Raw genomic sequence first — 50,889 nt, 5'->3', positions numbered from 1 at the left:
GGGGCTTCGCGATACGCCTCCGCGTCGCCCCGATGATTTGATTGGGCGAACGCCAGTCTGCTGTAACGCAAAACCAATCGTGCCCTCCCGCCCTCCCGCCGCGTTCCGCAACAGGTATGAGAGGGTGGTTTGGGGGGATGGTATGTAGTGCTGCGAGCGCGAGGCGCGGGAGAGGCGCGCTCCCTTCGAAGGATTTCCCCCGCCGCGCGACTGCGCCGCAGGGGCGGGACAAAGCCAGGCGGTCGCGAGCCCCTCCCGCGCCTCGCGCCAAGTCACAGGCGGAAAGCCTCCCTATCCGAGAACGCGACGGGAAAATAAAGAAGTATCCTACCTGACGATGGGATGGCGGCGCTGCCTGAAAACATACATGCCCCATGGCGTAATGCTATTTGCGATGCTGCCTCACCTGCTCCCCAAGCCCCGGCGCGCTGCCCGGCGCAGCGGCTGTGATGGAAATCAGCGAAGCGGAGCCGGGCTCGTGCGACGGGGCGGCACTACCTGTGCCGCGACACGAGGAGAGAAATCAACGGAGGACCGCGCCACCCATTCCAACACTCCCGACAAACCAACGCCCTACCCGCGAGGGAACGCGGCGGGTGGGGCGGGAGGGCACAATTGGTTTTGCACCACGATAATCCAAAACGCCCACGCCCCGCGCCCCCCTCAACGCGGCCGCCCCGGCCGAAAAAGATAATCAATCTCCTGCGGCAGGCTACGCATGAACACCACCAACCGCACCACGGCGGCCACGAAATAAGCCATCACGTGGTGTTCCTCGTAGCCCAGGCCAAGATGGCGGGTGTAGGCGAAGAAGGCCAGCGCCAGGACGCCGCAGCACAGGAGCATCCGCGCCAGGCTGCGGTGCAGCCGTCCGGCCATGCGGCGGGTGCTGATGATCCCTTTCAAACGCAGGATCAACGGGGCCAGAAGCCCCAGAAACCCTAGCCAGGCTTTGCCGAACATCTCCACGGTCACGAGCCCCATACCCATGGAGAGCAGGATGATGACCACACCGTCCATGCCGCCTCCTTGGCTTGATCCAAGCGGGATACGTCTGGAGGGGAGTTTGACAATTATAGAATAGGTGGATTGATAAGACACGTCAACGCAAAAAGCTTAATAGGTTGACATATCGCCACAGCGGACGCGAAATGCGGACATTGAACCCGACAATAACGTGAACAAGGAATGGGTACCATGGGAAAGCTCGAAGACATGTCCCGCAGGCGCAAGCTGGCCCACACCAAGCTGTTGCGCATGCATTCCAAGACCTACGAGGCGTTTCTGGATTTCGAACGCGCGGCCTACGCGGACGGCGACCTGGCCAGGAAGCACAAGGAACTCATCGCCGTGGGCATCTCCGTGGTCATCGACTGCGAGTCCTGCATGCAGTGGCACATCGAGCAGGCCGCCGAGGCCGGGGCCACGCGCCGCGAAGTGCTGGAAGCGGTGGAGGTGGGAATGGAGATGGGCGGCGGCCCGGCCACCGTCTCGGCGCGCTTCGCCCTGGAGGTCATGGACGCGGTGTTCAAGGAATAGGATCGCGGGGCTACATCCCCCCGCCCCCGAAATAGCGCCGCTGGATCCTCGCCACGGTCCCGTCGCGCTTCATCTCCCGGAGCACGCGCTCCACGTCGCGGGCCAGGTCCGGGGGGGCGGAAACCTTGGAAAAGGCCAGATAGGTGGGCGAAAAGTCCAGGATCACCTCTTTGCCCAGGGCATCGGGGACCACCTCCACGGCGTCCTCCAGGCCCATGGTCCGAAGCAGGTGCTCCACGGGCTGACGCACGCCCAGGAAGAGATCGATGCGCCCGGCCAGGAGCATCTTCACGGCGGTCTCCAGCTCGCAGATCACCTCCACGCCCTTGAACCGCCCTTCGCGCAGGACCTTGTCCACGCGCGCTCCGTAGAAATGCCCGCGCCCCACTCCCACGCGGTAGAACCCGGCCGCGGAGAGCATCTCGTCCAGCACCACGTCCGAGGACGTCCTGCGGAAGGCGTAGACTTCCTCCAAATTGATGTTCTCGCCGGGGTATAGAAGGAAGGTGGTGCGCTCGGGGGAGTACCCGGCGTCGATGATGCCGTGGGCCGCGCCGCTACGGGCCATCTCCAGGGCCCGCTTCCAGGGCACGAATTCCACCGTGGCGGACAGGCCGAGGCGCCCGAGGGCCTCCAGGGAGATGTCCACGTTCGCGCCCCGGGGGCCGTCCTCGCCGAGATACTCCAGGGGCGGGCTGTCCAGGGTCACAAGGCGCAGGGGCTCGGCGCACCACGCCTGCGGGGGTGCGAGGAACAGCGGCAGAAGAAGCAGCAGCAACACGGCCCTGAACCATCCCCGCCGACAGGGGGCCAAAGCCGCAACACGACGATTGCGATTCATGATGCGAAGGTATATGCAGTGATGGAATGATCGGTCAACTCCGATACCGCGCGGAGGTTTCCGATCTGGCGGCGAGATTCCCCTGCGCCGGCCCCACAACCAGCTTGACAAGCGTGAGGATTCTGCTATTCACCCTTGTCCCCGGGGCGGGCGTAACTCAGTGGTAGAGTGTCAGCTTCCCAAGCTGAAGGTCGCGAGTTCAAATCTCGTCGCCCGCTCCAACAACCTCTTAACCCTCTCGTTTTCTGACGATACGAGTGGACCATGCGGTCCACTTTTTTATTTTAGAAGAAATCGGATCGGCTATGAATACACACGACACGATCACCGAGCTTGAGCGCTACATCGGCCCCATGGCCGCTGCCTTCGGGCTGACCCTGTGGGGCATCGAGTTCGCGGAACAGGAAGGCCGCAGCGTTCTGCGAGTCTACGTGGACTGCGAAGGCGGCGTGGACGTGGACCAGTGCGCGCGCCTGTCCAGGGACGTGAGCGTACTGCTGGACGCCGAGGACATGATCCCCGGCCGCTACAACCTGGAGGTTTCCTCCCCCGGCCTGGACCGGCCCTTCTTCAACCCCGGCCAGATGCAGGGGTACGAAGGCCAGGAGATCAAGGTTCGCATCGCGGAGCCGCGCGAAGGCTCCAAGAATTTCATCGGCACCCTGACCCGCGTGGGCGAAGAGTCCTTCAGCATCGAGTCGGAGGGCCGGGTCCTGGAATTCGATTTCAACGAGGTCAAGAAGGCGCACCTGCGCTATACGTTCCCGGAAAAGGCCAAGGGCAGGAAAGCTTAACCGCAGGCGACCGGGACACCGGGCGCGAGGGCGGCTTCTGGAGGATCATCCATGGGTATGGAACTGAAAAAGGCCATCGACCAGATCAGCAAAGACAAGGGCATCGACCGCGACCTGCTCGTCGACACCCTCGAAGAGGCCGTGCGCACCTCTGTGACGCGCAAATTCGGCGAAGACATCGACATCGAGGTCTCCTTCAACGAGGAGCTCGGCGAGCTCGAGGTCTACCAATTCAAGGCCGTGGTGGAAGAGGTCGAGGACGAACTCACGGAGATCACCCTGGCGGACGCGCGCGAGCACGACCCCGGCGCGCAGATCGACGACGAACTGGGCTTCCGCCTGAAGGTCGAGGAACTGGGCCGCATCGCCGCCCAGTCCGCCAAACAGGTCATCATCCAGCGCATGCGCGACGCCGAGCAGGAAATCATCTACGAGGAATACAAGGACCGCATCGGCGAGATCGTGTCCGGGATCATCCAGCGCCGCGACAAGATGGGCTGGATCATCAACCTCGGCCGCACCGAGGCTCTGCTGCCCAAGGAAGAGCAGATCCCCCGCGAGCGCTACAAGCGCGGCGACCGCGTCCAGGCCTACCTCATCGACGTGCGCCGCGAGGGCCGAGGCCCGCAGGTCATCGTCTCCCGCTCGCACCCCGAGTACATGATCACGCTGTTCAAGCGCGAGGTGCCCGAGGTGGCCGACAACACGGTGTCCATCATCGGCGTGGCCCGCGACCCGGGCAGCCGGGCCAAGGTGGCCGTGACCTCCCACGACCGCGACGTGGACCCCGTGGGCGCCTGCGTGGGCATCCGCGGCTCCCGCATCCAGAACGTGGTCCAGGAGCTGCGCGGCGAGCGCATCGACATCGTGGTCTGGAGCCCGGACGTGGCCACCTACGCGGTCAACGCCCTGTCCCCGGCCTACATCACGCGCATCACCGTGGACGAGGACGAAAATCTCCTGGAGGTCGTGGTTCCCGACGACCAGCTGACCCTGGCCATCGGCCGCAAGGGCCAGAACGTCAAACTGGCCTCCAAGCTGCTTGACTGGAAGATCGACATCTTCACCGAGACCCGCTACAGCGAACTGCACGCGGAGCTCCAGGCCCTGGAGCAGATCGCCAGCGTGGCCGAGGTGCCCGTGGAGAAGTTCCTGGCCGCGGGCTACGATTCCATGGAGAAGCTGATCTCCGCCACGGACGAGGATCTCCTGGACATCGAGGCCATCAGCGAATCCAAGGTGGCCGACATCCGCTCGGCCATCAACCTCCTCTCCACCTTCCGCGCCGAGTCCGGCGAGGACGGGGAGGCGGACGCCCCGGCGTTGGACGCCGAGGCCGACGACGAAACGCAAGCGACCTCGCAGGAAGAACCTGGCGAGGACGAACAAGAGGACGTCGAGTAGCGCCCGCGCGCTCACCGACGAAAGCGGAAAGAACATGCACGACGCAAACGCAAGGCATGTCCCCATCCGCATGTGCGTCATCTGCAGGAAACGGCTTCCCAAGCACGAGATGACGCGATACGTATGCCCCGTCGAAGCGGGAGGGCCCATGCGGGATGAGAAACAAATCCTGCCGGGCCGAGGCTTCTACGTCTGCGACGACAGGGCCTGCGTTGAACGAATCGCCACGTACAAGGGCCGGCGAAGGAGCACAAGGGGTAAGGAATGACGAATAAGCTTCGGGTAAAAGACATCGCCGCAGAACTCGGCATCGGAAACAAGGAACTCATCCAGGCCTGCCGGGAACTCGACATCCCGGTCAAGAGCCACATGAGCGTCCTTGAGGAAGACGAAGCCGAGGAACTGCGCGGACACGTCAAGGCAGCCTCCACGTCCACGGAAGTGGTCACCAAGGAAGTGCAGCCCGGCGTCGTCGTGCGCCGCCGCAGGAAGAAGGTCAAAAAATCCTCTGCTAAGGAGGACACCCCGCCCGTCGAGGACGAGGCCGAGACCGCGGAGGAGCCCGCCCCCTTGGAGGAGCCCGCCGCATCCGAAGAGGAGCCCGCGGCCGAGCCCGCCCCCAAGAAGAAGGCCCCCAGGAAGGAGACCCCCAAGGCCCGTATCGTGAAGCCCGCAGTGAGCGAGGAGCCCGAACCCGAAGCCGAGCCCGAGCCCCAGGCGGAAGAAGCCGAACCCGAAGCCGTTTCCGGTCCCGAAGAAGCCCCCGCTTCCGAGGAAACCGTCCTTGAGGCCGAACACGAAGCCGCGCCCGAGGCCGAAATGCCCCAGGAAGCCGCCCCCAAAAGCGAAGCCGGCGAGGAAGCCGAAGAGGCATCCGAGGCCGAAGCGAAAGAGGAACCCAAGGCTCCCAAAAAACCCAAGGCCGCGGCCAGCAAGGTCAAGATCATTTCCCGCCCCGACCCGTCGCAGGTCCAGGCCCGCCCGGCTCCGTCCGAGAACCGGCGCGGCCCCCGTCCCGGCGGTCCCGGCGGTCCCCGTCCCGGCGGTCCCGGCGGTCCCCGTCCCGGAGGCCCCGGCGGCCCCCGCCCCGGCGGGCCCTCGCGCCCCGGCGGATTCACCCCGCGTCCCGGCGGAGCCCCGGCTCCCGGCGGCTCCCCCGATGCCCCCGGCGCGGACAGCGGAGATCCGCGCAAGCGCCGCAAGAAGGACAAGCGCGTGGTGGACTTCTCGCGCAGGGACAACGAGGACCGCTTCAACGCGGGACGCGGCAAGGGCAAGAAGGGTCGCAAGGGCGGCAGGCCGGAAATGGCTGTCTCCTCCTCCACCCAGCCCATCAAGGCCGCCAAGCGCAAGGTGCGCATCGAGGAGGCCATCCGCGTGGCCGACCTGGCCAAGCAGATGGGCATCAAGGCCCAGGCGCTGATCAAGGCCCTGTTCGACCTCGGCGTGATGGCCACCATCAACGTTTCCCTGGACTTCGACACGGCCGTGCTGGTCTGCTCGGAATTCGGCTATGAGGTTGAGAAGGTCGGCTTCTCCGAAGAGGAATACTTGGCTCCCAAGGAAAAGGACACCCCCGAGGCTCTCGAAGGCCGCGCCCCCGTCGTGACCATCATGGGCCACGTCGACCACGGCAAGACCTCCCTGCTGGACGCCATCCGCCACTCCAAGATCACCTCTGGCGAGGCAGGCGGCATCACCCAGCACATCGGCGCCTACGACGTGACCACCGATCGCGGCAAGATCGTATTCCTGGACACCCCGGGCCACGAGGCCTTCACGGCCATGCGCGCCCGCGGCGCCAAGGTCACGGACCTGGTCATCCTGGTGGTGGCCGCCGACGACGGCGTCATGGACCAGACCCGCGAGGCCATCAGCCACTCTAAGGCGGCTGGCGTGCCCATCATCGTGGCCGTGAACAAGATCGACAAGGAGGGCGCCAACCCCGAGCGCGTGATGCGCGAGCTCGCGGACCACGACCTGGTCCCCGAGGATTGGGGCGGCGACACCATCTTCTGCAACGTGTCGGCCAAGACCGGAGAGAACCTCGACACCCTGCTGGAGATGGTTCTCCTGCAGGCCGAGGTCCTGGAGCTCAAGGCCAACCCCAGCAAGCCCGCCGTGGGCCACATCGTGGAGGCGCGCCTGGACAAGGGCCGCGGCCCCGTGGCCACGGTGCTCATCGAGGGCGGCACCCTGAACCAGGGCGACTGCTTCGTGTGCGGCGTGCAGAGCGGCAAGGTCCGCGCCATGCACAGCGACAAGGGCCGCAAGATCAAGACAGCCGGACCGGCCACCCCCGTGGAGGTCCAGGGCTTCGAGGGCGTGCCCGAGGCCGGTGACGAGTTCGTGTGCGTGGAGGACGAGAAGGTCGCCCGCCGCATCGCCCAGAACCGCGCCCTCAAGGTGCGCGAGCGCCAGCTGGCCAGCGAGCACAAGGTCACGCTGGAGAGCTTCCTGGCCTCCAGCCCGGACAGCGACCTGAAGACCCTGAACCTGGTGCTCAAGGCCGACGTGCAGGGCTCCCAGGAGGCCATCGCCGACGCCCTGAACAAGCTCTCCACCGACGCCGTGAAGGTGGACATCCTGCACTCGGGCGCGGGCGCCATCACCGAGTCGGACATCCTCTTGGCTGCCGCGTCCGACGCCATCATCATCGGCTTCAACGTGCGCCCCACCGCCAAGATCAAGGAAGTGGCCGAGCACGAGAACGTGGAAATCCGTTTCTACGACATCATCTACAAGCTGGTGGGCGAGATCAAGGACGCCATGGCGGGCATGCTGGCCCCGGTCATCTCCGAGGAATACCTGGGCCAGGCCGAGGTGCGCGAGACCTTCAACGTGCCCAAGGTCGGCACGGTGGCGGGCTGCTACGTGGTGGACGGCGAACTCAAGCGCAACGCCAAGGTGCGCCTGCTGCGCGAGGGCGTGGTCATCTACACGGGCACCCTGTCCTCGCTCAAGCGCTTCAAGGACGACGCCAAGGAAGTCCGCAAGGGCTTCGAGTGCGGCGCGGGCCTGGAACGCTTCAACGACGTCAAGACCGGCGACATCATTGAGGCCTTCATCGAAGTGGAGTCCGCGGCGACCCTGGACTAGGCTGTTGAAAAATGCACGTTTGCTTCGTTGCTTCGGAAAAGGCAAACCCTCGCGTGGCGACAGCGTCGGGATACGCGTCGGTCTTGCCTTTCCCTAGCGCCTCGCACCCGCACATTTCCGAACAGCCTGTCAAAGGCACTGTCTAATACTTGTTGGAATATGATACTGGGCGTTCTGAAGCTTGAGTTCAGACTCCACGGCAACCGCTCCCTCAAGGGCAAGCGGCAGGTGGCCGCCAGCCTCAAGCAGAAGCTCCGCAACAAGTTCAACGTGGCCGTGAGCGAGACCGAGGCCCAGGACAGCCACGAGCGGCTGGTCCTGGCCGTGGTCACGGTGTCCGGGGATTCCCGGCGCGTGCAGAGCGTGCTGGAAAAGGCCCTGTCCCACGCCCTGGCCGCCACCGGCGAAGAGTTGGCGGACTCCCAAATGGAACTATTCAGCTCCGGCGACGCCGGGGACGACGCACAGGATTTCCTCTAGAAATGCATACTTCAGGTTCACGAAGGGCCCACAAGATGGGCGACCAGATCATGCGCCTCGTGGCCGAGCTGCTGGCCACGGAGGTCGAGGACTCGCGCCTGGCCATGGTCACGGTGTCGGGCGTGCGCATGAGCAAGGACCTGTCCACGGCCGAGGTGCTCTACACCGCGCCCTCCGGCTCGGACCCGGCCGCCATCGAAGCGGGCCTGAAAAAGGCCTCCGGATTCTTCCGCTCCCGTCTGGGCCGCCAGCTCAAGAGCAAATACATCCCCACGCTGGCGTTCTGCCGCGACGATTTCCTGGAGGACGTGGTTTATGACAAGCCCGGCCAGGACGATTAGCGCGCTCATCTCCGGCGCGGAGAGCTTCCTCATAGCCTCGCACTCCAGCCCCGACGGCGACGCCCTGGGCTCCAGCGCGGCCCTGGGCTTCCTGCTCAAGGCCCTGGGCAAGCGCGTGGCGATCTACAACGAATCCGGCCTGCCCGACCAGTACGCCTGGCTGCCCCTGCCCTGCCCCGTGGTCGCGGAAGTGCCCGACGAGGACTTCGACTGGACCATCGCCCTGGACTGCGGGGATCAGGCCCGCCTGGGCGCGGCCCTGGGCGAACGCTTCCCGGAAAAGGGCAGCATGAACATCGACCACCACCTGGGCAACCCGGAATACGCCGAGGTGAACTGGGTGGACCCCCGCTACGCGGCCGTGGGCGCGATGATCTGCGACCTGGCCCGTGAGCTGTCCGTGCCCCTGTCCGGCGGCCTGGGCATGGCGGCCTACCTGGCCATCGTCACGGACACCGGTTATTTCAGCTACGGCTCCACCAGGCCCGAGACCCTGGAGGCCTGCGCGGAGATCATGCGCCAGGGCCTGGACCCGGCGGCCTTCAACGACCGGCTCCAGAACCAGTGGAGCCTGAACCGCCTGAAGCTCTGGTCCATGGTGCTCGGAGACTGCAGCCTGCACATGGACGGCGCCGTGGGCCTGATGCGCGTGTCCCGGGAGATGCTCGAAACCACGGGTACGGGCAAGGAGGACACGGAGCAGCTGGTCAACCTCATGCGCCGCGTCAAAAGCGTGCGCGCGGCCATCCTGCTGCGCGAGGACGGGGACGAGCTGACCAAGGCCAGCCTGCGCTCCTCCGGCGAGGTCAACGTGCAGGCGGTGGCCGCCGCTCTGGGCGGCGGCGGGCACAAGAACGCCGCGGGCTGCACCGTGCACGCGTCCCTGGCCGAGGCCGAGGCCGTGGTGCTGGACGCCGCGGCCCGCCATCTGTTCCCCGGGGAGGACCGTGGGTAGAAGCCGCAAGCGCAGCAGAAACCAGCTGGACGGCCTGCTGGTCCTGGACAAGCCCGAGGGCCCCACGTCCGCAGGCTGCCTGGCCCGGATCAAGCGCGGCCTGGACCAGGGCAAGATCGGCCACGCCGGGACCCTGGACCCCATGGCCACGGGCGTGCTCCTGGTGCTGTTGGGCGAGGCCACCAAGCTGGCCCCCTACCTCACCGAGGGCAAAAAGACCTACCTCGGCGAGCTGGAGCTGGGCACCGCCACGGACACCTACGATCGCCAGGGGCAAATCGTTACGCAAAAGCCATTTGACCTACTGGCCCCTGAAGATGTAAAGGAAGCAATTCTCGCCTGGACGGGCCGGATGGACCAGGAGGTCCCCCCGGTCTCCGCCGCCAAGCATCAGGGCAAGCCCCTGTACGCCCTGGTCAGGGCGGGCGAAGACGTCCCGGTGAAGATAAAACCTGTTGAAATATTTCACGCCGAGGTTCTGGAAACGGAGCTTCCGCGTGTGCGCTTCCGTGTGACGGTGAGCGCCGGCACCTACGTACGGTCCCTGGTCCACAGCTTGGGGATACGCTTAGGGTGCGGCGCGATGCTCACCGCGCTGACGCGGGAGCACTGCCATCCCTTCGGGCTGGATCAGGCCCACGGACTGGAAACGGTCCTGGCCGACCCCGAGGGATTCCCGGACAGGGTGATTCCCCTTGCGGACGCCCTGCCCCAGTGGCCGAGACCGGCGCTGGACGGCGACCAGGCGGACAGGGTGCGAAACGGCGCCCGCCTGCCCGTGGCCGAAACCGGCGCCGACGCGGCCCCCGGGGACCGGGCCCTGCTCATGGGCCCCGGGAGCGTCCCTCTGGCCCTGGCCGAAGCCCGGCCGGACGATGGCGGTTTGTCGTGGTTCATACTCAGGGGCCTGCGCCAGGAGGCGTAAGGGCCCGCGCGCCGATGGGCGGCGCATCCAAACGACGGAGGATATCGCTGTGGTCATGACTGCCGACGACAAGGCACGGATCATCGAGGAGTACAAGCAGGGCGACGGGGACACCGGTTCCCCGGAGGTCCAGGTGGCGCTGCTGACGCACCGCATCACCTACCTCACCGACCACTTCAAGGAGCACAAGAAGGACTTCCATTCCCGCACCGGGCTCCTGAAGCTGGTGGGCCAGCGCCGCAAGATGCTGAACTACCTCAAGCGCAAGGACATCCAGCGCTATCGCGATCTCATCGCGCGCCTGGGCCTGCGCAAGTAGCAGAAGGAAAATCGGGGGCCGCGCGCGCGGCCCCCGTTCCCCTGAAGGGCCGATGCTGTGAGGTTGCCACGATGGGGCGTCCAAGGACGTCACATCCTTTCAACTTTACAGCCACGTCCTTTCAGGGGCCCGCGCGGCCGAGACCGCGCATACCCCTAACAAAGGACAAGCAATGACACTGGAACTCAATCCCATCCGCACGTCCGCCGTCATCGGCGGCAACGAGATCGTGCTGGAGACGGGCAAGATCGCCAAGCAGGCGCACGGGGCCGTGTGGGTCCAATGCGGCGGCACGGTGGTCCTGGTCACGGTCGTGACCCAGCCCCTGCCCGAGGACAAGGGCTTCTTCCCCCTGACCGTGGAATACAAGGAGCTGGCCTACGCCGCCGGCCGCATTCCCGGCAGCTTCTTCCGCCGCGAGATCGGCCGCCCCTCGGAGCGCGAGGTGCTGGTCTGCCGCCTCATCGACCGTCCGCACCGCCCGCTGTTCCCCAACGGGTTCCGCGACGAGGTGCAGATCATCGCCCAAGTGCACTCCGCCGACGACCAGCACAATCCCGACATGCTCGCCATCTGCGGCGCGTCGGCCGCCCTGCACATCTCCAAGATTCCCTTCATGGGCCCGGTGGCCGGTTGCCGCGTGGGCCGCGTGAACGGCGAGTTCGTGTTCAACCCCACCTACGAGCAGTGCGAAGCCAGCGAGCTGGCCATCGTGGTGGCGGGCACCAAGGAGGCCGTGTGCATGGTCGAGGGCGAGGCCAAGTTCGCGCCCGAGTCCATGATCGCCGACGCCATCGAGTGGGGCCACGAGCAGATGCAGCCCCTGCTGGCCGCCCAGGAGGCCCTGCGCGAGCAGGCCGGCGTGGCCAAGCAGGAGGTCGCCGAGCCCGAGGAGGACGCCGAGGTCAAGACCCTGGTTGAGGAGATCGCCACTTCCAAGCTCAAGGAAGCCATGGCCATCACCCGCAAGCAGGAGCGCTACGCGGCCAAGGACGCCATCAAGGACGAGGTCATGGCGGCCCTGTCCGAGAAATTCCCGGACGAGCCCAAGCGCCTGCGCTGCGTCGGCGACGTGCTCAAGGACATCACCAAGACCATCGTGCGCAACCGCATCCGCACCGAGAAGGTGCGCATCGACGGCCGCGACCTGACCACGGTCAGGCCCATCAACATCGAGACGGGCGTGCTGCCGCGCACCCACGGCTCGGCCCTGTTCACGCGCGGCGAGACCCAGGCCATGGTCACGGCCACCCTGGGCTCCACCCGCGACGAGCAGCGCACCGACTCCCTGGTGGGCGATGACATCAAGCATTTCATGCTCCACTACAACTTCCCGCCCTACTGCGTGGGCGAGGCCAAGTTCATGCGCGGCCCCAGCCGCCGCGACATCGGCCACGGCACCCTGGCGCTCAGGGCCATCAGCCCCATCCTGCCTCCCCAGGACGAGTTCCCCTTCACCCTGCGCGTGGTGAGCGAGATCACGGAGTCCAACGGCTCCTCGTCCATGGCCACGGTGTGCGGCGCCTCCCTGTCCCTGATGGACGCGGGCGTGCCCGTGTCCCACCCCATTGCGGGCGTGGCCATGGGGCTCATCAAGGAGGATGACGAGTACCTGGTGCTCACGGACATCCTCGGCGACGAGGACGCCCTGGGCGACATGGACTTCAAGGTGGCCGGCTCCGCCGAAGGCGTCACGGCCATCCAGATGGACATCAAGATCACCGGCATCCCCTCGGACGTGCTGCGCAACGCCCTGGCCCAGGCCAAACAGGGCCGCCTGCACATCCTGGGCGAGATGAACAAGATCATCGCCGAGCCCCGCCCCGAGCTGTCCAAGTACGCTCCTCAGCTGGAGATCGTCACGGTCAACCCGGACAAGATCCGCTCGGTCATCGGACCCGGCGGCAAGAACATCAAGGCCATCACCTCGGCCACGGACGCGTCCATCGACATCGAGGACGACGGCCGCGTGTTCATCTTCGCGCCCAACGCGGAGTCCATGGCCAAGGCCAAGGAGATGGTCCTGTACCACGACCAGACCGCCGAAGTGGGCAAGGACTACGAGGGCCGCGTGACCAAGGTCATCGACTGCGGCGCGGTGGTGGAGATCCTGCCCGGCCTGGACGGCCTGGTGCACATCTCCCAGTTGGCCGAGGAGCGCGTGGAGCAGGTCACGGACGTGGTCAAGCTCGGCGACTCCCTGAAGGTCAAGGTCCTGGAAGTGGAATCCAACGGCCGCGTGCGCCTCTCGCGCAAGGCCGTGCTCATGGAGGCCCGGGGCGAGGTCATCGACTACTCGACCTTCGACAAGCGCCCCTCCCGCCCGCGCGGCGACCGTGGCGATCGCGGCGGACGCGGTGATCGCGGCGGACGCGGCGGCGACCGTGGCGGACGCGGCGGCGATCGCGGCGGCAGGCGCTAAAAGCCCCGCTCGTCCCAAGCAACAAATGACGCCGGGAACGGAAACGTTCCCGGCGTTTTCATTTGCCCCGCAGGCCGTTATGGACGGCCCGCTAGAGTATCCAACGGCGGCGGATGTTCCAGAGGCTGGCCATAAACAGCCCCAGGCAGAACAGGCCCAGGACCCCGAAGTCCAGGGCGTAGGGCATGGCGTTGGCCCCCCGGAACAGCCCGTGGAGCACGTCAGCGCCGTAGGTCAGGGGCAGGACGTGGGATAGGGGCCGGAGCAGCGCGGGCAGGCTGGCCACCGGAAAGAACAGGCCGCAGAGAAAAACCATGGGAAAGCGGAAGAAGTTGGAGAAGGTCTGGGCCTCGAAGACCTCGGAGACGGCCACCGCGATGAACAGCCCCAGAAAGGCCGAGGACATGGCGATGAGCAGCACCACGGGCAGGAACAGGCTCCAGCACACCCCCGAAAGGTCCGTGAGGAACCAGGCCATGGCCACGGGCACCACGGAGTTGGCCACGCCGAAGAGCACGGCCCCGCCCGTCTTGGCCAACATCAGCACCTCCAGGGGGATGGGCGCGAGGAGCAGGCGCTCGAAGGAGCGGTGCTTCTTCTCGAAGGTCACGGTCACGGCCAGCATGGACGTGGTGCCGAAGAGGATGGACAGGCAGATCACGCCGGGCAGCAGCGAGAGCACGCTGTCCACGCCCTTGCCCGAGCGGATGAAGAACATGCCCGTCCAGGCCAGGGGAAAGAGCAGGCCCCAGCTCACGTTGGGCGGTTTGAGGTAATAGGTGCCCATGTCCTTGGCCAGGATGTTCCAGAAGGCGACCAAGCTCGATCTCATGACTTGCCTCCCTTGCCCGGGCCCTTGGTCCCGTTGCCCCTGGCCAGGTCGGCCGCGGCCAGGCCGGTGACGCCCACGAACACGTCCTCCAGGGACGGCCGCTGCCTGCGCGCCTCCAGCACCTCCAGGCCGCGCTCCTCCAGAAAGCGCACCAGCCGCCCCACTCCCACGGGCTCCCCGGCCTCCACGCGCAGGGCCCCGTCGCCCTGCACCGAGCATGACCAGCCCGGAAAGGCCGCCTCCAGGTCCCGGGCCGCGCCCTCCCCGGGTATCGGGTCGCAGGCCACGGCCAGGACGTGCCTGCCGCGCACCGGGGCCAGGAGGTCCTCCAGGGGCTCGTCGCGCACGATGCGCCCGGCCACGATGAAGGCCACGCGGCCGCAGAGGCGCTCGGCCTCCTCGATGTAGTGGGTGGTCAGGAAGATGGTGGTGCCCCGGGCGTTGAGCTCCTCGATGAGGGTCCTGATCTGGCGCACGCTGGCCACGTCGATGCCCGTGGAGGGCTCGTCCAGGAACAGGATCCCCGGGTCGTGCATGATGGCCGCAGCCAGGGTCAGCTTGCGCTTCATGCCCTTGGAATAGCCCTGGAACTTGCGCCCGGCGGCCTGGTTCAGGCCGAAGGAATCCAGCAGCTCCCGGGCCCGGTCCTCGCGCGCCGAGCGGCCCATGCCGTACAGCGCCCCGCAAAAACAGAGGTTCTCGAAGCCCGTAAGCTCCGGGTAGAGGTTGCTCTCGTCCGGGGCCACGCCCACCAGGGCCTGGGCCTTGCGCGAACGGCGCGTGCAGTCCACGCCCGCCAGCTCGATGCCGCCCGCGTCGGGCCGGGCCAGGCCGGTGAGCATGTTGATGGTCGTGGTCTTGCCCGCGCCGTTGGGCCCCAGGAATCCGAAAACCTCGCCCCGGGCCACGGAGAACGAGACCCCGCGCACGGCCTGGACGTCGCCGAAGCTCTTTTCCAGGTCGCGCACCACGATGGCCCGTTCCTGCGGAGGCCGCCCATGCGGCTGTGCTTGCATCTGCATCCTCGATCCCGCGCGAATCCATTTAAGCATGCGCGCGGATACTTTCTTAAAGGTTCAAAAAAAAGCCGCCTACCCGCCGAGCAGGTCGCCGGCCACGCGGGCCCAATCCCTGAGCACGCCCTCGTCGGCCCGGTAATGCACGTGGTAGCCCTGCTTGTCCCCTACCACGGCCCCGGCGTCGCGCAACACGCGCAAATGCTGGGACACGGCCGCAGGCGTGATGTCCAGGACCCGGGCCAGGGCGTTGACACAGTGGGGCCGCTGCCTGAGCAGCGCCACGATGCGCACCCGCGTGTCCACGGACAGCACCTTGAAGATGCGGGCCTGCTCCCGCGCGCGCGATTGGGCCGAGGCAGTCATTAAGTCCATGCGCGGACACTAAGATCAATCGCCGGAGCCGTCAACCCGGCAGCAAGACACGAAAAAGGGGCGGTCGCCCGCCCCTTCTCAGTTGGTATGGATATGCCCCGCCCTACTTGGCGTCCTTGTCCACGTGGGCCGAGGTCACGGTGTAGCGCATGATCTGGCCGTCCACGCGCAGCACCAGCTTGACCTTCTCGATGCCCCGGTCCGCCGGGAAGTAGATATACCCGACCTTGGTGTAGTCCGCGGGCACGGCCTCGTCGGTCCACTGGTAGTCGGCCAGCTCGCGGCGGATGGCGTTCTTGAGGTCGCGCTCGGAGCTGGCGTAGGTCCCGGCCGCGCCGCCCAACAGGGCTCCGCCGGCCGCGCCCACCGCAGCTCCCTTCCAGATGTTGTCGCCGCCGCCGATGAAGCCCACCAGCGCGCCCAGGCCCGCGCCCAGGACCGCGCCCACCGCGCCGGTCTTGGCCGCGTTGGCCGTGGTGGTCTTGAAGGTCTCGGAGGCGAAGACCAGGCGCGTGGCCTCGTCCAGGCTGTAAGGCAGGTATTCGCCGTCGGCGGCCACGCCACGGGCCTCCTCCACGCGCACCACCGGGCTTTGCAGACTCTTGTTCTTGAGCACCAGGAACACGGGCTCAAGCCCGGCCTCGGTGTAGTCCATGCCCTGGCCGAAGTGCTCGTAGTTGATGGCCCCGATGTCCCAACGCGGCTCCTGCACGGAGCCCGCCACCTCGGCGGGGTCCACCACCTTGCGCGGCTGCGGCAGGGGTTGCGTGGGCTGGCAGCCCACGACCAGGCTCAGCAGCATGCTGGCCAGCACGAGGCGCGCCGTGGCGCGCATGGCAATCGCTCTTTTCATCGTCATCTCTCCTTCACCGGCCCCCGGGCGCTCGGCCCGGGCCGGAATCAGCTCAACTCACCAGGACCCCGGCATAGCCCACCACGTGGGAATTGTCCCCGGTGACGTCGCCCGAGGTGGCGTAGGCCGCCAGCCTCGCCTTGGACGCGCCCATGGCCTTGGCCAGCAGCAGGCCCAGGACCATGGGCAGGACGCCGCACATGGTGATGCCCCGGCTGCGCACGACCCGGTACAGGGCCTCGGGATCCAGGGCAAGAACCGCGTCCAGGGCCAGGGAATCCAGTTCCCGGGCCCGTTCGCGGCTCACGTAATGGCTCATGTCCGAGCTTACCACCACGGACACGGGCCGCGCCAGGGCCTCGACGGCCCCGGCCAGGTTCGCGGCCACCTCCGCGAGAACCGCATAGCCGGGCTCGGACACGCACATGGGCACCACGCGCGCGCCGGGCGCGGCCTGCATCAGGAAGGGGACGAGCACCTCCAGGGAATGCTCCGTGCCGTGCGCCTGCTCGTCCGCCGCAAGACGCGGATCCGCCGCGAGCAGCGCCCCGGCCAGTTCCGCGTCCACGTCCACGCCTCCTCCCGGCGCGAACCAGCGCCCCTCGGGCCACACGGCCAGCGACCGGCCCCGGCCCGTATGGCTGGGGCCCAGCAACAGGATGCTCGGGGCCAACTCCGCCGCGCCCAGGGTCCTCCCGGCCACGGAGCCGGAGAACACGTACCCGGCGTGGGGCGCCATGGCCAGGAGCGTGGGCCCGCCGGATTTGGCCTCGGCCTCGTCCAGATAGCCACGCACCTCGCGCTCCAGCGCCCCGGGGTCCGCGGTGTAGAATTGCCCCGCCACGACGGGATGTCTGTCCATGATGCGCCTCCCTGGTGGACCGGTCAGGCCCCCATCATACGCTCCGCTTGCGCGGGGGGGAAGGGGAACGCCTCCTGGAAATACTAACGCGGGCCGAGGCGAAACCCTGCGCGAAAAAGGAAGGATCGGGGCTAGAACTTGGCGTCGGGGATGTACTGCTGGGACTCCCGCTGGATGGCCTCCATCTCCAGGTCCGAGGCGGCCATGCGGCCGTAGAGGGTGCCCGCGCCCTCCTTGGACAACTCGGTGAGGAGTTCGCGCCACTTGCCCGTGTCCCCGCCGCGCCGGTAGAGCCCGGCGATGCGGTAGTCCAGGGCCTGGCGGCCCGGGTCCCCTTCGGGCAGGCGCTTCTTGTACAGGTCCGCCCATTTGATGGCCTCGCGGAAGCGCGCCGAGCGCTCGGTGACGTCGGTGAGGATGGCCAGGCATTCGCGAATCTTGGCCTGGTCCGTGTCCTCGGCGACCAGGGTCTCGTAGGCGTCCTGGGCGTAGTCGTAGGCCGTGCGGTAGTCCTCCTTGGCCAGGGCGTCCCGGGCCAGGAAAAACACGGCGTAGGCCCGCTGCCTGTCGTCCAGGTCGCGGTCCTGGACCAGGGTGTTCCACAGGGGACGGCTGTCCTCGAAGCGGCCCAGGTTCTCCAGGGCCAGGGCCTGGGCGTAATCCAGCTCGCGCTTGTAGCGGGAGGCGATCTCCCAGGGCTTCACGGCCTCGGCCACCTCCAGCACGCGCTCCCAGGCCTGGTTCTCCACGAAGATGGACAGGGCCAGGCTCATGGCCATCTCCGAGAACTCGGGCACCTGCTCCTCGCGCAGGAAGGGCATGATGACGTCCAGGGCCGTGCCCGGCCGTCCGCGCTTGAAAAAGGCCAGGGCCAGGGCCAGCTTGGCCGAGGGCTCCAGTTCGGCGGCCTTGTCGCGCAAAAACGCGTGCTCCTCCCAGAGGTCCACGATCTTGGGATAGTTCTCGTCGCTGATGAGCGTGCCCACGATGCGGCCGAAGGCCTTCACGCCCACGCTGCGCGCGCGGTCCGCGAGGTTGCTGGACGGGAAGCGCTTCTCGAAGTCCTCCACCGCGCCCATGGCGTCCACGAACTTGTTGTTCCACAGGTGCCACATGCCCAGCTTGAGCTGGGCCAGGGGCGCCAGGGGGCTGTCCGCGTGCTCCTTGATGATCTGCTCGTAGATCTGGGCGGGCTTGAGGTTCATGGGCCGGTCGAAGACCGTGAACATCTGCTCCACCGTGGGCTCGTCGTAGATCCCCTCCTCGGCCAGGCGCATCTTGGCGATGAGCCCGCCCTCGCGGTCCGGGAAGTCGGCCAGGGCCTTGTCGTAGACCTCGCGCGCGGCCAGTTCCCTGCCCGTGCGCACGTAGATGTCGCCCAGCTTGGCCAGGATGATGTCGGCCTCGTCGCCGTTGGGGTCGATGTTGTAGTAGGTCCAGTAGTCGTTCTTGGCCTTTTCGAAGTCCTCCACGGCGTAGGCCGCGTCGCCCAGCAGGCGCAGGAAGGGCGGGAACTCCACATAGAAGCGCGGCCAGCGCTTCTCGATGTAGTCCACGATCTGGAAGGCCTGCTTGTCGTAGCCCAGCTTGCGCAGGGAGCGGGCCAGGCCGATGGAGGCCTCGCGCACGAACTTGCTGTCCGGGAAGACCTGCACCAGGTACTGGAACTCATCGGCCGCCTTCTGGAAATCGCCCTGGCGGAAGTAGTGGTCGCCCCAGTAGTAGTAGGACAGGGGCACGTTGGGGTCGCCCTTGAACTTGGAGCGCAGGATGCGGAAATAGGCCTCGGCCTCGGGGATGTTGCCCACCTTCAGGTTGGTGACCCCGCGCCTGAGCAGCGCGGCGGGCACGCGCCAGGAGTCGAGGTTGAAGTTCACGGCCGCCTCGTAGGCCCCGTTGATCTCGTCGAAGTTCCCCTCCAGATCGTCCTTGTACTTGGAGTAGAGGATGTCGGCCTTCATGTACATGGCCTCTTCGCGCATCTCGGGCTTCAGGTCGGGCTGGGCCAGCAGCGTGCCCAGCTCCTTGAGGGCGTTCTCGTGGTCCCCGTTGCTCTGGGCCACCTGGGCGGAATAGAAGATGTCCTCCAGGGCTGTCTGGCGCGCCTGCTCGGCCGCGCTGGGCCCCTCGGGGGCGGCGGCTTCGGCGGCGGCGTCCTGCCCCTCGGGGGCGACGGCCTCGGCGGCCGGAGCCTCGGCCGGGGCAGGCTGCTCCCCGGGGGCCGGGGGCGCGGCGGCCTGTTCGGCGTCGGGCTGCGGCAGGGGGGAATCCGTGGGCTGGATGTCGGACTCGCCCTCCAGGGGGCCCTTGCCCGCGGCGTCCAGGCGGCGGCGCACGTCGCTCAGGGCCTCGTCGGACCCGGGCACAGCGCCACGGAAGGCGGAACCCTTGCCCTCCAGGAGATTCTTCACCAGCCGCTTGACCACCTCGCGCTGCCCCGGGGCCTCGGGGGCCTGGGCGGCGGGAGCAGCGGGAGCGGCCCCCTGGGACGCGGGGGCCTCGGGAGACGCGGGCTGCGCTTGGCCGGGGGGCGTCAGGCGACGGCGCACGCTGGGCGCCGGGGCCTCGGAATCAGGAGCGGCGAGAGCCGGGGGAGCGGCGGAATCCGCGGCCGAGGCGGCGGGGGCCTGGGCCACCTCGAAGCCCTGGGCGGGCGCTTCCTCGCCCGGGCGCAGCACACGGCCCCGGAACACATTGGGCAGGCGCACGGCCCTGCCCTGCCGAGCCACGGGCACGCGGGCCACCGGGGCCCGGGCGGGTTCGGGGGAGGCGATGGAAATTTCGGGCGTCTCGGGCGCGGCCTGCGGGGCCTCGGGCGCGGTCCTGGGAGTTTCGGCCTCGGCCTGGACGGGTTCGGGCTGCGCCGGTGCGGCTTCGGCGGCCTGGGCCGCTGGCGCGGGCTCGGCCCTGGGGGCCTCGGGCGCGGCGGGAGGCTCGGGCCGGGCGGCCTGCGCGACCTCGGCGGGGGCGGCCTGCGCGGGCGCTTCCGCCTTCCAGCGCGCGCCCAGGGGATCGGCGAAGACGTCCAGAACGACCTTGCCCCGGTCCTCCAGGGCGAAGGCCACGTAGCCGAAGGCGTCGGATTTGAGGGTGACCACCACGTTCCCGCCCCGGGCGCGCACGCCGGACACGAAGCGGGAACCGCCGAGGTCGGGCGTGCCGCCGGGTGCGCCCAGGCCGCCGCCGGGAACCGAGAGGGTCAGCTCCCGCCTGCCCGTGCGCGCAACGCTGTACGGGGGGACCTTGCCCTTGAAATCCAGGACCAGGCGCTCCTTGTCCGGATGCTGGCCGAAACTGTAGACCACCGCACCAGCGGACGCGGGAAGGACGAGGGAAAGAATCCCCGTCAGGAGCAGAAGGCAGGCGAACCTGCGCCAGGTATGCGAACTCACGGCATATCCCATGCAAGGTCCATGCTAAATGCCTGGGACGGCTATCCATCCGCCGGAAAATTCCACGCCCCCCGGTGGGCCGGGAAGTCTCCTCCCCGAGGGCGCTCCCGGACGACGGCCGCCGCTGGAACACCCCTGACGTACAGACAACCTATTGAATTCCTTTCTTCTTGAGCTTCTCGATCAAAGTCGTGCGCTTGATGCCCAGCAGCTCGGCAGCCCGGTTCTTCACGCCGTCGGCGTTTCGCAAGGCCTCGCGCAGCAGCCGCTCCTCCATGGTATCCATGAAGTCCTTCAGGTCCATGTCCTTGTCCTTCATGTCCTGCAAGGTGGGCCAGGCGAAGCCCGCCCGGACCATCACCGGGCGCATGGCCTTCTTCTCGCCCAGGTTCTCCCAAATCTTGACGGGCAGGTCGTCGGGGGCCACCACCGGGCCGTCGCAGAGGATGGACATGCGCTCCATGAGATTCTCCAGCTCGCGCACGTTGCCCGGCCAGTTGTAGCGCAACAGCATGTCCCGGGCCTCGTCGGCGATGGAGAGGGGCCCCTCCTCCCGGGTGCGGCAGAAGCCTTCCATGAAGAAGTCCGCCAGCAGCAGCACGTCGTCGCCGCGCTCGCGAAGGGGCGGCAGGGTGATGGGGATGACGTTCAGGCGGTAGAAGAGGTCCTCGCGGAACGCGCCCTTGCCCACCTCCTCCTCCAGGTCGCGGTTGGTGGCCGCCACCACGCGCACGTCGGCCTTCTTGGTGCCCGTGCCGCCCACGCGCTCGAATTCCTTTTCCTGCAGCACGCGCAGGATCTTGACCTGCAGGGAGAGATCCAGCTCCCCGATCTCGTCCAGAAATATGGTCCCGCCCTCGGCCAGCTCGAAGCGGCCCGAGCGCGAACGGATGGCGTGGGTGAAGGCGCCCTTCTCGTGTCCGAAGAGTTCCGACTCCAGCAACTCGCGGGGGATCGCGCCGCAGTTGATGGGCACGAAGGGCTTGTCCGCGCGGCGTGAATTGTCGTGCAGGGCGCGCACGAGCAGTTCCTTGCCTGTGCCGGATTCGCCGGTGATGAGCACGGTGCTCTCGGTGGGCGCAACCTTGGCGAGGATGGTGAAAACTTCCAGCAATGCGGGGCTGCGTCCGATGATGCCCCTGGTGTCTATATCCATCTGCACTCCGGGCGGCCAGCGGCGGGAAGGAAGTTTCCGCCTGCATGCCTACCCACTTTGCTGTCAATCTTCTGACGGATTGTCAAGAAAACTTCTAGATTTTTTATGAATCCTTTCCCCGGCCACGAAATCTGGGGCGGGCCGAAAAAACAAAAAAACCGCGCAGAGCGCGGCGGCGAAACTGCCGGGGCGAATCCCCGGGGAAAAAACATGCAAGGCGGAGCTAGACCAGTTCATCCAGCAGGGTCCCGAGCATCTCGTCCTGGGTGCGGACGACTTCCGCGTTGGCCTCGTAGGCCCGCTCATTGACCATCATGGTGACCATTTCCGTGGCGATGTCCGTGCCCGAGGCCTCCACGTACTGCACGGACGGGTCGCCGGGCACGATGGTCTGCACCAGGGGGGCCTGGACATCCATCTCCCGCACCTCGGACACGGCCACGCCGCCCATGTCCGGGCGATCCTCGTAGGTCACGCGCGAGGGATCGAACTCGTTGGTGGCCGCGTTGGCGATGTTGTTGGCGGTGACGGCCTGGGAAACGGAAAACGCGTTCAGGGCCGAAAGCGCCGTGTCCATGGTCTGGATCATGGCGGGTTTCCTCCGGCGGCCGAGCAAAACCCTCGGGCCGCAGGGCCATTATCTCATATCCGCGTACCGCTTTCAATGCTCGCGAAGGCATTGTGATTATGGATGGATTCCTGGCTCTCCACCTCCACCGTGAACCAGCGCACCTGGGGGTGCTCCTCCAAGGCGCGGGCCGCGGCGCGTACCACGTCCTCCACGAAGGCCGGGTTGGCGAAGGCCGCGTCGGTCACGGCCTTTTCGTCCTCGCGCTTGAGGAGCGCGTAGACCGGCGAGGACCCGGCCGCCTCGGCGATGGCGATGAGGTCCTCGATCCAGAGGAAGCCGGTATGCCGCGTCTGGATGCGCACGATGGCCCGCTGGCTGTGGGCCGCGTTCTCGCAGATGGCCAGGGAGCACGGGCACACGGTCATCACCGGCACCTCCACGCCCAGGCCCCAGACCAGGCGGCCGTCCTCAAGCTCGCCCGAGAGGTCCACGCGATAGTCCATGCTGGCGCTGCTGCCGCTGGCCGGGGCGGCCTTCTTCAGGAAATACGGAAACCGGAAGTGGATATGCGCGCGCCGCGCCTGGAGCCGATCGCACACGGACTGCAGGAGCGTCTTGAAGCTCATGTAGTCCAAGGCCTCTGTCCAGCCGCCCAGGGCCTCGATGAACCGGCTCATGTGCGTGCCCTTGAAGTGCGCGGGCAGGTCCACGTAGAGGTCCACCTGGGCCACGGTGTGGCGGATGTCGTCGCCGTCGCGGGTGCGCACCCGCACGGGCAGGGCGATGTTGGTCACGCCCACGCGGTCGATGGGCAGGGCCACGTCCGCGGGCCCGCTCTGAACGTCCTTCATTGAATCCTCGTGTCCGGCCTTAACGGGTTGTTGAAAAAAACTTTTTTCGCAGGCCGTTCAAAAATAGCGCTTCGCTGAGATGCAAGGCGCAAGGAAAATATAAGACCGACGCGTACTCCCTGTAAGCGAGGGTTTATATTTTCCGCAGCAGCGAAGCGACGCCGCAGATCGCTGTTTTTGGGCGGCCTGCCTAGATGATTTCTTCGCCGGTGGTTGTCAGGCTCAACTTGCCGTGCTTGACGCCCTTGGTGGAGATGAGCTTCTGCCCCAGGCGGCGCACCACCTCGCCCTGGCCCTTGAGCACCAGGACTTCCAGACAGTTGCTGTGGTCCAGGTGCACGTGCAGGGAGCTCAGGATCACCTCGTGGGCCTCGTGCTGCAGCTCCGTGAGGCGCTGGGCCAGCTGGCTCTGGTGGTGATCGTAGACCATGGTCAGGGTCCCGGCGATCTCGCGGTCCGTGTCCTCCCACTCCTTCTTGACCAGGGTGTTGCGGATCAGGTCGCGGATGGCCTCGGAGCGGGTCTGGTAGCTCTGCTCCTCGCACAAGGCGTCGAACTTGTCCAAAAGATCGGAATCCAGGGACACGCCGAAGCGGATGGTCTTGCCCATGTCGTTTCCTCCGGGTTGGTGTTCATGAACAATGCGGCGGCCCAAGTCAAGGCGCGCGCGGCCGTCCGCTATGGACGGCTGATTTCCAAAATATGCACGGTCACCATGTGGTCCTCGTGCTCGAAACGGCTGGTCTCGGCCCGCTCGCAGGCCAGCCCGGCTCCGCCCACGGCCGCTATGAAGGGCGGCCCCAGGTTGCGCCCGGGCTCGGCGATCCAGGCCGCGCCGTCGGGGGCCAGGGCCAGGTCCAGGAAACGGATCACCGGCTCGATGAACCGCCGCTCGTAGACCACGTCCCCGCCCCAGACGCGGAACGCGCACCCGGGCCTGAGCGCCAGGGCGCGCCAGTCCATCTGCAGCCACAGGGGCGAAGGCACGCCGTTCAGGCGGGCGTTGTTCGCGGCGAATCCCAGGGGGGCCAGTTCGTAGTCGAAGGCCGCCACCCGCGCGCCCAGCCAGGCGCCCACCAGGGCCGTGAGCCCCAGGCCGCAGCCCATGTCCACGCAGGCCCGGCCCTCGATCTCCCGGGCGTGGGCCTGCAGCCACCCGGCCAGGGCCAGGCTGGAGGGCCACAGCTCCGCCCAGTAGGGCAAACGCTCGTCGTCCCCGAAGTCGTCCTGGCCGATGCCGTCCCAGAGGGTTTCCAGGTCCCCGGTGCGCTCGATGATCCAGGAGCGGCCGCAGACCTCGGGAGCCAGGCGTTCCACCCCGCCCCGCCCTTCCGAGCCGCATCGTGTCGATTCCATGCGTTGCACGTTCATATTTCGCTCCTTTCGTGTCACGATGTCAACTCAAAGTGCGAACAAATTCCGGGGAGTTCTCCCCTTCCATCCGCGCGGGCCGCAGGGGCGAAGGGGAACGCCACGGCTCCGGTTTCCCGGGCGCAAAAAACCGGGGCCGGTCGCCCGGCCCCGGTCGTGAAAACAATCCAGTCAAGGCTAGCCCTTGGCAGCGCCGTCCCGGGCCTCGGCCTCGTCCTCGAACACGAAATCCCCTTTGGTTTCTGACGCCCCGGCGGGCGCGTCCGCAGCCCCGGCGGGTTCTTCGTCCGCTTCGCCCGCCTCGGAGAACACGAATTCCGCGTCTTGGGCTGCGGGCTCTTCCGGAGCAACTTTCATCCCGGGCTCCGTCTCGGCGACGGGCTCTCCCGGGGCTTCGACCGGCTCCCCGGCGACCTCGGCCTCCGGAACCTCTTCGGCAGGCGGTTCGGCAGCTGCCTCAAAAACAATTTCGTCAGCCGAATCGGCGGCCGGTTCGGGCTCCGCGCTCTGCTCGGCCTCGGCCTCCCCGGGCGCGTCGTCCTCGGGCGCGGGGCCCATGGGGATGGGCTCGCCGGGCTCTTCCACCTCTTCGGGCCCGTTCGCGGCCTCGGCGGGCCGTCCCGCAAAGGCGCCCCACTCGTCCCCGGCGGACGCGGGAGCGTCGTCCGCTGCGGGCGCGGGTTCCGGCTCCCCGGCCACGGGCGCGGGCCCGCGCCTTCCGGCGGGGGCCTCGGCAAAGGACCGCCAGAGCACCACAAGACCCACGGCGAGGAGCGCGGTGTCGCGCACGGCCGACTGGATCATGTCGCCCTGGGCCTCGGGCCGGACCGTGAAGCAGCCGCAGGCCACGTCCAGCCCGCGCGAGACGTTGAACCACAAGACCCCCAGGAAGACCAGGAGCAGCAGGTTCAGGATCGCGGCCGCCCCGCGCGCGAAGCAGTTGGTGAGCAGGGCCAGGCCGCAGACCAGCTCCACCCAGGGCAGGGCCAGGGCCAGAGGGTTGACGAGCATGTCGGGCAGGATCTGGTAGTTGACCACCACCAGGGCGAACTCGGCGGGATACAGGATCTTGCTCACGCTGGCGGCCACGAACATCAGGCCGAAGGCCATGCGGAAAAGCGCGCTCACGAAATTCATTGCGCCACCTCCACTTCGCCCCCGGCGGCGGTCCAGGCGGCCATGCCGCCCGTGAACACGCTGACGTCGGAATATTCCATGAACCCCAGGGCCAGGGCCAGCTCGGCGGCCAGGGGGCAGGACTCGGAGGTGCAGTAGACCACGTACTGGGCGTCGCGGCCGTGGGGCCCGAGAATGGCGGCGATCTCGTCCTCGAACAGCCCCATGGGCACGTTCACCGCGCCGGGGATGTGCCCGGCCGCGTAGTCCTCGGCGTAGCGCGCGTCCACGAACACGGCCGTGCCCCCGGCAAAGAGCGCCATGGCCTCGTCCACGCCGATCTCCGGGGCCGAGGGCACGGCCTCGGCGTCGGCCGACGGAGCCGGACCGGCCCCGAGCCAGGGCAGGGAGTCCGGACGGTTGGCGTTCACCGTCCAGGCTAGGGCCAGGGCCAGGGCCCCGAGCATCAGGGCTTGATAAAGGAAAACCAGGCGTGGCGTATACAGGCGCATGCTGACCTCGCTGTGGATGATGCGGCAAAGGGTCGTATATACCCTGGGCCGGGGACAAGGGCAAATCCCCGCAGGCCCCTGGAACCCGGCCTCCGATGGTGGTATCGTGCGCTCCAGGACAAACAAACCGCCAAAGGAATCAAACGGATGCAGGATACCTTCACGACCATCGCCCCGGACGAGGCCCGGAAATATCTCCAGTCCCGCAACCCCGGGGAGCAGACCGTCCTGGACGTGCGCGAGGACTGGGAATACGCCGAGGCCCACCTGCCCGGGGCCCTGCACATCCCCCTGTCCCAGCTCGCCGACCGCCTGGGCGAGGTGCCCCGGGACAGGCCCGTGCTGGCCTATTGCCGCTCGGGCCACCGCAGCGGCGCGGCCTCGGGGCTGCTCGCCGGGCAGGGCTTCGCCCCGGTCCTGAACCTCATGGGCGGCATGAACGCCTGGGAGGGCGCCGCGGCGGCTGGCCCGGCCCCCACAGGGCTGGCGGTCTTCCCCGCCGACACCTCGCTGGAGCGGATCATCGCCCTGGCCTGCCGCATGGAGGTCAACCTGGGCGCGTTCTACACGGCCATGGCCGACAAGGCCGGGGACGCCGACACCGCCGACACCCTGCGCAAGCTCGCGGGTTTCGAGGACCGGCACAAGACCATGCTGCTCATCATCCACCGCCGCCTGGCCGGGCGCGACCTGGACCCGGCCTTCCTGGAATCGCGGCTGGACGGCGGGGACAAGCCCCTGGAGGGCGGGCTCACGGCCGAGGAGTTCATGAAGCGGAACCCCGCGCTCCTGAACTCGCCCGTGAACGTCGTGGAGACGGGCATGATGTTTGAGGCCCAGGCCCTGGACCTGTACATGCGCCACGCCCGCGAGGTGGACGACGCCGAGGCCCGGGACCTGCTGCTGCGCCTGGCGGGCGAGGAAAAGGCGCACCTCAAGGCGCTGGCGGAGCTGTTGCGGCGCGTGGGAAATTGAAGCAACCGCCCGCCGGGGCTAGGAGACGGAGCCATGAAGTACCGCACCCTGGGAAAGAGCGATTTGCATGTTTCGGCGGTCGGCCTGGGCTGCATGGGCATGTCCGATTTCTACGGCCCGCGCGACGAGGGCGAGTCCGTCGCCACCATCCACCGGGCCGTGGAACTGGGCGTCAACTTCTTCGACACGGCGGACATGTACGGGCCGTTCACCAATGAACCGCTAGTGGGCAAGGCCCTCGCGGACCGGCGGGACAAGATGGTGGTGGCTACGAAGTTCGGGGTCCAGCGCAACGAACAGGGCGAATTCCTGGGCCTCAACGGAAGGCCCGAATACGTCCGCTCGGCCTGCGACGCCTCGCTCAAGCGCCTGGGACTGGAGCACATCGACCTCTACTACCAGCACCGCGTCGACCCGGACGTGCCCATCGAGGAGACCGTCGGGGCCATGGCCGAGTTGGTGGCGGCGGGCAAGGTGCGGCACCTGGGGCTGTCCGAGGCCGATCCGGACACCGTGCGTCGGGCCCACGCGGTGCACCCCATCACGGCCCTGCAGACCGAATATTCGCTTTGGAGCCGGGAGCCGGAACAGGAGATATTCGCCGCCATCCGCGAACTGGGAATCGGCTTCGTGGCCTACAGCCCGCTGGGGCGGGGGTTCCTGACGGGGCAGATCAGGCGGTTCGAGGACCTGGCGGAAGACGACTGGCGGCGCACCAATCCCCGGTTCACGGGCCAAAACTTCGACAAAAATCTCGTGCTTGTGGAGCACATCACGGAAATCGCCCGGGACAAGGGTGTGCCCCCGGCGCAGCTGGCCCTGGCCTGGGTCCTGGCCCAGGGCGGGGACATCGTGGGCATCCCTGGAACCAGGCGCAGCGCCCACCTGGAGCAGAACGTCGGCGCGGTGGAAGTCGTTCTGGATGGGGAGGATTTGACGCGGATCGAGGAGGCGTTTCCCATGGATGCGGCTGTGGGGGAGCGGTATTGAATGGGGTATGACGGGAGAGGAGAAGGCTTCAGGCGTATGAATCGAGCCCCGCGCTCCTGGTTGGAGGCGGGGCTTGTTTTGTCGTAGTGCAAAACCAATTGTGCCCTCCCTCCCCTCCCGCCGCGTTCCCTCGCGGGTAGGGCGTTGGTTTGTCGGGAGTGTTGGGGGAGGTGACGCGGCCGCGTCTCAGGCGGGTACAGGGGGCTTCGCTTCGGGGGTTGCCACCCAGGTCGCTGCGCCCCCCGCACCCGCCTGGGGCGCTGGGCGGTCGCGGTGGTGCGGTTCCCCAATGATATGTACCCTCGTGTCGCGGCACAGGTGATGCCGCGTCATGGGGGAAGTACTTTTCCGCATGATCCCCCGCCCCATCGTCAGGTAGGATACTTCTTCTTTTTACTGTCGCGTTCTCGGGTCGGGGAGGCTCTCCGCCAATGCCCAGCGCGTGGCGCGGGAGAGGCTCGCGACCGCCTGGATTTGTCCCGCCCCTGCGGCGAAGACGCGCGGCGGGGGAAATCCTTCGAAGGGAGCGCGCCTCTCCCGCGCCTCGCGCCCGCAGCACTGCATACCCTCCCCCCATACCACCCCCTCATACCTGTTGCGGAACGCGGCGGGAGGGCGGGAGGGCACGCTTGGTTTTGCGCTACGACTCTTCCACTCCAGGTTTCCGCAAATACACGATATACTCCTGGTTCCCCTTGGGCCCCTTAATCTTCGACGGCACCTCGCCCACGAACTCCAGCCCCAACTCCTCGACCAGGAACCCCGTCACCCTGTCCACGGTCTCGCGGCGCAGGGCCTCGTCGCGCACCACGCCCTTGACCGTGCCCCCGGGGCCTACCTCGAACTGCGGTTTGACCAGGGCGGCCACCTCGCCGCCGGGGCGCAGGAAGCGCATGCACGGGGGCATCACCAGGGTCAGGGAAATGAAGGACACGTCCGCCACCACCAGGTCCACGGGCTCGGGGATCAGGTCCTCGGTCGCGGTGCGCAGATTGGTGCGCTCCAGGTTCACCACGCGCGGGTCGCCGCGCAGGCTGGCGTCCAGCTGGCCGTAGCCCACGTCCACGGCGTACACGCGCTCGGCACCGTATTCCAGGAGCACGTGGGTGAAGCCGCCCGTGGACGCGCCCGCGTCCAGGCAGACCTTGCCCGTGGGATCGATGCCCCAGGCCTCGATGGCCGTGAGCAGCTTGTGCGCCCCGCGCGAAACCCAGCGGCGGCCGCCCTCCACCTCCAGATGCGTGCCCGGAGAAAGCTGCTGCCCGGGCTTGTCCACGCGCACCATGGAACCGTCGCGGTCCATGTTCACCTGCCCCGCCATGATCAGGCGCTTGGCCTTTTCCCGGCTTTCGGCCAAGCCCAGGTCGTAAACCAGCTGATCCGCGCGAATTTTCTTGGCCATTGGGTCCTCCCTCCGCCGTGCGCCGCGTGACGCGGCCGTGCGGGCTTCATGCCCCATGCGCAAAGGATTGGCAAGGCACGGAAGACACGGAAAATCCTCTGATAGGTATTGACACAATACGTTTTCTCAGATTATCGCCAAATCGTGTTATCCAAACAAATTCCGTGTTAAACAATGGACCGCCACCCGGCGTTCCGAATCAGGAGGTGTTGCCCATGGCTGGCTGCAGGGCGAAAAGCCCGCCCATTACCCCGGTGGACCTTTCCCCAATACAACCCGAAAAGGAGGGAACCATGAGGGAGATCGAAGGCGTTTTCTGTCAAACGAACGCCCCCAACGGCGTCGACCCCAACAGCATCTTCTTCGTACAGGTCGACCCGACCAAGTGCGAAGCCTGCGGCACGTGTGAAGAGGTCTGCGGCACCGGGGCCATCCAGTCCATCAATGCGGACGGCATCCGCGCGGTCGTGGACCCCGCCGCCTGCATGAACTGCGGCCAGTGCCTGGTCAACTGCCCCTTCGGCGCCATCTACGAAGGCGTGTCCTACGTGGACGAGATCTTCGAGAAGCTGCGCGATCCCGAGACCGTCGTGGTCTCCATGCCCGCCCCTGCGGTGCGCTACGGCCTGGGCGAGTGCTTCGGCGCTCCCACGGGCGCGTACGTGGGCGGCCAGATGCACGCCGCGCTGAAGAAGCTCGGCTTCGACTACGTGTGGGACAACGAGTTCACGGCCGACGTGACCATCATGGAGGAAGGCACCGAGCTGATCCAGCGGGTGCAGGAGCAGGGCAAGCCCCATGCGCGCCCCCTGCCCCAGTTCACCTCCTGCTGCCCGGGCTGGGTGAAGTTCGTGGAGACCTTCTACCCGGACATCCTGCCCCACGTCTCCAGCTGCAAGTCGCCCATCGGCATGCTCGGCCCCCTGGCCAAGACCTACGGTGCGCACGAGACCCACAGCCCGGCCCAGAAGATGTACACCGTGTCCATCATGCCCTGCATCGCCAAGAAGTACGAAGGCATGCGGCCCGAGATGGAAGACAGCGGCTTCCGCGACATCGACGCCACCATCACCACCCGTGAGCTGGCCTGGATGATCAAGAAGGCGGGCATCGACTTCAACAGCCTGCCCTCCGTGGATCCCGACCCGGTGCTCGGCGAGTCCACCGGCGCCGCAACCATCTTCGGCAACTCCGGCGGCGTGATGGAAGCGGCCCTGCGCCTGGCCTACGAGGTCCTCTCCGGCCAGAAGCTGGGCAACCCGGACATCAAGGTGGTGCGCACCCACGAGGGCATCAACACCGCCGACGTCAAGGTTCCGAACTTCGGCACCGTGAAGGTGGCCGTGGCCAGCGGGCTCGCCAATGCGGCCAAGCTCTGCGAGGAAGTGCGCGCGGGCAAGTCCCCCTACCACTTCATCGAGATCATGACCTGCCCCGGCGGATGCGTGAACGGCGGCGGACAGCCCCTGGATCCCGAAGTCCGGGCCTCCCTGTTCCGCAGCACCATCGCCCAGATCAACAAGCGCTTCCGCACGCGCAAGGTTTCCTAACCGAGGAGAGACATCATGAGCAACTTCGCCGTCATGTCCCGTCGCGGCTTCATCAAGACCGCCGGCATCCTGGCGGGCTACTCGGTCCTCGGGTTCAACATGACCCGTCAGGCCTGCGCCGCGGCCATGAACTTCGTGGGCCTCAGGCAGCAGTCCGTCTACAAGACCGACGCCAACGTATACAAGCTCCGCAAGTCCCAGGACAACCCCATGGTCAAGAAGATCTACGACCATGAGAAGGGCTTCCTGCACGAGGGCCCCTGCGGACACATGTCCCACCGCCTGCTGCACACCCACTACGTGGACCGCAGCGCCAGGGTGAAGGCCTTGAAGGATAAAGGCTTCAAGTTCGCCCTGTAGACACGCAAGCGACGCGGCCTGAGGCGAGGATGCTTCTGAACCAAGGGCCGAATGCGCGCTTCCCTCCCTTCGCCATTTTCCCCGTTTCCCCTGCCATATAGCGCCCCGCGTCCATGCACCGGCCTCGCCGTGTGCATACTTTTTTTGTTTTTATATGCATTTTGTACTATGATTTCTTGACACGTACTCAATACGCCGCTACAGGGGAGCTTACTGTTGAAAAACGGTTGAGTAGACACCCCCACAGCGAATTCGGCCTGAGGCGAGGACATGGTCTGACCCCAGGGCGGGATTCCCGCCATCCTTGGCGGCGCCCCGCGCCCTCGCCTCCGGCCGTACGCAAACCACGAGGAAGGTCCCATGGACAAGCGTATCGGCATCATCGGCATCATCGTGGGCAACCGCCAGGCATCCGCTCCCAAGGTCAACGAACTACTCACTGAATTCGGCGACATCATCGTCGGCCGCCTGGGCATGCCCTTCCGCGAACGGGGCATGAGCGTCATCGGCCTGATCATCGAGGCCACCACCGACGAGCTGGGCGCCCTCACGGGCAAGCTGGGCATGCTCGAAGACGTGCGCGTCAAATCACTCATGGTCTAGGGGAGGGACGCCATGCACATCTTGCGCATCTCCGCTCTGCTGGCCCTGGCGTTGTTCCTCTCCCTGCCCGCCTCCGCCGCCGACAAGGACGCGGGCGGCGACGTCCTGCTGGAGCCCGTGATCGTCACGGCGCGCGGCATGAACAGCACCCTGTCCAGCACCCCCGGCGGCGTGGGCGTGGCGGACCGGGAGGACATCCTCCTGTCGTCCCACGCCAGCGTGGCCGACGCCCTGGGGCGCGTCTCCGGCGTCTCGGCCGGCGGCGAGTCCGCCTGGGGCCGGGACGTGATCATCCGCGGCCTGGGCACCAGCTCGGTGGTGGTGCTCATCGACGGCATGCGCGTGAACACGGCCACGGACCTCAACGCCCGCCTGGGCTTCATCAATCCCCAGGACGTGGAGCGCGTGGAGGTCCTCAAGGGGCCCATCAGCGCCCTGTACGGGTCCGGCTCCACGGGCGGCGTGGTGAACATCATCACCAAGAAGGGCAGCTTCCGCGACGAGAGCCAGGTCCACGGCGAAGTGAGCAACACCTTCTCCACCAACACCGAGGGCTGGGACGGCTACGCCCGGGGCGCGTTCGAGGGCGAACGCCTCTGGGTCATGGTCTCCGGCGGCCGCCGCGCCCACGACGACTACAGGGGCGGCGAAGGCGAAACCGTCGCCAACAGCGACTACCAGGACAACCAGGCGCGCCTGTCCGCGGGCTTCCGCTGGACCGACGACGTGCGCACCGAGATGCAGCTCATGGTCGTCGAGGCCCACGAGGTGGGCATCCCCGGCGGCTCCTCCACCATGCCCAAGACCGCCCCCGTGAGCTATCCGCGCACGGGCAACGTGCTCGTGGGGCTGCACAACGTCTGGGACGCCGACGCCGGGATCCTCACGCGCCTGGAGCTGGACGGCTACATGATGCGCAACGACCGCCGGGCGCGCATCGAGCAGCCCACGGCCGCCGTGCGCGAGATATCCACCCAGGCCGAACACGAGACCTGGGGCGGCAACCTGCGCGGAATCTTCGAGATGGGCGAGCACACCCTGGTGGCCGGGGCCGAGGCCTGGAACTGGCGCATGGCCTCGGACCGCCGCAAAAACACCCTGGCGGGCATCGTCTACGACGACCCCATCCCCAACGCCTCCATGCTCTCCATGGGCGTCTACGCCGAGGACGACTGGGCCGTGGCCCCGGACTGGACCCTCAACGCGGGGGCCCGCGCCGACCAGGTGGAGACCTCCTGCCGCGACTCCTCCGCCCAGGAGGAGAACACGGAAACGGACACCAACTGGAACGCCCATCTCGGCCTGACCTGGGAATTCGCCGAGCACTGGACCCAATCCCTCATCGGGGCCAGCAGCTTCCGCTCGGCGGACATCATGGAGCGCTACAAGCACATCACCCTGGGCGGGGGCAAGACCCTGGAAGGCAACCCGGCCCTGGACCCCGAAAAGTCCTGGTTCGCCGAGTATTCCCTGCGCTACGCCGACGAAACGCTGCGGGCCTCGGCCAACGTCTTCGGCAACTGGGTCACGGACCTGATCACCGAGGAGCAGACCTCGCCCACGGTGACGACCATGGCCAACGTGGGCACCGCCCGCATCCTGGGCCTGGAACTGGACGCCCACTGGCGCTTCGCCCCCTGCTGGAGCCTCTACGGCAACGTGGCCTTCCTGCACGGCGAGGACACGGAAAAGGACCAGCCCCTGCGCACCATCCCCCCGGTCAACGGCACGGCGGGCCTGCGCTTCGACGCGGACAACGGGTTCTGGACCCTGGCCGAGGCCCAGTGGGCCACGTGCAAGAAGGTGGTGCCCGACGACATGGAGCCCATGGACGGCTGGATGACGGCCAACCTGGCCGCGGGCCTGACCCTGCCCTCGGGGCGCTTCAGCCACGAGTTCGCCCTGCGCCTCTCCAACCTCCTGGACAAGCGCTACGTGAACTACCTGGCCAACTCCCGGGGCATCGAACTGGTGGCGCCGGGGTCCAACGCGGCCTTCACCTACACCCTGGGCTTCTAGGGGCGCGGCGTGAAGCCCGTGAAGCGCGCATACCTCGCGGCGGCCCTTGCGGCCATCGTCCTCGCATGGGTCCTGGTCCTTGGGGCGGCTCCCATGGGCCGGGGCTCCCGCGCGGCCCAGGCCGAGCCCGTGCTGTTCCTGACCACGGCGGCGGCCAGCACGCCCCAGATGCCCTTCTGGCGGGCCGTGGCCGGGGGGACTGTCCCGGGGCTCGCAGGGCTGCGCGTGGAGTACTGGAAGAACCTCGACGACCTGCGCGGGGCGCTGCTGGCGGGCAAGGGAGACATCTGGCTGGGGCATGTGGAGGGCTTCGCCCAGGCCGCCCGCAGGGGCGCGCCCGTGCGCCTGCTGGCCGTCACGGGCTGGCGCAAGTTCTCCATCCTCAGCGCCCGGCCCGGCTCCCCCGAACTGGCCGACCTGGCCGGGGACGACGGCGTGCTGCGCCTGGCCGTGGCCCCGCCCCAGTCCCCGGCGGTTCCCGTGCTCCGGCACATCGCCCCTGGGCTGGGTCTGCCGCCCCTGGAGTTCATTCCCCTGGAGCCGCGCCAGCTCCAACTGGAGGCCCTGCGCGGCGGCGTGCGGGACATGCTCGCGCCCGAGCCGCAGACCACCATCCTCCTGGACAAGGTGCCCGGCCTGCGCGTGGTGGCCTCGGTGGAGGACCTCTACGGCCGGGCCGAAGGCTGCGCCCCCAGGCTGCCCGTGGCGGGCATCGCCGTGCACGCGGACCTGGAGTCGCGCCATCCCGGCCTGGCCCGGGACCTGCTGGCGGCCCTGGTCCGCGCCGGGGCCGAGGTGGCGGGGAACACCGAGCTGGGCGTGGAGGCCCTGCCCGATGAATTCCAGCGCTTCCTGCCCCGGGACGTGCTGCGCCGCTCCCTGGCCCGGGACGTGGTCCTGGTGCGCCCGGCCCGGGACTGCCGGGACGAGATCCTGCGCTACCTGCGCCTCGTGGCTCCCCGGGAGGCGCAAAATCTGCCCAAGGGCTTCTTCTGGGACGGACCATGATGCCCGCCGTGCTGTCCAGGACCCTGCCCACCCTGACCTCCCTGGCCCTGCTGCTGGGCCTCTGGCTCGCGGCCACGGCCCTGGGCGGCGCGGCCCTGGCCCCGCCGCCGTGGAAGGTGCTGCCCGCCCTGGCCGCCCTGTTCGCCACGGCCCAGGCCTGGGCCGACGTGGGCACCACCCTCTGGCGGGCCATGGCGGGTCTGGGCGCGGCCTTGGCCGCCGCCCTGGTCCTGGGCGTGCCCGCCGGGCTGAACCGCTCCGCCGCCCGCCTCACCGCCCCCCTGGTGGCGGCCCTGCAATCCTGCCCCCCGGTGCTCTGGGTCAGCCTGGCCATGGTCTGGTGCGGTACGGGCTCGGCCGTGCCCGTGGCCGTGGTCTTCGCCTCGGTGTTTCCCCCGCTCTTCGCCAACGTCACCCAGGGCTGCCTGGCCCTGGACCCGCGCCTGCCCGCCATGACCCGCCTGTTCCGCGTGCCGCGCGGGCGGGTCCTGCTCCGGGTGCTCCTGCCCGGCGTGACGCCCTACGTGGCCGCCGGGCTGTCCTACGCCCTGTCCGCGTCCTGGAAAGTGGCCGCCGTGGCCGAATACCTGGCCTCGGGCCGGGGCGTGGGCGCGCGGCTCTACTGGGCCTACCACATGCTGGAGATGGAGAACCTGCTGGCCTGGGGGCTGGTGCTGGTGGCCCTGGGCGTAGGCCTGGAGATGACGCTGGTGGCGCGGCTCAGGCGAACGGCCGTGCGCTTCACCGCCAAGACCAGGGAGAACGCATGATCAGCCTGCACAACGTCGGCCGCGTCCTCGGCGGCGTGGAGGTCGTGGGCTCGGCCACCCTGCGCGTGGCTCCCGGCCGGGCCCTGTGCATCCTGGGGCCCTCGGGCTGCGGCAAGACGACCTTGCTGGAGACCGCCGCCGGGCTGGCCAGGCCCGACTCGGGAACCGTGGCCCTGGGCACGCGCCGTGTGGCCTGCGCCTTTCAGGACGACGTGCTCGTGCCCTGGCTCTCGGCCCTGGACAACGTGGCCCTGGTGCTCCCCGGCGGGGCCGCCGACCGCAGGCGCAAGGCCGGATTCTGGCTGGACCGCCTGGACCTGCCCCACTCGGTCCTGCCCCCGGCCATGAGCGGCGGCATGCGGCGCAGGCTGAACCTGGCCCGGGCCCTGGCCGCGGAGCCCGAGGCCCTGTTCCTGGACGAGCCCTTCGCCTTCCTGGACGAGGCCTGGCAGCTGGAGATCGCGCGCATCCTGGGCGACGTCCTGCATCGCGGCGGGGCCGCGCTCCTCACAAGCCACCAGACGGGCCCCCTGGACCGGCTGCCCTGCGACATGGTCCACGCCGAAAGCCTGCCTCTGAACCTGGACCTTCCCGCCTGACCACCCTCCCCTCAGCGCCACGAATACATTTTTCGTAGCCGTGAAGTGTCATTAATCCATCAACAACGCATAAACAACTGCCGTATCACTTCTCGCCATCCATTAAATTCGTCAAACACGACGGATTGATGCAGCAACAAATCGATCAATTGCAACCCGCCTTCATTTTTCAGCATCACGAATATTGATCGCCTGTATTTATCTGCTATCATGTCATGGTCAAAAATCCTCAACACGGGAGGTTGGCCATGAAAGGCCTTCGGTTCTTGTTCGTCCTGGCCCTCATGGCGTCGCTGCTGCCCGCCGTGGCGCTTCTGGCCTACGAGGTGCCCAAGGACATCGTCATCAAACGGCCGGAACGGAACAAACCCCTGGTCAAATGGGTCGAAGAGGTGAAATTCCCCCACGGGTTCCACGCGGTCTACAACGCCTGCCGCGACTGCCACCACAAGGAATCCGCCAAGACCCTCGGGGAGTACGTGCCCTGCCGCCAGTGCCACAACAACGACGACCCCGAGGACCCCGCCGGGTTCTATCTGGCCTGGCACAGCGACAACCGGGACAACAACAGCTGTCTGGGCTGCCACCGGCACCTCCGCCTCGCGTCGGACGCGTTGCCGCCCCTGTCCTGCACCGACGGCTGCCACAAGCTCAAGAAATAAGGAGGCTGCCATGAGTTCCAACGCCTACATCTCAGCACTCCTGGCGGAGCGCGAAGCGGGCGGCGCCGTCTCCCGCCGCGATTTCATGAAATTCTGCGCGGCCGTGGCCGTGGCCATGGGCATGGACGCCTCCATGGCGGGCACCGTGGCCCGGGCCCTGGAGACCAAGAAGCGCCCGTCCGTGATCTACATGCACGGGGCCGAATGCACGGGCTGCACCGAGGCGCTGCTGCGCAACGTGGACCCGTACATCGACAACCTGATCATGGAAGTGATCTCCCTGGACTACGACGAGACCCTCATGGCCGCCGCGGGCGAGGCCGCCCACAAGGCCCTGGAAACGGCCATGAGGAACCCCGAGGGCTACGTCTGCACCATCGAGGGCGCCATCCCCACCCGCGACGGCGGCACCTGGGGCCAAGTGGGCGGCGAGACCATGCTCTCGCTGTTCTCCAGGGTGGCCTCGGGGGCCAAGGCCGTCATCGCCATGGGCACCTGCGCCTGCTTCGGCGGCATCCAGGCGGCCGCCCCCAACCCCTCCCGCGCCAAGAGCGTGTCCGAGGCCCTGGCCGCCATCGACGTCGCGCCCATCAACATCTCCGGCTGCCCGCCCAACCCCATCAACTACGTGGGCACCGTGGTGCATCTCCTGACCAAGGGCATGCCCAAGCTGGACGCCAACCGGCGGCCGCTGATGTTCTTCGGCCGCACGGTCCACGACAAGTGCGAACGCCGCAAGCACTTCGACAAGGGCGAGTTCGCCACCTCCTTCGCCTCGGAGGAGGCGCGCAAGGGCTGGTGCCTGCACAAGCTCGGCTGCCGGGGCCCCTGGACCTACAACAACTGCCCCACCGCGCTCTTCAACCAGACCAACTGGCCCGTGCGCGCGGGCGGCCCGTGCCTGGGGTGCAGCGAGCCCGACTTCTGGGATCAGCTGGCTCCCTTCGGCGCTGAAATCCGCGAAAAGAAAAGCTCATAAGGAGGTCCTCCAATGGCCAACAGCAAATTCACCGGCCCCATCACCGTCGACCCGGTGACGCGTGTGGAGGGCCACGTCAAGATTCGCACGGATCTCAAGAACGGGGTCATCGAAAAGGCCTTTTCCAGCACCCAGCTCTTCCGGGGGCTGGAGATGATCGTCAAGGGCCGCCCGCCCCAGGACGTGCACAACTACGTGCAGCGCGCCTGTGGCGTGTGCACCACCACCCATTCCCTGACCAGCATCCGCGCGGTGGAGAACTCCTTCGACTTCCTGCCGCCCCCGGCCGCGCAGCTGGTGCGCCACCTGATCCTCTCCACCCTCATCGCCCACGACCATCTGGTGCACTTCTACCACTTGCATTCCCTGGACTTCTTCGACATGGCCGACGCCCTGAACGGCGACCCCCTGAAGGCCGCCGCGCTGGAATCCCAGCTCACCGGCGCGGAGCAGGACCCCGGGGAATACTACATGGTCAAGACCAGGCTGAAGAAGTTCGTGGACGGCGGCCAGCTGGGCTGGCTGACCAACGCCTACTTCCTGGGCGGCCACCCGGCCTACAAGCTCACGCCCGAGGAAAACCTGATCATGGCCAGCAACTACCTCACGGCGCTGCGCGTGCAGCTCAAGATGTCCCGGGCCATGGCCATCTTCTCGGGCAAGAACCCCCACTCCCAGACCATGCAGGTGGGCGGGGTGACCTGCTACGAAGCGCTCAGGCCCGAGCGCTTCGCCGAGTTCCGCAGCCTGTACGACGAGTGCAGGGGCTTCTACGCCAACAACTTCCGGGGCGACCTGATGATCCTGGGCAAGGCCTATCCCGAGGCCTGCGTCTACGGCGGCACCAGCAACTACTTCGCCTACGACGACTTCCTGGACCCCGAAACCGGCAAGGACCCCATGTTCCGCTCGGGCGTGCTCTGGAACCGGGACTTCAAGAAGGTGGACAAGCTGGACACGAGCGAGATCAAGGAGCACGTGGCCCACAGCTGGTACGAGCCCGGCCCGGCCCGGCACCCCTACGAGGGCGTCACCGAGCCCAAACACTCGGGCTACGACGAAAACGGCAAGTACTCCTGGTCCAAGGCCCCGCGCTACAAGGGCGAGTCCATGGAATGCGGCCCCCTGGCCCGGCGCAGCCTGGCCTACGCCCGGGGCGAGAAGGAGACCAGGCAGTATCTGGACGAGTGGCTCAAGGCCTGCAAGCTGAAGCCTGCGAACCTCTTCTCCACCCTGGGCCGCACGGCCTGCCGCATGGCCGAGGCCAACATCCTGGTGAACAGGATGCCCGCCTGGATCGACGAGCTGGAGCAGCGCGCCAAGAAGAGCGACGTGGAGATATTCAGGGAGCACAAGCTGCCGGACAAGGCCCGGGGCGTGGGCTTCACCGCCGTGACGCGCGGGGCGCTGTCCCACTGGATCAACATCGACAAGGGGACCACGGCCAACTACCAGATGGTGGTTCCCAGCACCTGGAACATGGGCCCGCGCTGCGAGCAGGGCAAGCCCTCGGCCGTGGAGGAATCCCTGCAGGGCGTGCCCGTGCTGGACCCCGAGCGCCCGGTGGAGATCCTGCGCACCGTGCATTCCTTCGACCCCTGCAACGCCTGCTCGGTGCACGTCATCCGCCCCGGCGGCAGGGACCGGACCTTCAAGATAGTCTGAGCGCCCCCCGCGTCCAGCCCCACGAAAAAGGCCCCCGCGTTCGCGGGGGCCTTGCTTTTGAGCATGGATCTTTTCAAGAACCATTATTTTGGTGTTAAGCCTTCTCCATATGCAAATACTCGAAATATTGTTTTCGAATAATACCCAAAATACAAATAATAATATCTAAATGAAAACACAACCGACAACACTAGCAGCACTAGGCCAACACCAACAGGCAAAAGGCCTTCACTTTCGACAAATCTTTTCGGAACAACAATTATAATCGATGAAATCAATGCAGAAAAGCTCATATTCCTCATAAAACCATACAAAACAAGCCACTTATTCAACCTATCACGAACAAACACGTTAGAATTTGATACAAACCAAAATATAGCCCAATATGCTTCAGTCTTCACTTCTTCAGTAAGCTCTACGCCAAACAACTCTTTATACCGTACTTTTATTTTTTCGACAAAAGGCTTAGGAAACGTCCGAATCTGCCCTTGGAAATGGTAATTAATTCTTTCTGTAATATAAAATGGATGACCAAATATTTTACACAAAAGAAACATGAACCTATGGAATTTATTATCCTCAGTAATTTTGATCGTCACCCTTGTATCTATTGATTTCATAAAAACGAGCACTATTAACACAGTCCCAACAACACAATATGGATACAGAATAAAATTCATCGACAAAGCGTCAAATTTAATCTTTATATTAAAACCGCAAGCTACATACAGAAGAGAAACTAAATACACCAACGATATAAAAGCCCTATAATACCATGACGAAAAGCTCTGATTTGTCTCTTTATTAAATATTATTGAAGAGTAAGGATATCCAAAAATTTTACCAACTATCGTCTTCTCGAATAAAGAAGACGACATTGATCCAGTTAAATGTCCTACTACATATGAAGATATTATAAATATTATACTCAAAAAAATAAAAACATCCATATCAAGTTTATTAGCAAAAACTATTATATGATCAATTGCCTCAAGCATAGAATACTTCTTTATAACTTGAACCGAACTAACAATAATAGCCATAAATGACAAAATACCAGGAGCAAGATATCCAAAGAAATCGTAACTATCTATCCGAAACAGACTCTTTTCAATATCCATTTTGCCCTCACTAGCCTAAAAAAATAAAGCCTCGTGTAGGCACACTACACGAGGCTTTATGCACTAATCAACAAGAAAACGTATATTTAAAAAAGTATCTACCTCGCCTTCAAGCCCAACCGCTTGACCACGGCGTCGGCCGCGGCGGCGGTGTAGTCCTCGGGGGACAGGCGCTCCTTGTCTTCGGGCGTGATGATCAGCTCGGGGCTGTTGGCCCGCGAGGGGTCGGGGGTCACGCCGAATTCCGGGGGGAAGGTGTTCGTGAAGTACATGTCCTGGAAGCCGATGAACTTGAGCATGTGCGCGGTGGCGTCGAGCACGGCCTCCTCCTCGGCGCGGATCAGGCCCAACTCGCGGGCCAGGGCCAGGCCGGCCAGGCATTCGCCGCCTTGGGTGCAGGAGATGTGGCCGTGGCTGTTGGCCGAAAGCATGGCCTCGATGATGGCCTGCTCGGACACGTGCAGCACCTGGAAGGCCTCGGGGCCGCCGGCCTGGATGAAGCGCTCGGCGAAGTACTTCACGCGCGGGAAGGACACGGGGTTGCCGATCATGGCGGCCTGGGCCACGGACGGGGTCACGGCCACGGGCTTGTACTCGCGCTTGCCCTCGGGCTGGGCGTAGTAGCGCCAGACCGGGTCCGCGTGCTCGGACTGCACGCCGAAGATACGCGGCAGGGCCTCGATGATGCCGAGGTCATAGAGCTTCAGGAAGCCGCCCATGATGGCCGTGACGTTGCCCGCGTTGCCGATGGGCACGAACACGCACTTGCCGGACATGTCCCAGTCGTACCACTGGGCGACCTCGAAGGCGTAGGACTCCTGGCCCAGGATGCGCCAGGCGTTCTTGGAATTGAGCAGCGCCACCTGGTAGTTGTCCGCCAGGCGCTCCACGACCTTCATGCAGTCGTCGAACACGCCCGGGACCTCCAGCACGGCCGCGCCGCTGCCGAGCGGCTGGGCCAGCTGCTGGGGCGTGACCTTGCCCTGGGGCAGGATCACCGCGCTCTTCACGCTGCCGCCCACGTAGGAGGCGTACAGCGCTGCGGCCGCGGACGTGTCGCCCGTGGACGCGCACACGGCCAGGATCTCCTCGGAGCCCGTGGTGCGGATGAGGTGCTTCAGGAAGCTGAAGGCGCAGGCCATGCCCCGATCCTTGAAGGACGCGGACGGGTTCTGGCCGTCGTTCTTGAAGGCCATGTTCTGGCCGCCCAGGGTCTCGCGCAGGGCCGGGGCGGACTCCACGATGGGGGTCTGGCCCTCGCCCAGGTAGACGATGTCCTCCTCCTCCAGCACCGGGGCCATGAGCTCGTAGAAGCGGAACACGCCGCGCAGGGCGCTGTTCTTGGAGCGCATGCGGTTGTCGAAGATCTCGCGCCACTGGGCGCCGGAGGTCTTCTTCAGGGAGTCGAACTCCGCGTCGCGCAGCAGGAACACGTCCCCGCAGCTGGGGCAGGTGTACAGCAGTTCGTCGATGCCGTGGACGGCGCCGCAGCCCAGGCAGAAATATTCCATCCGGCCCCGGTAGGCCGGGAAGGTACAAGCGTCAGCCATCTTCTCTCTTCCTTTTCGCGATGTTCAGCAGGTGAGTGATCCGTTAGAGCGTGACAGAAAACAGGTCCCAGGGCCTCAGGTCCAGATGGCGGGGACGGACAGGGCCAGGATGACCCCGCCGAGCCCGGCCTTGGCCGTGAGCCCGAAAAATTTGCCCCACATGGCGCCCCAGGCCGCAGTGCGCGCCTCGGCGAAGTTCCGGCCCATGAGCATCTCCACGGACAGGCAGCCCGCGTAGGCCCCCACGAGGGCACCGGGCAGCGCGCCCAGGCCGAGGAAAAACCCCGCGCCCAGGATGGCCCCCAGGATGGCCCCCAGGATGCCGCCGATGTTGCCCTTGCCCGTGGCCCCGTACTTCTTGGAGCCGCGCAGCTGGATGACGAACTCCAGGACCTCGGCCACGGCCGCCAGGGCGCAGAGCCCGGCGAACCCGGCCCAGGACAGATCCATGGCCGGGTGCATGACCTTCCACAGGGCCACCAGGACCAGGAGCGCCCAGTTGGCGGGCAGGCTGAAGACGTGCAGCCCCAGCACTCCGAAGCAGAGGATGATGAACAGCCCGGCCCAGACCTGCGCCAAATCCATGGACTAGCCCTCCGTCTCCCGGTTGTCCACCACGCGCTGGGCCTTGCCCTGGCTCTTGGGCAGGCTGTCGTTCTGCACCAGGTCCACCCTGGGCGTGACCAAAATCTCGTCGCGCAGGCGGGCCTGAATCCTGCCCTGCAGGGCCTTGAGGACGCGCATGTCCTCCACGAAATGTTCTTCCTTGATCTCCACGCGCACGCGCAGCTGGTCGATGAACCCCTCGCGCTCCATGACGATCTGGTAGTTCTCGCCCACCTCGGGCATGGCCATGAGCACCTGCTCGATCTGCATGGGGTAGATGTTCACGCCCTTGATGATCATCATGTCGTCGGCGCGGCCCTTGATGCGGTCGATGCGCCGGTGCGCGCGCCCGCACTTGCAGGCCCCGGGCACGAAGCGGGTCAGGTCCTTGGTGCGGTAGCGCAGGATGGGCATGCCCTCGCGGGTCAGGGTGGTCAGCACCAGCTCGCCCACCTCGCCCTCGGCCACCGGTTCCAGGGTTTCGGGATCGATGATCTCGGCGATGTAGGCGTCCTCCCAGACGTGCATGCCGTTCTGCTCCATGCACTCGAAGGCCACGCCCGGGCCGTTCATCTCCGACAGGCCGTAGGAGTTGTAGGCCTTGAGCCCCAGGCCCTCCTCCACCTTGCGGCGGATCTCCTCGGTGTGGGGCTCCGCGCCGATGAGGGCCACGCGCGGGGTGAAGGCCTCGGGGCTGATGCCCTCGGCCTGCAGGGCCCCGGCGAAATACAGGGCGTAGGAGGGGATGATGTGCAGTGCCGTGACTCCGAAGTCCTGGATGAGCTTCAGCTGGCGCTTGGTGTTGCCCGCGCCCGCCGGGATGGTCATGCAGCCCAGGCGCTCGGCCCCGTAATGGATGCCCAGCCCGCCGGTGAACAGGCCGTAGCCGGACATGTTCTGGAACTTGTCCTCGGGCCGGATGCCGATCATGTACATGCACCGCGCCATCAAGTCCGCCCAGGTGTTCACGTCGTTTCGCGTGTACACGATGGCCGTGGGCGCGCCCGTGGTGCCCGAGGAGGCGTGCAGGCGCACCAGCCGCTCCGGCGGGCAGGCCAACAGACCGTAGGGATAGTTGTCGCGCAGGTCCTGCTTGCTGGTCAGGGGCAGGCGGCGGATGTCCTCGGGGCGTTTGATGTTTTCGATGCGCAGGCCCTTGAGGCGCTCGGCGTAGAACGGCGACTGCGCGGCGCGCTCCATGACGCTTCTCAGGCGCACGACCTGTAGATTATCGATTTCTTCGCGGGTGTATGCTTCGGCCTTGTGGAAGTGCATCAAATACTCCAGACGCCGCCCCCCCCGGGAGGGAGCGGACGGATCAGTGATTAGTCCGAGTCGCGGGAAAGGTTGCGGAAGGCGGTATACTCCTTATCGAAAAAGAGTTCCACCCTGCCCGTGGGGCCGTTTCGGTGCTTGCCGATGATGACCTCGGCGATGTTGGCCTTGGGGTTGTCCAGCGCGTCGTTGTACACGGCGTCGCGGTACAGGAACATGATCATGTCCGCGTCCTGCTCGATGGCCCCGGACTCGCGCAGGTCCGAGAGCTTGGGGCGCTTGTCCGTGCGCTCCTCCACCTTGCGGTTGAGCTGGGACAGGGCGATGACCGGTATCTTGAGTTCCTTGGCCAGGGCCTTCATGGTGCGGGAGATTTCCGAAATTTCCTGCTCGCGGGAGTCGATCTGCCTGCCCGCGCGCATGAGCTGCAAATAGTCCACCACCACCATGCCCAGGTTCTTCTCGGACTTCAGGCGGCGGCAGCGGGCCCGCAGCTCCAGGGTGGAAATGGCCGGGGTGTCGTCGATGTACAGGGGCGCCTGGGCCAGGTAGTCCCCGGCGTCGTAGAGGCGCGCCCAGTCCTCGTCCGTGAGGTAGCCCCGGCGCAGGCTGGAGAGGTCCACCCGGGCCCGGGTGCAGAGCATGCGCATCATCAGCTGGTCCATGCCCATCTCCAGGGAGAAGACCGCCGTGGGCACCCCGTAGTCCGCGGCCGCGTTCAGCGCCACGTTCAGGGCGAAGGAGGTCTTGCCCATGGCCGGGCGGCCGGCCACGATGATCAGGTCCGTGGGCTGCAGCCCGGCGGTGATCTCGTTCAGCTCCGGGTAGCCCGTGGGCACGCCCGTGACCAGTTCCTTGCGGTTGAAAAGCTCGGTGAGCTTGTCGAAGACCGAGCCCAGGAGTTCCTTGGAGCTCGTGTAGGTCTTGTTGGACCGGGCCTCGGAAATGGCGAAGATGGCCTGCTCCGACTCGTCCAGGAGCCCGTCCACTTCGGCGCGGCCCTCGAAGCAGTTCTCGATGATGCCCGAGGCCACGGAGATGAGCTGGCGCTGCACCGAGCAGTCGCGCACCATCTTGGCGTGGAACGGCGCGTTGGCCGCGGCGATGGTGCTCCCGGCCAGCTCGGCCAGGTACACGGGGCCGCCCACCCCGTCCAGGGCGCCCTGCAGGTTCAGTTCCTCCTGCACGGTCAGCAGGTCCATGGGCTTGGACTTGCGGAACAGCTCCTGGAAGGCCAGATAGATGGTGGAATGGACGGGGGAGTAGAAATCGTCGGGCCCGAGGATGTCCACGAGTTCGTGGAAGACCTCGTTCTTCAAGAAAACCCCCCCCAGAACCGCCTGTTCGGCTTCAAGGTTGTGGGGGGGGACTTTGCGCAGGAGATCGGCGGAGGCCCTGTCCAGGGAGCCGCCGGAAACGGCGCCGGCCCCGGAGGGCCGGCGCTGCGCGGTATTGCTATTCTGCGGGTTCTTCGTCTGCCTGTACTGCGTCGTCATCGCTGGCTGCTTCTTCCTCGACGGTCTCGACGGCTTCCGCCGCCTCCTCGGTCTCGGCGGCCGCCTCGGCCACCGGGGCCAAAGCGTCCTCCTCGACAATGGGATCGCCTTCGACCCAGTCGTGGCGGACCACGGCGACCTGAATCTCGCAGACCACGTCGGGGTGCAGCTTCACAGGCAGGGCGAACTCGCCCAAGGCGCGGATGGGGTCGTGAAGAACGATCTTCTTCCGATCCACTTCTATGCCCATCTCGGCCAGGGCGTCAACGATGTTCGCGGTGGTGACCGAGCCGTACATCTTGCCGCCCTCGCCCACGCGCACCCGGATGACGACCGGGGCGGCGGCCAGCTTGTCGGCCAGTTCCTGGGCGGAACCCTTCAGGGCGTCCATCTCGGCCTGGAGCTTGCGGCGCTCCAGTTCAAAGGCCTTGATGTTGCCCTCGCTGGCGACCATGGCCAGGCCCTGGGGCACCAGGAAGTTGCGACCGTAGCCGGGCTTGACGGTGACGATATCTCCAAGGCGGCCGAGGTGATCGACGTCGGCGCGTAAAATCAACTTCATGTCGGCCCTCCTTAGATGGTCCTCTTGCGCACAGCGGAACTGTGCACGGCGGTGTAGAACAGCAGGGCCATCTGACGGGCGCGCTTGATCTCGGTGGTCAGGCGGCGCTGGTGCTTGGCGCAGGTCCCGGTGATGCGGCGGGGAATGATCTTGCCGCGCTCAGTGATGAAATCCCTGAGAATGTCGGGACGCTTGTAGTCGATGGGCAGTTCCTTGTCCGCGCAGAAGCGGCAGAACTTGCGACGGGGGGTGAAACGTTTGTTGCGGAACGCCATGTTATGCGACCTCCTCTTCGACTTCGTCCAGCTTCACGGTGACGAACTTGAAGATGCCGTCGGTGATGCGGATGTTGCGCTCCAGCTCGGCAACGCCATTGCCGCCGATGGAGAACTCCAGACGCACGTAGTAGCCGCGGTCCATCTTGTGCACCGCATAGGCCAGGTCGCGCATGCCCCATTCGTCCACAACCAGGACCTTGCCCCCTTCCCGCTCAATGATGGCGGTGAGGGAATCAAGGATGCCCTGGCGCTCTTCCGCCGACAGCTCCGGGGAGAGCAGCAGCAGGTTCTCATACTTACGCATGCCAAATCCTCCTTATGGTCATACGGCCCCCGCCACATGGCGGGAGCAAGGCAAGAGGGGGGCTAATATCCGCTTTGACCGCCACTGTCAAGGACGTACTCCCGGCGGTTCATACCCAGCAGGCAGAAGGCCTCGTAGCTAATGGTGCCCCACCAGTCGGCCAACTCGTCCGGGGTCACGGCGGCCTCGTCGGGCCCGCCGAGCAGCCAGATGGTGTCCCCGGGGCGGGCCTGGGGCACCTCGCTGACGTCCACCAGGGCCATCTGCATGCAGACCCGGCCCAGGATGGGCACCCGGCGGCCGTGCAGGACCATGAAGCCCTTGTTGGACAGGCCGCGCGAATAGTTGTCCGCGTAGCCCACGCCCACCACGGCCACGCGCATGGCGTTCTGCGCGGTGTAGGTTTGGCCGTAGCTCACGCTCTCGCCCGCGGCCAGGTCGCGCACCTGGTAGACCAGGGTGGAGACCTCCATGGCCGGGCGCAGGTCCGCGCCGGGGCCCGTGCCCCCGCGCAGGGGGTCCACCCCGTAGAGGGCGATGCCCGGGCGCTGGGCGTCGAAACGGTATTCGGGATAGGCCATCACGGCGGCGGAGTTGGCCAGGTTGGCCTCGAAACAGAGCCCGCCCGCGCGCAGCACGTCCACGGCCTCCTTGAAGCGCGCGGCCTGCTCGCGCACGAACCCGGCGCGCTCGGGCATGTCCGCCGTGGCCAGGTGCGAGGACACCAGGTCCACCCGGATGCCGGGCAGGCCCTTGACGTACTCCAGCACATCCGCGGCCTCGGAGGGCGAGAAGCCCAGGCGGCGCATGCCCGTGTCGAACTTCAGGGACACGTGGGCGGGCTTTCCGGCCTTGCGCGCGGCCTCGTCGAGGTGCGCCAGCTGCTCCTTGCGGCCGCAGAACGAAATCACGCCCAGACGCACGGCGGCCTCGAAGTCCTCGGGCAGCTGCGGCCCCAGGAGCGAGACGATGCGCCCGGTGAAAGTGGTCTGGGAAAGGGTCTCGGCCTCCTCCACCGTGCCCACGGCCATGGTCCGGGCCCCGGCCTCGGCAAAGGCCTCGGCGGCCACGGCCAGCCCGTGCCCGTAGGCGTCGGACTTGACCACCGCGAAGCAGTTCCCGCCCAGGGCGTTCACGACCTTGTAATTGTGGGACAGTGCGGGGACGTGGATCCTGACGCGAACGTGGTTGTATGCGATGCTCATGGCGAATTCCTCCTGGGAAACGGCCCCAACGCCGTGAAGGTGTATGGATATAATGTATTTGCCTGCTCTTGCCTACTGTTCATTTGGGACAACCTGTGCTAGGGGGACAGGGATACTCGCGGCTGCGGGCGACGCCCGCGTCCGGCGGCTCGAGCCTCCGCCGGACGGCTCTAAGGACCTCCAAACCGAGACCCCATGACACACACATCCGCATGCCCCGCACAGCGCCCGGCACCCCTGGCAGCGCTGCTGGCCATGGCCGCGTTCTTGATCCTCGCCCCCTTTAGCGCGCAGGCGGCCACGGCCGATCCGCCCGGGGACCCGCTGGCCCGGGCCGTCACCAACCAGGCCGCCCAGGGCCAGGAAATGGATAAATGGCAGATCCGCGCGGACTCGCTGTCCGCCGAGCACGACGCCGAAATCCTGGAGGCCGAGGGCGGCGTGCACCTCTGGCGCGGGACCCAAACCCTGGACGCGGATTTCGCCCGCTACTACAAGGCCACGGGCTGGGTGTTCCTCAAGGGCAACGTCGAAGTCCATTGGAACAACGACGTGCTCACGGCCGAGGAGGCCGAGTTCGACCTCCAGACCGGCACGGGCTGGCTCAAGAACGGCCAGATATTCCTGTCCGAAGAAAACATGTATTTCATGGGCGAGCACATCGAGAAGCTCGGCCCGGACACCTATTCCTTCAAAAAGGCCAAGATCACCACCTGTGACGGCAGGCCCGGGTCCTGGTCCCTGGACGTGGACGAGGGCGAGCTGACCATCGAGGGCTACGCCTGGCTCTGGCAGCCCGTGTTCAACGTGTTGGACAAGCCCGTGTTCTACTCGCCGCTCATGGTGCTGCCCGCCAAGACCAAACGCCAGAGCGGCCTGCTCATGCCCGAGATGGGCACCAGCTCGCGCCTGGGCTTCCAGTACAACCAGCCCATCTTCTGGGCCATCGACGACGAATCCGACGCCACGTTCTATGAGAACTACATGAGCGAGCGCGGGTTCATGCAGGGAGTGGAATACCGCTCCACCCCGGACTCCCAGACCAAGGGCGTATGGCGTTTCGACGTGATGTACGACCGCGACCGGGCGCTCACCGAGGACGACGAGGACAGCCAGTTCAAGGGCGACGACCTGACCCGCGCCAACCAGACCCGCTACTGGTTCCGCAGCAAATACGACGGCCACCTCGGGAACCCCAACTGGAAGACCAAGCTGGACATCGACTGGGTCTCGGACCAGAACTACCTGCGCGAGTTCGACTCCGGGCTGCAGGGCTTCGACAAGGACGACAAGACCTTCACCGACGAGTTCGGCCGCGACCTGGACGACAAGGACGACCTGACCCGCGAGTCCGCCCTGCTGCTGACCCGCGACTGGGACAAGGTCGGCATTTCCGCCAAGGCCCAGTGGACCCGCGACCTGAACTACCAGAACGGCAACCGCGAGCACGACAAGGACCCCACCCTGCAGCGCCTGCCCGAGCTGCACGCCTACGTCTGGAAGGACCAGTTCCTGGACACGCCCCTGGAATGGGAGCTGGATTCCTCGGCGGCCTATTTCTGGCGCGAATACGGCACCAAGGGCTCGCGCTTCGAGCTGCACCCGCGCGTGAGCCTGCCCGTGGCCTTCCAGGGCGTGTCCGTGATCCCGACCCTGGGCCTGCGCCAGACCATCTATTCCGTGGATGAATACGAAAACCGCGACTACGCCCCCACCAACGGCAAGACCGCCTCGCGCACCATCCCGGACCTGAACATCTCGGCCTTCACCGAGGTCTCCAAGGTCTTCGACCTGGACGCCGAGCCCCTGGCCCTGGACGAGGAACACGCCGGGGACAGCCGCTGGGTCAAGATCCGCCACGCCGTCCAGCCGCGATTGGAATACGGCTGGCGGCCCCAGATCAGCCAGCGCAAGAACCCCTATTTCGACGACATGGACCGCCTGGCCGGACAGAACGAGCTCACCTACTCCCTGACCAACCTCCTGGACCGGCGGCGCGAGACCGTGAGCGCGCCCACCGAGGAGGGAGGCGCGGCCGGAATCGCCACGGACTATCTGGAATTCCTGCGCCTGCGCCTGCAGCAGTGCTACGACGCGCGCGAGGCCAGCCGCGAGGACGAGCGCGACAGATACCCGCGCCGGCCCTTCTCCGACGTCATGGGCGAACTGGCCCTGTACCCCGAGGAGTGGCTGTCCCTGAACACGCGGGCCTTCATCTCCCCGTACAAGGGCGAACTCACGGAATGGGACCAGTCCGTCAGCACCCAGTGGAAGGACCGGGGCCGCGTCACGCTGGGCTACAACTATATGCGCAGCATCGACGAATACACGCGCCAGGACCAGGACCAGATCCGGCAGTACTACGTGATCCTGGACCTGACCATCTCGGACCGCTGGTCCACGGGCCTCGTGTACCGCTCGGACCAGGCCACGGGCAACGAGCTGGAGCGGGCCCTGTACGTGATCTACAACCACCAGTGCTGGACCCTGACCCTGCGCTACTCCCACTCCTCCAACGAGGAGCGCATCGAGTGGACCGTGGGCTTGGCCGGCATGAGTTTCTAGCGGCGAAGCGTCCCAGGACGCACGTCTGCTGCGTTGCTGCAAAAAAGGCAAACCCTCGCGTATGTTGAATACGCGTCGGGCTTGCCTTTTTTTTGCGCCTTGCATCCGCACGCCCCGGGACGCTTCGCAACCTGTACTCTACACGGGACAAGTCAAAACACAATCATCTACGGCGTTTAAATAATGACAACCAAAGCGGTGAATAAAAACTACCCCGCCAAGAGAAAAGATCGTCTGGCAAATTGTGCTGAGATGGTTATCACCTGACAGTAGGCCATGAAATGAGCGTGGTCATGCCGCCCTTGGTTGGGGTACGGCT

At 66.4% G+C, this 50,889-nt stretch carries 49 protein-coding genes and 1 tRNA gene; 25 read left to right on the top strand and 25 right to left on the bottom strand.

Annotated features, from left to right (window positions below; all coding sequences use genetic code 11):
* Positions 1–663: 663 nt before the first annotated feature.
* Entirely contained in the window at positions 664–1,020 is a 357-nt protein-coding gene (locus ACYYG1_RS14955) for a hypothetical protein (protein ID WP_461211136.1), read from the bottom strand.
* A 177-nt stretch (positions 1,021–1,197) separates the two neighbouring features.
* Between ACYYG1_RS14955 and ACYYG1_RS14950 the strand changes: the two genes are divergently transcribed.
* Complete coding sequence (locus ACYYG1_RS14950) at positions 1,198–1,539, top strand: carboxymuconolactone decarboxylase family protein (RefSeq protein ID WP_461211135.1); 342 nt, start codon at positions 1,198–1,200, stop codon at positions 1,537–1,539.
* 10 nt (positions 1,540–1,549) lie between these two features.
* On the opposite strand, the gene ACYYG1_RS14945 is transcribed toward ACYYG1_RS14950, so the two are convergent.
* On the bottom strand, positions 1,550–2,320 hold the full coding sequence (locus ACYYG1_RS14945; RefSeq protein WP_461211134.1) for a substrate-binding periplasmic protein: 771 nt from the start codon (positions 2,318–2,320) through the stop codon (positions 1,550–1,552).
* A 206-nt stretch (positions 2,321–2,526) separates the two neighbouring features.
* Here ACYYG1_RS14945 and ACYYG1_RS14940 point away from each other — a divergent pair.
* From ACYYG1_RS14940 to pnp, 11 genes are all read left to right on the top strand, one after another.
* A tRNA-Gly gene (locus ACYYG1_RS14940) sits at positions 2,527–2,601 on the top strand.
* Between the two features lie 84 nt (positions 2,602–2,685).
* Positions 2,686–3,174 (top strand): ribosome maturation factor RimP, encoded by a 489-nt coding sequence (locus ACYYG1_RS14935; RefSeq protein WP_461211133.1) that lies wholly within the window; start codon positions 2,686–2,688, stop codon positions 3,172–3,174.
* A gap of 51 nt (positions 3,175–3,225) precedes the next feature.
* On the top strand, positions 3,226–4,578 hold the full coding sequence (gene nusA / locus ACYYG1_RS14930; RefSeq protein WP_461211132.1) for a transcription termination factor NusA: 1,353 nt from the start codon (positions 3,226–3,228) through the stop codon (positions 4,576–4,578).
* A 34-nt stretch (positions 4,579–4,612) separates the two neighbouring features.
* The gene (locus ACYYG1_RS14925; protein ID WP_461211131.1) at positions 4,613–4,846 is read left to right on the top strand and encodes a YlxR family protein; all 234 of its coding nucleotides are present in this window, start codon (positions 4,613–4,615) and stop codon (positions 4,844–4,846) included.
* Positions 4,843–7,677, top strand: a complete 2,835-nt coding sequence (gene infB, locus ACYYG1_RS14920) for a translation initiation factor IF-2 (RefSeq protein ID WP_461211130.1) — start codon at positions 4,843–4,845, stop codon at positions 7,675–7,677. The genes ACYYG1_RS14925 and infB overlap by 4 nt, the downstream gene beginning before the upstream one ends.
* 159 nt (positions 7,678–7,836) lie before the next feature.
* Positions 7,837–8,157 carry a DUF503 domain-containing protein gene (locus ACYYG1_RS14915; protein ID WP_461211129.1) on the top strand — a complete coding sequence of 107 codons (321 nt, stop codon included), beginning with the start codon at positions 7,837–7,839 and terminating at the stop codon, positions 8,155–8,157.
* 2 nt (positions 8,158–8,159) lie between these two features.
* Positions 8,160–8,498 carry a 30S ribosome-binding factor RbfA gene (gene rbfA, locus ACYYG1_RS14910; RefSeq protein ID WP_461211128.1) on the top strand — a complete coding sequence of 113 codons (339 nt, stop codon included), beginning with the start codon at positions 8,160–8,162 and terminating at the stop codon, positions 8,496–8,498.
* Complete coding sequence (locus ACYYG1_RS14905; RefSeq protein WP_461211127.1) at positions 8,473–9,453, top strand: DHH family phosphoesterase; 981 nt, start codon at positions 8,473–8,475, stop codon at positions 9,451–9,453. The genes rbfA and ACYYG1_RS14905 overlap by 26 nt, the downstream gene beginning before the upstream one ends.
* Positions 9,446–10,378, top strand: a complete 933-nt coding sequence (gene truB / locus ACYYG1_RS14900; protein WP_461211126.1) for a tRNA pseudouridine(55) synthase TruB — start codon at positions 9,446–9,448, stop codon at positions 10,376–10,378. Before ACYYG1_RS14905 ends, truB begins: the two co-directional genes overlap by 8 nt.
* Positions 10,379–10,427: 49 nt before the next feature.
* Positions 10,428–10,697 (top strand): 30S ribosomal protein S15, encoded by a 270-nt coding sequence (gene rpsO / locus ACYYG1_RS14895; protein WP_461211125.1) that lies wholly within the window; start codon positions 10,428–10,430, stop codon positions 10,695–10,697.
* 172 nt (positions 10,698–10,869) lie between these two features.
* A complete protein-coding gene (gene pnp, locus ACYYG1_RS14890; protein WP_461211124.1) occupies positions 10,870–13,119 on the top strand; it encodes a polyribonucleotide nucleotidyltransferase in 2,250 nt (749 codons plus the stop codon).
* Between the two features lie 91 nt (positions 13,120–13,210).
* On the opposite strand, the gene ACYYG1_RS14885 is transcribed toward pnp, so the two are convergent.
* The 13 genes from ACYYG1_RS14885 to ACYYG1_RS14825 form a co-directional block, all read right to left on the bottom strand.
* Positions 13,211–13,951 (bottom strand): ABC transporter permease, encoded by a 741-nt coding sequence (locus tag ACYYG1_RS14885; protein ID WP_461211123.1) that lies wholly within the window; start codon positions 13,949–13,951, stop codon positions 13,211–13,213.
* Positions 13,948–14,967, bottom strand: a complete 1,020-nt coding sequence (locus tag ACYYG1_RS14880) for an ABC transporter ATP-binding protein (protein ID WP_461211122.1) — start codon at positions 14,965–14,967, stop codon at positions 13,948–13,950. Before ACYYG1_RS14880 ends, ACYYG1_RS14885 begins: the two co-directional genes overlap by 4 nt.
* A 75-nt stretch (positions 14,968–15,042) precedes the next feature.
* Positions 15,043–15,342: an ArsR/SmtB family transcription factor gene (locus ACYYG1_RS14875; RefSeq protein WP_461211121.1), complete on the bottom strand. Its 300-nt coding sequence runs from the start codon at positions 15,340–15,342 to the stop codon at positions 15,043–15,045.
* Positions 15,343–15,445: 103 nt separating this feature from the next.
* Complete coding sequence (locus ACYYG1_RS14870) at positions 15,446–16,195, bottom strand: YMGG-like glycine zipper-containing protein (protein ID WP_461211120.1); 750 nt, start codon at positions 16,193–16,195, stop codon at positions 15,446–15,448.
* 52 nt (positions 16,196–16,247) lie between these two features.
* On the bottom strand, positions 16,248–17,057 hold the full coding sequence (gene amrB, locus ACYYG1_RS14865; RefSeq protein ID WP_461211119.1) for an AmmeMemoRadiSam system protein B: 810 nt from the start codon (positions 17,055–17,057) through the stop codon (positions 16,248–16,250).
* 131 nt (positions 17,058–17,188) lie between these two features.
* Entirely contained in the window at positions 17,189–20,449 is a 3,261-nt protein-coding gene (locus ACYYG1_RS14860) for a tetratricopeptide repeat protein (protein WP_461211118.1), read from the bottom strand.
* Between the two features lie 151 nt (positions 20,450–20,600).
* Positions 20,601–21,605: a sigma-54 interaction domain-containing protein gene (locus tag ACYYG1_RS14855; protein ID WP_461211117.1), complete on the bottom strand. Its 1,005-nt coding sequence runs from the start codon at positions 21,603–21,605 to the stop codon at positions 20,601–20,603.
* A gap of 223 nt (positions 21,606–21,828) precedes the next feature.
* On the bottom strand, positions 21,829–22,194 hold the full coding sequence (locus ACYYG1_RS14850) for a flagellar basal body rod C-terminal domain-containing protein (protein ID WP_461211116.1): 366 nt from the start codon (positions 22,192–22,194) through the stop codon (positions 21,829–21,831).
* Between the two features lie 53 nt (positions 22,195–22,247).
* On the bottom strand, positions 22,248–23,027 hold the full coding sequence (gene folE2, locus ACYYG1_RS14845; protein WP_461211115.1) for a GTP cyclohydrolase FolE2: 780 nt from the start codon (positions 23,025–23,027) through the stop codon (positions 22,248–22,250).
* A gap of 190 nt (positions 23,028–23,217) precedes the next feature.
* Positions 23,218–23,637, bottom strand: coding sequence for a nickel-responsive transcriptional regulator NikR (nikR, locus tag ACYYG1_RS14840; protein WP_461211114.1), 420 nt, complete (start codon positions 23,635–23,637; stop codon positions 23,218–23,220).
* A gap of 68 nt (positions 23,638–23,705) precedes the next feature.
* The gene (locus ACYYG1_RS14835) at positions 23,706–24,398 is read right to left on the bottom strand and encodes a class I SAM-dependent methyltransferase (RefSeq protein ID WP_461211113.1); all 693 of its coding nucleotides are present in this window, start codon (positions 24,396–24,398) and stop codon (positions 23,706–23,708) included.
* A 177-nt stretch (positions 24,399–24,575) separates the two neighbouring features.
* The gene (locus tag ACYYG1_RS14830; RefSeq protein ID WP_461211112.1) at positions 24,576–25,535 is read right to left on the bottom strand and encodes a MauE/DoxX family redox-associated membrane protein; all 960 of its coding nucleotides are present in this window, start codon (positions 25,533–25,535) and stop codon (positions 24,576–24,578) included.
* Positions 25,532–26,026 (bottom strand): rhodanese-like domain-containing protein, encoded by a 495-nt coding sequence (locus ACYYG1_RS14825; RefSeq protein ID WP_461211111.1) that lies wholly within the window; start codon positions 26,024–26,026, stop codon positions 25,532–25,534. Before ACYYG1_RS14825 ends, ACYYG1_RS14830 begins: the two co-directional genes overlap by 4 nt.
* Positions 26,027–26,173: 147 nt before the next feature.
* Here ACYYG1_RS14825 and ACYYG1_RS14820 point away from each other — a divergent pair, with 147 nt between their 5' ends.
* Both ACYYG1_RS14820 and ACYYG1_RS14815 read left to right on the top strand, forming a co-directional pair.
* Entirely contained in the window at positions 26,174–27,001 is an 828-nt protein-coding gene (locus ACYYG1_RS14820; RefSeq protein ID WP_461211110.1) for a rhodanese-like domain-containing protein, read from the top strand.
* A gap of 33 nt (positions 27,002–27,034) precedes the next feature.
* The gene (locus ACYYG1_RS14815) at positions 27,035–27,991 is read left to right on the top strand and encodes an aldo/keto reductase (protein ID WP_461211109.1); all 957 of its coding nucleotides are present in this window, start codon (positions 27,035–27,037) and stop codon (positions 27,989–27,991) included.
* Positions 27,992–28,631: 640 nt separating this feature from the next.
* Here ACYYG1_RS14815 and ACYYG1_RS14810 read toward each other — a convergent pair.
* Positions 28,632–29,393, bottom strand: coding sequence for a TlyA family RNA methyltransferase (locus tag ACYYG1_RS14810; RefSeq protein ID WP_461211108.1), 762 nt, complete (start codon positions 29,391–29,393; stop codon positions 28,632–28,634).
* Positions 29,394–29,686: 293 nt separating this feature from the next.
* Here ACYYG1_RS14810 and ACYYG1_RS14805 point away from each other — a divergent pair, with 293 nt between their 5' ends.
* The 10 genes from ACYYG1_RS14805 to ACYYG1_RS14760 all read left to right on the top strand — a co-directional run bounded on the left by ACYYG1_RS14805 (position 29,687) and on the right by ACYYG1_RS14760 (position 39,608).
* Positions 29,687–30,943: a [FeFe] hydrogenase, group A gene (locus tag ACYYG1_RS14805; protein WP_461211107.1), complete on the top strand. Its 1,257-nt coding sequence runs from the start codon at positions 29,687–29,689 to the stop codon at positions 30,941–30,943.
* 15 nt (positions 30,944–30,958) lie between these two features.
* The gene (locus ACYYG1_RS14800) at positions 30,959–31,303 is read left to right on the top strand and encodes an iron hydrogenase small subunit (RefSeq protein WP_461211106.1); all 345 of its coding nucleotides are present in this window, start codon (positions 30,959–30,961) and stop codon (positions 31,301–31,303) included.
* Between the two features lie 360 nt (positions 31,304–31,663).
* On the top strand, positions 31,664–31,906 hold the full coding sequence (locus ACYYG1_RS14795; protein ID WP_461211105.1) for a TM1266 family iron-only hydrogenase system putative regulator: 243 nt from the start codon (positions 31,664–31,666) through the stop codon (positions 31,904–31,906).
* A 12-nt stretch (positions 31,907–31,918) separates the two neighbouring features.
* Complete coding sequence (locus tag ACYYG1_RS14790; protein WP_461211104.1) at positions 31,919–33,925, top strand: TonB-dependent receptor plug domain-containing protein; 2,007 nt, start codon at positions 31,919–31,921, stop codon at positions 33,923–33,925.
* A gap of 9 nt (positions 33,926–33,934) precedes the next feature.
* Positions 33,935–34,933 (top strand): ABC transporter substrate-binding protein, encoded by a 999-nt coding sequence (locus ACYYG1_RS14785; RefSeq protein WP_461211103.1) that lies wholly within the window; start codon positions 33,935–33,937, stop codon positions 34,931–34,933.
* Positions 34,930–35,703 (top strand): ABC transporter permease, encoded by a 774-nt coding sequence (locus ACYYG1_RS14780; protein ID WP_461211102.1) that lies wholly within the window; start codon positions 34,930–34,932, stop codon positions 35,701–35,703. Before ACYYG1_RS14785 ends, ACYYG1_RS14780 begins: the two co-directional genes overlap by 4 nt.
* Positions 35,700–36,302, top strand: a complete 603-nt coding sequence (locus ACYYG1_RS14775) for an ATP-binding cassette domain-containing protein (RefSeq protein WP_461211101.1) — start codon at positions 35,700–35,702, stop codon at positions 36,300–36,302. Before ACYYG1_RS14780 ends, ACYYG1_RS14775 begins: the two co-directional genes overlap by 4 nt.
* Positions 36,303–36,550: 248 nt before the next feature.
* On the top strand, positions 36,551–36,964 hold the full coding sequence (locus ACYYG1_RS14770) for a cytochrome c3 family protein (RefSeq protein ID WP_461211100.1): 414 nt from the start codon (positions 36,551–36,553) through the stop codon (positions 36,962–36,964).
* A gap of 10 nt (positions 36,965–36,974) precedes the next feature.
* Positions 36,975–37,943 carry a hydrogenase small subunit gene (locus tag ACYYG1_RS14765; protein WP_461211099.1) on the top strand — a complete coding sequence of 323 codons (969 nt, stop codon included), beginning with the start codon at positions 36,975–36,977 and terminating at the stop codon, positions 37,941–37,943.
* Between the two features lie 12 nt (positions 37,944–37,955).
* Positions 37,956–39,608 (top strand): nickel-dependent hydrogenase large subunit, encoded by a 1,653-nt coding sequence (locus ACYYG1_RS14760; RefSeq protein ID WP_461211098.1) that lies wholly within the window; start codon positions 37,956–37,958, stop codon positions 39,606–39,608.
* 83 nt (positions 39,609–39,691) lie between these two features.
* On the opposite strand, the gene ACYYG1_RS14755 is transcribed toward ACYYG1_RS14760, so the two are convergent.
* The 9 genes from ACYYG1_RS14755 to alr all read right to left on the bottom strand — a co-directional run bounded on the left by ACYYG1_RS14755 (position 39,692) and on the right by alr (position 48,005).
* Positions 39,692–40,729 (bottom strand): hypothetical protein, encoded by a 1,038-nt coding sequence (locus ACYYG1_RS14755; protein ID WP_461211097.1) that lies wholly within the window; start codon positions 40,727–40,729, stop codon positions 39,692–39,694.
* 98 nt (positions 40,730–40,827) lie between these two features.
* Positions 40,828–42,279 (bottom strand): threonine synthase, encoded by a 1,452-nt coding sequence (gene thrC / locus ACYYG1_RS14750; protein ID WP_461211096.1) that lies wholly within the window; start codon positions 42,277–42,279, stop codon positions 40,828–40,830.
* 75 nt (positions 42,280–42,354) lie between these two features.
* Positions 42,355–42,864, bottom strand: coding sequence for a DUF456 domain-containing protein (locus tag ACYYG1_RS14745; RefSeq protein ID WP_461211095.1), 510 nt, complete (start codon positions 42,862–42,864; stop codon positions 42,355–42,357).
* A 3-nt stretch (positions 42,865–42,867) separates the two neighbouring features.
* Positions 42,868–44,160, bottom strand: coding sequence for a phenylacetate--CoA ligase family protein (locus ACYYG1_RS14740; RefSeq protein WP_461211094.1), 1,293 nt, complete (start codon positions 44,158–44,160; stop codon positions 42,868–42,870).
* A gap of 50 nt (positions 44,161–44,210) precedes the next feature.
* Positions 44,211–45,656 (bottom strand): replicative DNA helicase, encoded by a 1,446-nt coding sequence (gene dnaB / locus ACYYG1_RS14735; RefSeq protein ID WP_461211093.1) that lies wholly within the window; start codon positions 45,654–45,656, stop codon positions 44,211–44,213.
* Positions 45,616–46,218, bottom strand: coding sequence for a 50S ribosomal protein L9 (rplI, locus tag ACYYG1_RS14730; RefSeq protein WP_461211092.1), 603 nt, complete (start codon positions 46,216–46,218; stop codon positions 45,616–45,618). Before rplI ends, dnaB begins: the two co-directional genes overlap by 41 nt.
* Positions 46,219–46,229: 11 nt before the next feature.
* Positions 46,230–46,493: a 30S ribosomal protein S18 gene (rpsR, locus tag ACYYG1_RS14725; RefSeq protein WP_461211091.1), complete on the bottom strand. Its 264-nt coding sequence runs from the start codon at positions 46,491–46,493 to the stop codon at positions 46,230–46,232.
* Position 46,494: 1 nt separating this feature from the next.
* On the bottom strand, positions 46,495–46,800 hold the full coding sequence (rpsF, locus tag ACYYG1_RS14720) for a 30S ribosomal protein S6 (RefSeq protein ID WP_461211090.1): 306 nt from the start codon (positions 46,798–46,800) through the stop codon (positions 46,495–46,497).
* 62 nt (positions 46,801–46,862) lie between these two features.
* Positions 46,863–48,005, bottom strand: a complete 1,143-nt coding sequence (gene alr, locus ACYYG1_RS14715) for an alanine racemase (protein WP_461211089.1) — start codon at positions 48,003–48,005, stop codon at positions 46,863–46,865.
* A gap of 195 nt (positions 48,006–48,200) precedes the next feature.
* Here alr and ACYYG1_RS14710 point away from each other — a divergent pair, with 195 nt between their 5' ends.
* Complete coding sequence (locus ACYYG1_RS14710) at positions 48,201–50,570, top strand: LPS-assembly protein LptD (protein WP_461211088.1); 2,370 nt, start codon at positions 48,201–48,203, stop codon at positions 50,568–50,570.
* The last annotated feature ends 319 nt before the right edge of the window (positions 50,571–50,889 follow it).

It is taken from the genome of Desulfocurvus sp. DL1XJH-121, assembly GCF_054819825.1.
This window is presented reverse-complemented; position numbering and strand designations above follow the sequence as displayed.

Bases quoted from the DNA above. Each gene is read 5' to 3' on its own strand.
- ACYYG1_RS14955 (WP_461211136.1), bottom strand. From the start codon at position 1,020: ATGGACGGTGTGGTCATCATCCTGCTCTCCATGGGTATGGGGCTCGTG.
- ACYYG1_RS14950 (WP_461211135.1), top strand. From the start codon at position 1,198: ATGGGAAAGCTCGAAGACATGTCCCGCAGGCGCAAGCTGGCCCACACC.
- ACYYG1_RS14935 (WP_461211133.1), top strand. From the start codon at position 2,686: ATGAATACACACGACACGATCACCGAGCTTGAGCGCTACATCGGCCCC.
- nusA (WP_461211132.1), top strand. From the start codon at position 3,226: ATGGGTATGGAACTGAAAAAGGCCATCGACCAGATCAGCAAAGACAAG.
- ACYYG1_RS14925 (WP_461211131.1), top strand. From the start codon at position 4,613: ATGCACGACGCAAACGCAAGGCATGTCCCCATCCGCATGTGCGTCATC.
- infB (WP_461211130.1), top strand. From the start codon at position 4,843: ATGACGAATAAGCTTCGGGTAAAAGACATCGCCGCAGAACTCGGCATC.
- ACYYG1_RS14915 (WP_461211129.1), top strand. From the start codon at position 7,837: ATGATACTGGGCGTTCTGAAGCTTGAGTTCAGACTCCACGGCAACCGC.
- rbfA (WP_461211128.1), top strand. From the start codon at position 8,160: ATGCATACTTCAGGTTCACGAAGGGCCCACAAGATGGGCGACCAGATC.
- ACYYG1_RS14905 (WP_461211127.1), top strand. From the start codon at position 8,473: ATGACAAGCCCGGCCAGGACGATTAGCGCGCTCATCTCCGGCGCGGAG.
- pnp (WP_461211124.1), top strand. From the start codon at position 10,870: ATGACACTGGAACTCAATCCCATCCGCACGTCCGCCGTCATCGGCGGC.
- ACYYG1_RS14885 (WP_461211123.1), bottom strand. From the start codon at position 13,951: ATGAGATCGAGCTTGGTCGCCTTCTGGAACATCCTGGCCAAGGACATG.
- ACYYG1_RS14880 (WP_461211122.1), bottom strand. From the start codon at position 14,967: ATGCAAGCACAGCCGCATGGGCGGCCTCCGCAGGAACGGGCCATCGTG.
- ACYYG1_RS14875 (WP_461211121.1), bottom strand. From the start codon at position 15,342: ATGGACTTAATGACTGCCTCGGCCCAATCGCGCGCGCGGGAGCAGGCC.
- ACYYG1_RS14870 (WP_461211120.1), bottom strand. From the start codon at position 16,195: ATGAAAAGAGCGATTGCCATGCGCGCCACGGCGCGCCTCGTGCTGGCC.
- amrB (WP_461211119.1), bottom strand. From the start codon at position 17,057: ATGGACAGACATCCCGTCGTGGCGGGGCAATTCTACACCGCGGACCCC.
- ACYYG1_RS14855 (WP_461211117.1), bottom strand. From the start codon at position 21,605: ATGGATATAGACACCAGGGGCATCATCGGACGCAGCCCCGCATTGCTG.
- ACYYG1_RS14850 (WP_461211116.1), bottom strand. From the start codon at position 22,194: ATGATCCAGACCATGGACACGGCGCTTTCGGCCCTGAACGCGTTTTCC.
- folE2 (WP_461211115.1), bottom strand. From the start codon at position 23,027: ATGAAGGACGTTCAGAGCGGGCCCGCGGACGTGGCCCTGCCCATCGAC.
- nikR (WP_461211114.1), bottom strand. From the start codon at position 23,637: ATGGGCAAGACCATCCGCTTCGGCGTGTCCCTGGATTCCGATCTTTTG.
- ACYYG1_RS14835 (WP_461211113.1), bottom strand. From the start codon at position 24,398: ATGAACGTGCAACGCATGGAATCGACACGATGCGGCTCGGAAGGGCGG.
- ACYYG1_RS14830 (WP_461211112.1), bottom strand. From the start codon at position 25,535: ATGAATTTCGTGAGCGCGCTTTTCCGCATGGCCTTCGGCCTGATGTTC.
- ACYYG1_RS14825 (WP_461211111.1), bottom strand. From the start codon at position 26,026: ATGCGCCTGTATACGCCACGCCTGGTTTTCCTTTATCAAGCCCTGATG.
- ACYYG1_RS14820 (WP_461211110.1), top strand. From the start codon at position 26,174: ATGCAGGATACCTTCACGACCATCGCCCCGGACGAGGCCCGGAAATAT.
- ACYYG1_RS14815 (WP_461211109.1), top strand. From the start codon at position 27,035: ATGAAGTACCGCACCCTGGGAAAGAGCGATTTGCATGTTTCGGCGGTC.
- ACYYG1_RS14810 (WP_461211108.1), bottom strand. From the start codon at position 29,393: ATGGCCAAGAAAATTCGCGCGGATCAGCTGGTTTACGACCTGGGCTTG.
- ACYYG1_RS14805 (WP_461211107.1), top strand. From the start codon at position 29,687: ATGAGGGAGATCGAAGGCGTTTTCTGTCAAACGAACGCCCCCAACGGC.
- ACYYG1_RS14800 (WP_461211106.1), top strand. From the start codon at position 30,959: ATGAGCAACTTCGCCGTCATGTCCCGTCGCGGCTTCATCAAGACCGCC.
- ACYYG1_RS14795 (WP_461211105.1), top strand. From the start codon at position 31,664: ATGGACAAGCGTATCGGCATCATCGGCATCATCGTGGGCAACCGCCAG.
- ACYYG1_RS14790 (WP_461211104.1), top strand. From the start codon at position 31,919: ATGCACATCTTGCGCATCTCCGCTCTGCTGGCCCTGGCGTTGTTCCTC.
- ACYYG1_RS14780 (WP_461211102.1), top strand. From the start codon at position 34,930: ATGATGCCCGCCGTGCTGTCCAGGACCCTGCCCACCCTGACCTCCCTG.
- ACYYG1_RS14775 (WP_461211101.1), top strand. From the start codon at position 35,700: ATGATCAGCCTGCACAACGTCGGCCGCGTCCTCGGCGGCGTGGAGGTC.
- ACYYG1_RS14770 (WP_461211100.1), top strand. From the start codon at position 36,551: ATGAAAGGCCTTCGGTTCTTGTTCGTCCTGGCCCTCATGGCGTCGCTG.
- ACYYG1_RS14765 (WP_461211099.1), top strand. From the start codon at position 36,975: ATGAGTTCCAACGCCTACATCTCAGCACTCCTGGCGGAGCGCGAAGCG.
- ACYYG1_RS14760 (WP_461211098.1), top strand. From the start codon at position 37,956: ATGGCCAACAGCAAATTCACCGGCCCCATCACCGTCGACCCGGTGACG.
- ACYYG1_RS14755 (WP_461211097.1), bottom strand. From the start codon at position 40,729: ATGGATATTGAAAAGAGTCTGTTTCGGATAGATAGTTACGATTTCTTT.
- thrC (WP_461211096.1), bottom strand. From the start codon at position 42,279: ATGGCTGACGCTTGTACCTTCCCGGCCTACCGGGGCCGGATGGAATAT.
- ACYYG1_RS14745 (WP_461211095.1), bottom strand. From the start codon at position 42,864: ATGGATTTGGCGCAGGTCTGGGCCGGGCTGTTCATCATCCTCTGCTTC.
- ACYYG1_RS14740 (WP_461211094.1), bottom strand. From the start codon at position 44,160: ATGCACTTCCACAAGGCCGAAGCATACACCCGCGAAGAAATCGATAAT.
- dnaB (WP_461211093.1), bottom strand. From the start codon at position 45,656: ATGACGACGCAGTACAGGCAGACGAAGAACCCGCAGAATAGCAATACC.
- rplI (WP_461211092.1), bottom strand. From the start codon at position 46,218: ATGAAGTTGATTTTACGCGCCGACGTCGATCACCTCGGCCGCCTTGGA.
- rpsR (WP_461211091.1), bottom strand. From the start codon at position 46,493: ATGGCGTTCCGCAACAAACGTTTCACCCCCCGTCGCAAGTTCTGCCGC.
- rpsF (WP_461211090.1), bottom strand. From the start codon at position 46,800: ATGCGTAAGTATGAGAACCTGCTGCTGCTCTCCCCGGAGCTGTCGGCG.
- alr (WP_461211089.1), bottom strand. From the start codon at position 48,005: ATGAGCATCGCATACAACCACGTTCGCGTCAGGATCCACGTCCCCGCA.
- ACYYG1_RS14710 (WP_461211088.1), top strand. From the start codon at position 48,201: ATGACACACACATCCGCATGCCCCGCACAGCGCCCGGCACCCCTGGCA.